Source organism: Novosphingobium sp. CCH12-A3, from assembly GCF_001556015.1.
Classification (GTDB): Bacteria; Pseudomonadota; Alphaproteobacteria; order Sphingomonadales; family Sphingomonadaceae; genus Novosphingobium; species Novosphingobium subterraneum.
This window is the reverse complement of sequence record NZ_LSIA01000223.1, coordinates 1-54,470: the sequence shown is the minus strand read 5'-3', so window position 1 is coordinate 54,470 and position 54,470 is coordinate 1. Positions and strand designations below refer to the sequence as shown.

60 protein-coding genes and 1 tRNA gene (1 of these 61 running past the window's edge) are annotated in these 54,470 nt (G+C 64.4%); 38 read left to right on the top strand and 23 right to left on the bottom strand.

What is annotated here, in order from left to right; all coding sequences use genetic code 11:
- From rplT to AX703_RS17690, 13 genes are all read left to right on the top strand, one after another.
- Window positions 1-358, top strand: the 3' portion of a protein-coding gene (gene rplT / locus AX703_RS17750) for a 50S ribosomal protein L20 (RefSeq protein WP_039333676.1). Its footprint begins 5 nt before the window's first position; 358 of the gene's 363 nt are visible here — the last part of the coding sequence; the start codon falls outside the window, past its left edge; the stop codon is at window positions 356-358.
- Window positions 359-490: 132 nt separating this feature from the next.
- Entirely contained in the window at window positions 491-1,369 is an 879-nt protein-coding gene (locus tag AX703_RS17745; RefSeq protein ID WP_230487710.1) for an AraC family transcriptional regulator, read from the top strand.
- A gap of 44 nt (window positions 1,370-1,413) precedes the next feature.
- Window positions 1,414-2,514 carry a phenylalanine--tRNA ligase subunit alpha gene (pheS, locus tag AX703_RS17740; protein ID WP_062345976.1) on the top strand — a complete coding sequence of 367 codons (1,101 nt, stop codon included), beginning with the start codon at window positions 1,414-1,416 and terminating at the stop codon, window positions 2,512-2,514.
- Window positions 2,511-4,901, top strand: a complete 2,391-nt coding sequence (gene pheT / locus AX703_RS17735) for a phenylalanine--tRNA ligase subunit beta (protein ID WP_062345974.1) — start codon at window positions 2,511-2,513, stop codon at window positions 4,899-4,901. The genes pheS and pheT overlap by 4 nt, the downstream gene beginning before the upstream one ends.
- The gene (locus AX703_RS17730) at window positions 4,898-5,782 is read left to right on the top strand and encodes an aldose 1-epimerase family protein (protein WP_062345972.1); all 885 of its coding nucleotides are present in this window, start codon (window positions 4,898-4,900) and stop codon (window positions 5,780-5,782) included. Before pheT ends, AX703_RS17730 begins: the two co-directional genes overlap by 4 nt.
- Window positions 5,783-5,793: 11 nt before the next feature.
- Window positions 5,794-7,314: a peptide chain release factor 3 gene (locus AX703_RS17725; RefSeq protein WP_062345970.1), complete on the top strand. Its 1,521-nt coding sequence runs from the start codon at window positions 5,794-5,796 to the stop codon at window positions 7,312-7,314.
- A gap of 59 nt (window positions 7,315-7,373) precedes the next feature.
- Window positions 7,374-8,246 carry an alpha/beta fold hydrolase gene (locus AX703_RS17720; RefSeq protein WP_039333667.1) on the top strand — a complete coding sequence of 291 codons (873 nt, stop codon included), beginning with the start codon at window positions 7,374-7,376 and terminating at the stop codon, window positions 8,244-8,246.
- Entirely contained in the window at window positions 8,246-8,803 is a 558-nt protein-coding gene (locus tag AX703_RS17715) for a pyridoxamine 5'-phosphate oxidase family protein (protein WP_062345968.1), read from the top strand. The genes AX703_RS17720 and AX703_RS17715 overlap by 1 nt, the downstream gene beginning before the upstream one ends.
- Window positions 8,804-8,810: 7 nt before the next feature.
- Window positions 8,811-9,524 (top strand): endonuclease/exonuclease/phosphatase family protein, encoded by a 714-nt coding sequence (locus tag AX703_RS17710; RefSeq protein ID WP_062345966.1) that lies wholly within the window; start codon window positions 8,811-8,813, stop codon window positions 9,522-9,524.
- 210 nt (window positions 9,525-9,734) lie between these two features.
- Window positions 9,735-10,073, top strand: coding sequence for a P-II family nitrogen regulator (locus tag AX703_RS17705; RefSeq protein ID WP_039333663.1), 339 nt, complete (start codon window positions 9,735-9,737; stop codon window positions 10,071-10,073).
- A gap of 35 nt (window positions 10,074-10,108) precedes the next feature.
- Window positions 10,109-11,431, top strand: a complete 1,323-nt coding sequence (locus AX703_RS17700; protein WP_039333662.1) for an ammonium transporter — start codon at window positions 10,109-10,111, stop codon at window positions 11,429-11,431.
- Between the two features lie 191 nt (window positions 11,432-11,622).
- The gene (gene hisC / locus AX703_RS17695) at window positions 11,623-12,738 is read left to right on the top strand and encodes a histidinol-phosphate transaminase (protein ID WP_062345964.1); all 1,116 of its coding nucleotides are present in this window, start codon (window positions 11,623-11,625) and stop codon (window positions 12,736-12,738) included.
- On the top strand, window positions 12,735-13,673 hold the full coding sequence (locus AX703_RS17690) for a prephenate/arogenate dehydrogenase family protein (RefSeq protein ID WP_156452116.1): 939 nt from the start codon (window positions 12,735-12,737) through the stop codon (window positions 13,671-13,673). The genes hisC and AX703_RS17690 overlap by 4 nt, the downstream gene beginning before the upstream one ends.
- Before the next feature lie 3 nt (window positions 13,674-13,676).
- Here AX703_RS17690 and AX703_RS17685 read toward each other — a convergent pair whose 3' ends face one another.
- From AX703_RS17685 to ftsE, 6 genes are read right to left on the bottom strand one after another with little or no spacing between them, the layout of a single operon-like run.
- On the bottom strand, window positions 13,677-14,225 hold the full coding sequence (locus tag AX703_RS17685; protein WP_231735598.1) for a hypothetical protein: 549 nt from the start codon (window positions 14,223-14,225) through the stop codon (window positions 13,677-13,679).
- 16 nt (window positions 14,226-14,241) lie between these two features.
- Window positions 14,242-15,510 carry an NRAMP family divalent metal transporter gene (locus tag AX703_RS17680; protein ID WP_062345958.1) on the bottom strand — a complete coding sequence of 423 codons (1,269 nt, stop codon included), beginning with the start codon at window positions 15,508-15,510 and terminating at the stop codon, window positions 14,242-14,244.
- A complete protein-coding gene (locus tag AX703_RS17675; protein WP_062345956.1) occupies window positions 15,507-16,199 on the bottom strand; it encodes a 1-acyl-sn-glycerol-3-phosphate acyltransferase in 693 nt (230 codons plus the stop codon). Before AX703_RS17675 ends, AX703_RS17680 begins: the two co-directional genes overlap by 4 nt.
- 2 nt (window positions 16,200-16,201) lie before the next feature.
- Complete coding sequence (locus tag AX703_RS28005) at window positions 16,202-16,762, bottom strand: YdcF family protein (RefSeq protein WP_369821036.1); 561 nt, start codon at window positions 16,760-16,762, stop codon at window positions 16,202-16,204.
- Window positions 16,759-17,694, bottom strand: a complete 936-nt coding sequence (locus AX703_RS28000) for an ABC transporter permease (RefSeq protein WP_039333653.1) — start codon at window positions 17,692-17,694, stop codon at window positions 16,759-16,761. The genes AX703_RS28005 and AX703_RS28000 overlap by 4 nt, the downstream gene beginning before the upstream one ends.
- On the bottom strand, window positions 17,691-18,440 hold the full coding sequence (gene ftsE / locus AX703_RS17660; RefSeq protein ID WP_039333651.1) for a cell division ATP-binding protein FtsE: 750 nt from the start codon (window positions 18,438-18,440) through the stop codon (window positions 17,691-17,693). The genes AX703_RS28000 and ftsE overlap by 4 nt, the downstream gene beginning before the upstream one ends.
- Before the next feature lie 148 nt (window positions 18,441-18,588).
- Here ftsE and AX703_RS17655 point away from each other — a divergent pair, with 148 nt between their 5' ends.
- Window positions 18,589-19,383 carry an MJ0042-type zinc finger domain-containing protein gene (locus tag AX703_RS17655; RefSeq protein WP_062345954.1) on the top strand — a complete coding sequence of 265 codons (795 nt, stop codon included), beginning with the start codon at window positions 18,589-18,591 and terminating at the stop codon, window positions 19,381-19,383.
- 131 nt (window positions 19,384-19,514) lie between these two features.
- Window positions 19,515-19,601: transfer RNA gene (locus AX703_RS17650), tRNA-Leu, on the top strand.
- A gap of 154 nt (window positions 19,602-19,755) precedes the next feature.
- Here AX703_RS17650 and AX703_RS17645 read toward each other — a convergent pair.
- Both AX703_RS17645 and AX703_RS17640 read right to left on the bottom strand, forming a co-directional pair.
- Complete coding sequence (locus tag AX703_RS17645; protein WP_062345952.1) at window positions 19,756-20,673, bottom strand: SDR family oxidoreductase; 918 nt, start codon at window positions 20,671-20,673, stop codon at window positions 19,756-19,758.
- Between the two features lie 91 nt (window positions 20,674-20,764).
- Window positions 20,765-21,385, bottom strand: coding sequence for a TetR/AcrR family transcriptional regulator (locus AX703_RS17640; protein ID WP_039333645.1), 621 nt, complete (start codon window positions 21,383-21,385; stop codon window positions 20,765-20,767).
- Between the two features lie 65 nt (window positions 21,386-21,450).
- Here AX703_RS17640 and AX703_RS17635 point away from each other — a divergent pair, with 65 nt between their 5' ends.
- Window positions 21,451-22,473: an aromatic ring-hydroxylating dioxygenase subunit alpha gene (locus AX703_RS17635; RefSeq protein WP_062345993.1), complete on the top strand. Its 1,023-nt coding sequence runs from the start codon at window positions 21,451-21,453 to the stop codon at window positions 22,471-22,473.
- Between the two features lie 35 nt (window positions 22,474-22,508).
- Here the strand turns inward: AX703_RS17635 and AX703_RS17630 are convergent, their stop codons facing one another.
- Complete coding sequence (locus tag AX703_RS17630) at window positions 22,509-22,937, bottom strand: nuclear transport factor 2 family protein (protein WP_062345950.1); 429 nt, start codon at window positions 22,935-22,937, stop codon at window positions 22,509-22,511.
- Window positions 22,937-24,139, bottom strand: a complete 1,203-nt coding sequence (locus AX703_RS17625) for an MFS transporter (protein WP_039333639.1) — start codon at window positions 24,137-24,139, stop codon at window positions 22,937-22,939. Before AX703_RS17625 ends, AX703_RS17630 begins: the two co-directional genes overlap by 1 nt.
- Before the next feature lie 239 nt (window positions 24,140-24,378).
- Here AX703_RS17625 and AX703_RS17620 point away from each other — a divergent pair, with 239 nt between their 5' ends.
- From AX703_RS17620 to AX703_RS17600, 5 genes are read left to right on the top strand one after another with little or no spacing between them, the layout of a single operon-like run.
- On the top strand, window positions 24,379-25,494 hold the full coding sequence (locus AX703_RS17620) for an FAD-dependent oxidoreductase (RefSeq protein WP_062345948.1): 1,116 nt from the start codon (window positions 24,379-24,381) through the stop codon (window positions 25,492-25,494).
- Window positions 25,495-25,520: 26 nt separating this feature from the next.
- Window positions 25,521-26,435: a VOC family protein gene (locus AX703_RS17615; protein ID WP_062345946.1), complete on the top strand. Its 915-nt coding sequence runs from the start codon at window positions 25,521-25,523 to the stop codon at window positions 26,433-26,435.
- Window positions 26,436-26,438: 3 nt separating this feature from the next.
- Window positions 26,439-27,596 carry a S9 family peptidase gene (locus AX703_RS17610; protein ID WP_062345944.1) on the top strand — a complete coding sequence of 386 codons (1,158 nt, stop codon included), beginning with the start codon at window positions 26,439-26,441 and terminating at the stop codon, window positions 27,594-27,596.
- Window positions 27,597-28,055 (top strand): hypothetical protein, encoded by a 459-nt coding sequence (locus AX703_RS17605; RefSeq protein ID WP_062345942.1) that lies wholly within the window; start codon window positions 27,597-27,599, stop codon window positions 28,053-28,055. It begins immediately after the preceding gene.
- Window positions 28,056-28,078: 23 nt separating this feature from the next.
- A complete protein-coding gene (locus AX703_RS17600; RefSeq protein ID WP_039333629.1) occupies window positions 28,079-28,870 on the top strand; it encodes a cyclase family protein in 792 nt (263 codons plus the stop codon).
- Between the two features lie 517 nt (window positions 28,871-29,387).
- Here the strand turns inward: AX703_RS17600 and bioD are convergent.
- The 6 genes from bioD to AX703_RS17570 all read right to left on the bottom strand — a co-directional run bounded on the left by bioD (window position 29,388) and on the right by AX703_RS17570 (window position 37,231).
- Complete coding sequence (gene bioD, locus AX703_RS17595) at window positions 29,388-30,008, bottom strand: dethiobiotin synthase (protein ID WP_062345940.1); 621 nt, start codon at window positions 30,006-30,008, stop codon at window positions 29,388-29,390.
- On the bottom strand, window positions 30,005-31,153 hold the full coding sequence (locus AX703_RS17590; RefSeq protein ID WP_062345938.1) for an 8-amino-7-oxononanoate synthase: 1,149 nt from the start codon (window positions 31,151-31,153) through the stop codon (window positions 30,005-30,007). The genes bioD and AX703_RS17590 overlap by 4 nt, the downstream gene beginning before the upstream one ends.
- Window positions 31,153-32,193: a biotin synthase BioB gene (gene bioB, locus AX703_RS17585; protein WP_231735600.1), complete on the bottom strand. Its 1,041-nt coding sequence runs from the start codon at window positions 32,191-32,193 to the stop codon at window positions 31,153-31,155. Before bioB ends, AX703_RS17590 begins: the two co-directional genes overlap by 1 nt.
- Before the next feature lie 175 nt (window positions 32,194-32,368).
- The gene (locus AX703_RS17580) at window positions 32,369-34,072 is read right to left on the bottom strand and encodes a diguanylate cyclase (RefSeq protein WP_039333623.1); all 1,704 of its coding nucleotides are present in this window, start codon (window positions 34,070-34,072) and stop codon (window positions 32,369-32,371) included.
- Window positions 34,073-34,187: 115 nt separating this feature from the next.
- Window positions 34,188-36,602, bottom strand: a complete 2,415-nt coding sequence (locus AX703_RS17575) for a DNA translocase FtsK (RefSeq protein ID WP_039333621.1) — start codon at window positions 36,600-36,602, stop codon at window positions 34,188-34,190.
- Between the two features lie 95 nt (window positions 36,603-36,697).
- Window positions 36,698-37,231, bottom strand: a complete 534-nt coding sequence (locus AX703_RS17570; protein WP_062345989.1) for a thiamine phosphate synthase — start codon at window positions 37,229-37,231, stop codon at window positions 36,698-36,700.
- A 22-nt stretch (window positions 37,232-37,253) separates the two neighbouring features.
- Between AX703_RS17570 and AX703_RS17565 the strand changes: the two genes are divergently transcribed.
- Window positions 37,254-37,919 (top strand): YggS family pyridoxal phosphate-dependent enzyme, encoded by a 666-nt coding sequence (locus tag AX703_RS17565; RefSeq protein WP_062345936.1) that lies wholly within the window; start codon window positions 37,254-37,256, stop codon window positions 37,917-37,919.
- A gap of 115 nt (window positions 37,920-38,034) precedes the next feature.
- A complete protein-coding gene (locus tag AX703_RS17560) occupies window positions 38,035-39,336 on the top strand; it encodes a GGDEF domain-containing protein (RefSeq protein WP_156452115.1) in 1,302 nt (433 codons plus the stop codon).
- A gap of 37 nt (window positions 39,337-39,373) precedes the next feature.
- Here the strand turns inward: AX703_RS17560 and AX703_RS17555 are convergent, their stop codons facing one another.
- Both AX703_RS17555 and pyk read right to left on the bottom strand, forming a co-directional pair.
- Entirely contained in the window at window positions 39,374-41,701 is a 2,328-nt protein-coding gene (locus tag AX703_RS17555; protein ID WP_062345932.1) for a TonB-dependent receptor, read from the bottom strand.
- A gap of 113 nt (window positions 41,702-41,814) precedes the next feature.
- Window positions 41,815-43,266: a pyruvate kinase gene (gene pyk / locus AX703_RS17550; protein WP_039333615.1), complete on the bottom strand. Its 1,452-nt coding sequence runs from the start codon at window positions 43,264-43,266 to the stop codon at window positions 41,815-41,817.
- A gap of 73 nt (window positions 43,267-43,339) precedes the next feature.
- Between pyk and AX703_RS17545 the strand changes: the two genes are divergently transcribed.
- The 3 genes from AX703_RS17545 to AX703_RS17535 all read left to right on the top strand — a co-directional run bounded on the left by AX703_RS17545 (window position 43,340) and on the right by AX703_RS17535 (window position 44,934).
- The gene (locus tag AX703_RS17545) at window positions 43,340-43,648 is read left to right on the top strand and encodes a DUF1244 domain-containing protein (protein ID WP_369821035.1); all 309 of its coding nucleotides are present in this window, start codon (window positions 43,340-43,342) and stop codon (window positions 43,646-43,648) included.
- A gap of 97 nt (window positions 43,649-43,745) precedes the next feature.
- Window positions 43,746-43,997 (top strand): DUF2312 domain-containing protein, encoded by a 252-nt coding sequence (locus AX703_RS17540; RefSeq protein ID WP_039333612.1) that lies wholly within the window; start codon window positions 43,746-43,748, stop codon window positions 43,995-43,997.
- Window positions 43,998-44,073: 76 nt separating this feature from the next.
- Window positions 44,074-44,934, top strand: coding sequence for an SDR family oxidoreductase (locus AX703_RS17535; protein ID WP_062345928.1), 861 nt, complete (start codon window positions 44,074-44,076; stop codon window positions 44,932-44,934).
- On the opposite strand, the gene AX703_RS17530 is transcribed toward AX703_RS17535, so the two are convergent.
- Complete coding sequence (locus AX703_RS17530; RefSeq protein WP_062345926.1) at window positions 44,931-45,620, bottom strand: type II CAAX prenyl endopeptidase Rce1 family protein; 690 nt, start codon at window positions 45,618-45,620, stop codon at window positions 44,931-44,933. The two genes, AX703_RS17535 and AX703_RS17530, sit on opposite strands and share 4 nt — an antisense overlap.
- A gap of 107 nt (window positions 45,621-45,727) precedes the next feature.
- Here AX703_RS17530 and AX703_RS17525 point away from each other — a divergent pair, with 107 nt between their 5' ends.
- The 10 genes from AX703_RS17525 (at window position 45,728) to ruvB (ending at window position 51,595) form a co-directional block, all read left to right on the top strand.
- Window positions 45,728-46,492 carry a YebC/PmpR family DNA-binding transcriptional regulator gene (locus AX703_RS17525; protein ID WP_039333607.1) on the top strand — a complete coding sequence of 255 codons (765 nt, stop codon included), beginning with the start codon at window positions 45,728-45,730 and terminating at the stop codon, window positions 46,490-46,492.
- Window positions 46,492-47,055, top strand: coding sequence for a hypothetical protein (locus AX703_RS17520; protein WP_062345924.1), 564 nt, complete (start codon window positions 46,492-46,494; stop codon window positions 47,053-47,055). The genes AX703_RS17525 and AX703_RS17520 overlap by 1 nt, the downstream gene beginning before the upstream one ends.
- A 3-nt stretch (window positions 47,056-47,058) precedes the next feature.
- Complete coding sequence (locus AX703_RS17515; RefSeq protein WP_062345923.1) at window positions 47,059-47,409, top strand: DUF3147 family protein; 351 nt, start codon at window positions 47,059-47,061, stop codon at window positions 47,407-47,409.
- Window position 47,410: 1 nt separating this feature from the next.
- The gene (gene ruvC, locus AX703_RS17510; RefSeq protein WP_039333600.1) at window positions 47,411-47,887 is read left to right on the top strand and encodes a crossover junction endodeoxyribonuclease RuvC; all 477 of its coding nucleotides are present in this window, start codon (window positions 47,411-47,413) and stop codon (window positions 47,885-47,887) included.
- Window positions 47,888-47,923: 36 nt separating this feature from the next.
- Complete coding sequence (locus AX703_RS17505; RefSeq protein ID WP_062345987.1) at window positions 47,924-48,433, top strand: nucleoside deaminase; 510 nt, start codon at window positions 47,924-47,926, stop codon at window positions 48,431-48,433.
- Between the two features lie 161 nt (window positions 48,434-48,594).
- A complete protein-coding gene (ruvA, locus tag AX703_RS17500) occupies window positions 48,595-49,212 on the top strand; it encodes a Holliday junction branch migration protein RuvA (RefSeq protein WP_039333598.1) in 618 nt (205 codons plus the stop codon).
- Window positions 49,213-49,217: 5 nt separating this feature from the next.
- Window positions 49,218-50,036 (top strand): hypothetical protein, encoded by an 819-nt coding sequence (locus AX703_RS27520; RefSeq protein WP_156452114.1) that lies wholly within the window; start codon window positions 49,218-49,220, stop codon window positions 50,034-50,036.
- Window positions 50,033-50,281 carry a hypothetical protein gene (locus tag AX703_RS17495; RefSeq protein ID WP_062345920.1) on the top strand — a complete coding sequence of 83 codons (249 nt, stop codon included), beginning with the start codon at window positions 50,033-50,035 and terminating at the stop codon, window positions 50,279-50,281. The genes AX703_RS27520 and AX703_RS17495 overlap by 4 nt, the downstream gene beginning before the upstream one ends.
- Window positions 50,274-50,570 (top strand): type II toxin-antitoxin system RelE/ParE family toxin, encoded by a 297-nt coding sequence (locus tag AX703_RS17490; RefSeq protein ID WP_062345918.1) that lies wholly within the window; start codon window positions 50,274-50,276, stop codon window positions 50,568-50,570. Before AX703_RS17495 ends, AX703_RS17490 begins: the two co-directional genes overlap by 8 nt.
- Window positions 50,567-51,595, top strand: coding sequence for a Holliday junction branch migration DNA helicase RuvB (gene ruvB, locus AX703_RS17485; RefSeq protein ID WP_062345916.1), 1,029 nt, complete (start codon window positions 50,567-50,569; stop codon window positions 51,593-51,595). The genes AX703_RS17490 and ruvB overlap by 4 nt, the downstream gene beginning before the upstream one ends.
- Before the next feature lie 569 nt (window positions 51,596-52,164).
- On the opposite strand, the gene AX703_RS28465 is transcribed toward ruvB, so the two are convergent.
- Window positions 52,165-52,797, bottom strand: coding sequence for a hypothetical protein (locus tag AX703_RS28465; protein WP_231735597.1), 633 nt, complete (start codon window positions 52,795-52,797; stop codon window positions 52,165-52,167).
- A gap of 4 nt (window positions 52,798-52,801) precedes the next feature.
- Between AX703_RS28465 and AX703_RS28460 the strand changes: the two genes are divergently transcribed.
- On the top strand, window positions 52,802-52,891 hold the full coding sequence (locus AX703_RS28460) for a PEP-CTERM sorting domain-containing protein (RefSeq protein WP_230487715.1): 90 nt from the start codon (window positions 52,802-52,804) through the stop codon (window positions 52,889-52,891).
- Between the two features lie 89 nt (window positions 52,892-52,980).
- Here the strand turns inward: AX703_RS28460 and AX703_RS17475 are convergent, their stop codons facing one another.
- The 3 genes from AX703_RS17475 to AX703_RS17465 all read right to left on the bottom strand — a co-directional run bounded on the left by AX703_RS17475 (window position 52,981) and on the right by AX703_RS17465 (window position 53,808).
- Complete coding sequence (locus AX703_RS17475; RefSeq protein ID WP_039333589.1) at window positions 52,981-53,163, bottom strand: hypothetical protein; 183 nt, start codon at window positions 53,161-53,163, stop codon at window positions 52,981-52,983.
- Between the two features lie 65 nt (window positions 53,164-53,228).
- A complete protein-coding gene (locus tag AX703_RS17470; RefSeq protein ID WP_231735596.1) occupies window positions 53,229-53,555 on the bottom strand; it encodes a DUF1294 domain-containing protein in 327 nt (108 codons plus the stop codon).
- Window positions 53,527-53,808 carry a hypothetical protein gene (locus AX703_RS17465; protein WP_062345912.1) on the bottom strand — a complete coding sequence of 94 codons (282 nt, stop codon included), beginning with the start codon at window positions 53,806-53,808 and terminating at the stop codon, window positions 53,527-53,529. Before AX703_RS17465 ends, AX703_RS17470 begins: the two co-directional genes overlap by 29 nt.
- A 273-nt stretch (window positions 53,809-54,081) precedes the next feature.
- Here AX703_RS17465 and AX703_RS17460 point away from each other — a divergent pair, with 273 nt between their 5' ends.
- Window positions 54,082-54,447, top strand: coding sequence for an endonuclease domain-containing protein (locus AX703_RS17460; protein WP_062345910.1), 366 nt, complete (start codon window positions 54,082-54,084; stop codon window positions 54,445-54,447).
- The last annotated feature ends 23 nt before the right edge of the window (window positions 54,448-54,470 follow it).

Sequence of the window (54,470 nt, the reverse complement as noted above, 5' to 3'; positions counted from 1 at the left end):
CCGTATCAAGCGTGGTGTAACCACCAAAGCCAAGCACAAGCGGATTCTGGATCAGGCGAAGGGCTATCGCGGCCGTCGCAAGAACACCATCCGCGTCGCCCGTCAGGCCGTCGAAAAGGCCGGCCAGTACGCATACCGCGACCGCAAGGTCAAGAAGCGCAGCTTCCGCGCCCTGTGGATCCAGCGCATCAACGCTGCTGTCCGCGCCGAAGGCCTGACCTACTCGCAGTTCATCCATGGCACCAAGCTTGCCGGGATCGAGCTCGACCGCAAGACCATGGCCGACCTCGCGATGAACGAAGGTGCGATCTTCACCGCCGTCATCGCTCAGGCGAAGGCTGCCCTGCCCGCCGCCTGATCGACGTTGCAAGCAGGCTGAACAAAAGGGCGGTTCCTTCGGGAGCCGCCCTTTTTCGTTGCGATTCGCGCAAGCGCAGTGCAGGGTGCGGATGAACAACACATAACTAAAGTAAACAGGGGCGCGCACAGCTTGACCGGGGACTGCACAGTCCGGGTTCGATTCCATCGGCCGCCAGAGCCGCTGCAGCGCTATTTCACGACATTTTACCTGACCGAGATCGACGTGCCCCAAGGCCGGGTGACCGATCACCTCCACCCTGAATGGGCAAACATCCGCATCTACCAGGGCGACTTTCCGGATTCGCAATTGCCGGGTCGGCCTCCGTTCGCGGGCGTCCAGGCCAACGCCACCGGGCCGACGAGCACCACTCTGGAATTCACCACCGGCACCACGCGCATCTGGGGCATCGGCCTCTTGCCGCTGGGCTGGGCGCGCTTCGTGCGCCAGCCCGCCAATGCGCACGCCGATCATATCTATGACGTCGCCAGCGAGCCTTTCCTTGCCCCCTTCCGTCCTCTCGCGGCCTCGGTCTTCGGCAAGGAGAAGGACGAGCAGGCCGAACTTTCGCGCATCACCCGCTTCTTCGAACAGAACCTGGCGGCCGACGTCGAAGACGATCCACGCATTGTCGCCTGCCACGCCGCCTTGGTCGATCCGGACATCGCTTCCGTCAGCGAGATGGCCGAGGCGACCCAGTTGCCCACCCACACCGTGGAGCGCCTGTGCCGCAAGCACTTCGGCTTCCCGCCCCGGCTCCTCCTGCGTCGCCAGCGCTTCATGCGCAGCCTCGTGCAGTACATGATGGACCCGTCGCTGAAGTGGATCGGCGCGATCGATGGTCACTACCATGATCAGGCCCAGTTCGTTCGGGACTTCCACCGTTTCATGGGCATGAGCCCGAGCGAATATGCCCATTGCCCCAAGCCCGTGCTGCAGGAAGTCATGCGCGCACGGAAGGAGTTCGTCGGCGCGGCGGTTCAAGCCCTGCACACCCCCACTCGATCTTAACTCCAGACTTTGATTCCGGCGCATTTGCGGCTAGCGGCTTGCCGATGGAAAACCTCGATCAACAGCAGGCCGCAACGCTCGCGGCCATTGCGGAAGCAGGCACGCCCGAAGCGGTGGAGGCGATCCGCGTCTCCGCGCTCGGCAAGCAGGGCTGGGTCAGCGCCCTGCTCAAGTCGCTTGGCGGGATGACCCCGGACCAGCGGCAGAGCGAAGGCCCGAAGATTCACGCCGCACGCGAAGCGGTGACCGCCGCCCTCGCAGACCGCAAGAACGCACTGGAAAGCGCCGCGCTCGAAGCGCGCCTCGCGGCCGAAACGGTCGACCTTTCCCTTCCCGCGCCGCAAGCGCCCAGGGGTTCGGTCCACCCGGTTTCGCAGGTCATGGACGAACTGGCCGAGATCTTCGCCGACATGGGCTTCGCCGTCGCGAGCGGTCCCGAGATCGAGGACGACTGGCACAACTTCACCGCGCTCAACATGCCCGAGACCCATCCGGCGCGCGCGATGCACGATACCTTCTATTTCCCTGACAAGGATGCCGAAGGCCCTTCGATGCTGCTGCGCACGCATACCTCGCCGGTGCAGATCCGTTCGATGATCGCGCAAGGCGCGCCGATCCGCATCATCGCCCCCGGCCGGGTCTATCGTTCGGACTCGGACGCCACGCACACGCCGATGTTCCACCAGATCGAAGGCCTCGTCATCGACAAGGGCATCCACCTCGGCCATCTCAAGTGGACGCTGGAAACCTTCCTCAAGGCCTTCTTCGAACGGGACGACATCGTCCTGCGCCTGCGCCCGAGCTACTTCCCCTTCACCGAGCCTTCGGTGGAGGTCGACGTCGGTTACACGCTCATCAACGGCAAGCGCGTCGTTGGCGGCAGCGGCGATGCGGAGAACGGTGGCTGGATGGAAGTGCTGGGCAGCGGCATGGTCAACCGCAAGGTCATCGAGTTCGGCGGGCTCGATCCCGATGAATGGCAGGGCTTCGCCTTCGGCACCGGCGTCGATCGCCTCGCCATGCTCAAGTACGGCATGGATGACCTGCGCGCCTTCTTCGATGGCGATGTGCGGTGGCTTGGCCACTACGGCTTCGGCGCGCTCGATGTGCCGACCCTTTCCGGCGGTGTTGGAGTACGTTCGTGAAGTTCTCGCTTTCGTGGTTGAAGTCGGTCCTCGATACCAAGGCCGACGCCCGCACCATCGCCGAAAAGCTGACCTCGCTGGGCCTGGAGATCGAAGGCGTCGAAGATGCCTCGGCGGCGCTCAAGAGCTTCCGCGTCGCCCGCGTGCTCACGGCGGAGAAGCACCCGCAGGCCGACAAGCTGCAGGTGCTCTCCGTCGATCTTGGTGATGGTTCGCCCCTGCAGGTTGTCTGTGGCGCGCCCAATGCGCGTGCAGGCCTCGTCGGCGTGCTCGGCCTGCCCGGCGCAGTGGTCCCGGCCAATGGCATGGAACTTCGTAAGTCCGCCATCCGCGGCGTCGAATCCAACGGCATGATGTGCTCGACGCGCGAGCTTGGCCTTGGCGAAGAGCATGACGGCATCATCGAACTGCCCGAAGACGCGCCGCTCGGCACGACCTTTGCCGATTACCTCGGATCGGACCCGGTGTTCGACGTGGCGATCACGCCCAACCGTCCGGACTGCATGGGCGTTCACGGCATCGCCCGCGATCTCGCTGCGGCGGGCTTGGGCGTGCTCAAGCCGATCGAAGCCAAGCCGGTTGCTGGCAGCTTCCCCTGCCCGGTCGAAGTGCGCACCGACGATCCTGAAGGTTGCCCCGCCTTCTACGGCCGCGTGATTCGTGGCGTAAAGAATGGGCCAAGCCCGAAGTGGCTGCAGGACTACCTGAAGAGCGCGGGCCAGCGTCCGATCTCGGCGCTGGTAGACATCACCAATTACGTCATGCTCGGCTATGGCCGCCCGGCTCACGCCTATGACTTGGCGAAGCTTTCGGGCGCGGTCGTGGCCCGCAAGGCGCGCGAAGGCGAGACCTGCCTCGCGCTCAATGGCAAGGAATATGCGCTGCAGCCGTGGATGACGGTGATTGCCGACGATGTTGGCGTGCATGACATCGCCGGGATCATGGGTGGCGAAGATTCGGGCTGCTCGGACGGGACGACCGACGTCCTGCTCGAAGTTGCGTACTTCGATCCGGCTTCCATCGCCCGCACCGGGCAGGCGCTGGCGCTAGCTTCCGACGCGCGCGGGCGGTTCGAACGTGGCGTCGATCCGGCGTTCCTCGATACCGGGCTCGACCTGCTGACCAGTCTGATCCTCGAGATCTGCGGTGGCGAAGCGAGCGAAGTCGTGCGCGCAGGGCAACCGCCGCTGGCGCGCAAGACCGTGGCCTATGATCCGAAGCTGGCCGGGAGCCTTGGCGGCATCGACGTCGGCAATGGCGAACAGAAGCGCATCCTTGCCGCGCTCGGCTTCGATGTGGCCGAAGACTGGACCGTCACCGTGCCGACCTGGCGCCCGGACGTGGACGGCGCGCCCGACATCGTCGAGGAGGTGATCCGCGTCCACGGGCTCGATGCCGTGCCTTCCACGCCGCTGCCGCGCGCAGATGGTGTGGCCAAGCCGACCGCAACTGCGGTGCAGACGCTTGAGCGCCGGGTCCGCAGAGCGGCTGCCTCGCGTGGCCTGCATGAAGCGGTGACGTGGTCGTTCCTGCCCGAGAAGGAAGCCGCGCACTTTGCCGATGGCGAGGAAACCTGGGCGCTGGCCAACCCGATCTCCGAAGACCTCAAGGTCATGCGCCCCTCGCTGCTGCCCGGCCTGCTCTCGGCCGCCCAGCGCAATCTCCACCGTGGCGCCACCTCGGTGCGCCTGTTCGAGATCGGCCGCCGCTACTTGCGCGGCGCCAATGGCGCGAGCGACGAAAAGCTGAGCCTAGCCGTTGTTCTGGCAGGCGAATCCGTCTCGCGCGGCTGGGCGACTGGCAAGGCCAGGCCGTTCGACGCATTCGACGCCAAGGCCGAAGCGCTGGCGCTGCTTGCAGAAGCGGGCGCTCCGGTCGACAACCTGCAGGTCATGGGCGAGGCTGGCGATCAGTTCCACCCCGGCCAGTCGGCCACCCTGCGCCTCGGGCCAAAGCAGGTGCTGGCGCGCTTCGGCATGCTGCATCCGGCAACCGCCAGGGCCTTCGATCTCGATGGTCCCGTGGCGGTGGTCGAGCTGTTCCTCGACAGCATCCCGCCGCGCAAGGGCCCAGGCCAGTTCGCCCGCCCGCACTTTGCGCCACCTGCACTGCAGGCGGTGACGCGCGACTTTGCCTTCCTTGTCGCGGCCTCGGTCCCTGCGGGCGATCTGCTCCGTGCTGTCAAGGGTGCGGACAAGCAGGCCATTGTTTCGGCACGGATTTTCGATGACTTCCGCGGGACTGGCGTGCCAGAGGGCCAGAAGAGCCTTGCCATCGAAGTGACGCTCCAGCCGGTCGAGAAGTCGTTCGATGAGGCGACGCTCAAGGCGATTTCGGACAAGGTAGTGGCGGCTGCCGCCAAGCTCGGCGGTGTCCTGCGCGGATGAGTGACGATCTCGTCACCATCGCCAGCGAGGAGCTGACTGCGCAAATAAATCCTTTGGGCGCAGAGCTTTGGTCGCTGACCGATGCTGCGGGGGCGGAATACATGACCGATGCGGACCCGGCCTTCTGGTCGGGTCACGCGCCCTTCCTGTTTCCGATCGTCGGGGCGCTGTCGGGTGACACCTTGCGCCTTCATGGTCGCGAATTTTCCATGCCGAAACATGGCTTTGCACGACGCAGTGCCTTCGCCCCGGTTCATGCCGAAGGGGCGGAGGCACGCTTCCGCCTGACGGATTCGCCGGCGACGCGCGAGGTCTATCCGTTCGACTTCGTGCTCGAAGTGGCCTACCGCATCGAGGGCATGACGCTGCACACCGAGGTCAGCGTGTTCAATCCCAACGCGGAAGCGCTGCCCTTCAGCTTCGGCTTCCATCCGGCCTTCGCGTGGCCGCTTCCGGGGGGTTTTCCCAAAGAAGATCATAAGCTTGTCTTCGAAAGGGCGGAAAGTCCAACTCTACGGCAACTCACCCCCAACTCTGGCGAACTCTCCCCCAACTCCGTGCCGAGTCCTGCGAACTCTCGCGAGCTGCGGCTGCACGAAGACCTGTTCCGCAACGATGCGCTGATCTGGGACGTGTTCGAGAGCAAGTCGCTCACCTATGGCACCGATGGCGGGACCACTCTCGACCTCCATTTCCCCGACACGACGTCGATGGGCGTCTGGCAGGTTCCGGGCGCGCGCTACATCTGCATCGAGCCGTGGCAGGGTTACGCCGACCCCGCAGGCTTCACCGGCGATTTCCGCGAGAAGCCCGGCGTCGTCCTGCTCGATCCCGGCGCGACGCGCAGCTTCCGCATGGACGTGACCGTAAACCCGCGCTAACCGCGCTCCCCATGTCCAATCGCCGCACCTTCGCCATCATTTCGCACCCTGACGCGGGCAAGACCACGCTGACCGAGAAGCTGCTGCTTCAGGGCGGCGCGATCCACCTTGCCGGCGAGGTCAAGGCACGCGGGGCCGCCCGCCGCGCGCGGTCGGACTGGATGAAGATCGAGCAGCAGCGCGGGATTTCGGTGACGTCGTCGGTGATGACGTTCCAGAAGGACGGCGTTGTCTTCAACCTGCTCGATACGCCGGGCCACGAGGACTTTTCCGAGGACACCTACCGCACGCTGACCGCGGTCGATTCGGCGATCATGGTGATTGACGCGGCCAAGGGTATCGAGCCGCAGACGCGCAAGCTGTTCGAAGTCTGCCGCATGCGCTCGGTGCCGATCATCACCTTCGTCAACAAGGTCGACCGCGAAGGCCGTTCGGTGTTCGAGACGCTGGACGAAGTCGCCGATGCGCTGGCGCTCGACGTCGTGCCGATGTCCTGGCCGATCGGCATGGGCGGGATCTTTCAGGGCGTGATGAACTTCGCCGACGAAACCATCGCCCGTCCCGAAGGTGACAGCCGCGAATTCCTGGGCAAGCGCGAACCCGCGATCGACATACCCGAGGACATTGCCGAGGAAATCGAACTGGCCCGCGCCGGCTACCCCGAGTTCGATCTCGAAGCCTATCGCCATGGCGACCTGACGCCGGTCTATTTCGGATCGGCGCTGAAGAACTTCGGCGTTGCCGAGCTGATCGATGCGATTGCCCGCTATGCTCCGCCGCCGCGCCCGCAGAAGTCGAGCGAAGGCACGGTGGAACCGGAGCGGCCCGACGTGACCGGGTTCATCTTCAAGGTGCAGGCCAACATGGACCCGCAGCACCGCGACCGTATCGCGTTCATGCGCATGGTCTCGGGCACGTTCAGGCGGGGCATGAAGCTGACGCCTTCGGGCCTGGGCAAGCCGATCGCCGTGCATTCGCCGATCCTGTTCTTCGCGCAGGACCGCGAGATTGCCGACACCGCCGAGGCGGGCGACATCATCGGCATCCCGAACCACGGAACCCTGCGCGTGGGCGATACGCTTTCGGAAAGGAACGACCTGCGCTTTACGGGGCTGCCGAACTTCGCGCCGGAAATCCTGCGCCGCGTGGTGCTGAAGGACCCGACCAAGACCAAGCAGCTGCGCAAGGCGCTGGACGACCTTTCCGAAGAAGGCGTGATCCAGGTATTCTATCCGGAGATCGGCAGCCAGTGGATCGTCGGCGTGGTCGGCCAGCTCCAGCTCGACGTGCTGGTTTCGCGCCTCGAGGCGGAATACAAGGTCGAGGCGGTGCTCGAACCTTCGCCGTTCGATACCGCACGCTGGCTCAAGGGCAGCGACGCGGCGCTCAAGTCCTTTGCCGATTTCAATGCATCGAACCTTGCCAAGGATCGCGATGGCGACCCTGTTTTCATGGCGCGATCGTCATGGGATGTGGGCTACCAGCAGGAGCGCAACCCTGAGCTGACCTTCTCGGCAACGAAGGAAAGGTAGCGGGCCCAGCGGCATCCGGGGGTTGAAACCGCGGCCTATCCGGCGCAGTTACTCGGCTCATGCAGTTACTCGGTCCCAGTTCGAACACCTTCATCTCTCAGCGCCTGCGCCTCCACTATGTGGACTGGGGCAACACGGACAAGCCGCCACTGCTGCTGGTCCATGGCGGGCGCGACCATTGCCGGTCGTGGGACTGGACCGCCGAGGCCCTGCGCGAGGACTGGCACATCATCGCCATGGACCACCGCGGCCACGGTGACAGCCAGTGGACCGAGGACGGCAACTATCGCACGATGGACCTCGTCTATGACGTGGCCCAGCTGATCCACCAGCTCGACCTCGCCCCGGTGACGATTGTCTCGCATTCGTGGGGCGCGAACACCAGCCTGCGCTATGCCGGGCTGTTTCCGGAAAACGTGCGCAAGATCGTGGCCATCGAAGGGCTGTTCCCGACGCCCGAGCGCGAGGCGATGATGAAGAACGTGCCCTTCGCACGGCGCGTCCGGGATTTCATCGGCGAGAAGCGAAAGGCCGCCGGGCGCCTGCCGCGCCGCTATCCAACGCTCGAGGACGCCTATGCGCGCATGAAGGGCGAGAACCCCTACCTGACCGACGAGCAGGCGCGACACCTGACCCGCCACGGCATCAACCGCAACGAAGACGGCACGTTCAGCTGGAAGTTCGATCCGCATCTCAACGTCGATGGCGCGCCCTATGATATCACCATCGAGCAGCGCAACGAGCTGTGGAAGGCCATCACCTGTCCGACCCTGCTGCTGAACGGCGCGGATTCCTGGGCCGGCAATCCGGTCGAGAACGGGATGATCGAGCACTTCCGCAATGCCGAGGTGATCGAGTTCGAGAACGCCGGGCACTGGCTGCACCACGACCAGTTCGACAAGTTCATCGCGACGCTGAAAGACTTCCTCTGATGGCAAAGTTCACCGACTGCATCCTGCCCGAGCACGAGGCGATGATCGGGCAGCAGTCGGTGTTCTTCGTGGCCACGGCCGCAGCGGAAGGGCGGATCAACCTTTCGCCCAAGGGTTATGACTGCTTCCGGGTGCTTGGACCAAATCGCGTCGCCTATCTTGACCTTGCCGGATCGGGCAACGAGACGCACGCGCATCTGATGGCCGATGGCCGCATCACGATCATGATGACCAATTTCCAGCAGCCTGCGCTGATCCTTCGGTTGTATGGCCATGGCAAGCCGGTGCTTCCTGCCGATCCCGCATGGCAGGAACTGGCAGCGCATTTCACGGTTCTGGCAGGCACACGCCAGATCTTCGACATCGCGGTGGACAGCGCCCAGACAAGCTGTGGCTGGGGCGTGCCGCTGATGACACTCGAGCAGGAGCGGCAAACGCTGGTGAAGTACCACGCGCAATCCGATCCTGCGGCCTGGGAAGCAAAGATGGCGGCGCGCACCAGCAGCATCGACGGACTGCCCGTGACGCCGACCGACCGCTATATTTCAGGGGCCTGACGCCGGTTTGAAACTCAAGGTCGCCAGCTACAACATCCACAAGGCCGTCGGGCTTGACCGGCAGCGTGATCCCGACCGGATCATGACAATCCTGCGCGAGATCGATGCCGACGTGATTGCCCTGCAGGAAGCGGACCGCCGCTTCGGCTTGCGCGAGGCGGTGATTCCCCGCGCCACGCTTGACGACCACAGCCCGTGGCGTGCCGTGGAGCCGGGGCATTACGATCGGGCGCGGACCGGAGCGAGCATGGGCTGGCACGGCAATGCGCTGCTGGTGCGGCGCGAGATCGAAGTTGTGGAAGCCTGCGCCGTGCCATTGCCGACAATCGAGCCGCGCGGGGCGGTCTGTGCCACCTTGCGCATGGGCGGCGCGCTGGTGCGCGTGGTGGGCATGCATCTCGATCTTTCCGGCCTGCGCCGCCGCCAGCAGGTGGAGACGGTGTGCGGGCATGTCGCCGGGCACGCCGAACCCGGCCATGTCGTGATGATGGGCGATCTCAACGAATGGTCGCCGTCGGGCGGCGCGCTGGGAGCGTTCGCCGCGCCGCTGAAAGTCCTTGCGCCGGGACGGAGCTTTCCTTCGCGCCGGCCCGTGGCGCAGCTTGACCGGATCGTGGTGAGTGATGGGCTCCGGGTGGAGGGCCTGGGTGTGCACCACAGTCCGCTTGCCGCGGTGGGATCGGACCACCTGCCGGTCTGGGCCGAACTGGTCCTGCCCTGAATCGGTGCTCCGAATCCGTGCACCGGACCCTGCCTAAAAATTGGGCACGCCGGTTTGGCTGCACAAGAATCGAGCGCGCATAACCACCACGTGGCCATTTTTGTTCCCGTGAAAGGCTGAATCCGTACAAATTCGGATTTGGCACGCCCCTTGCTTAATACTCCTCGCCGGCAGGTCGCCCGGCGTTGAGGGCAACAGAAGGGGGCATGAATGAAATTCATCATCGCCATCATCAAGCCGTTCAAGCTCGACGAAGTGCGTGAAGCACTGTCCGGGCTGGGCGTTGCTGGGATGACGGTGTCGGAGGTGAAGGGCTTTGGTCGGCAGAAGGGCCAGACCGAAATCTACCGTGGCGCCGAATACTCGACCAACATGCTGCCGAAGGTGAAGATCGAGGTTGCTGCGAGCGACGATCTTGCGCCGCAGATCGTGGAAACGATCCAGCAGGCTGCCAGCACCGAAGCAATCGGCGACGGCAAGATCTTCGTCCTCGACCTCGCATCGGCCACGCGCATTCGCACCGGTGAAACCGGGGATACCGCGCTTTGAGCGCGCCTTCCATTTCCGACCTTAGGGGAACCAACATGATCCGCAAGATGATCGGTGGCTTGGCGGGAACGGGCGCTTCGCTCTTCGCTGCCACTGCCGCTTTCGCACAGGAGGCGGCCCCTGCCGCCACCGTCGACAAGGGCGATACCGCCTGGATGATGGTCTCGACCATTCTCGTCCTGATGATGATCCTTCCCGGCCTCGCGCTGTTCTACGGCGGCCTGACCCGCACCAAGAACATGATCGCGACGATGACCCAGATCGGCGCCGTCGCGTGTCTCGCGATGCTGATGTGGGTGATGTTCGGCTACGGCCTCGCTTTCGGTCCCGAAGGCAATGCCTTCATCAGCTGGGGCAAGTTCTTCCTCTCGGGCGTCGACGCCTCGAGCCAGGCTGCGACCTTCACTGCCGGCGTGGAAATTCCGGAATATGTGTTCATCTGCTTCCAGATGACCTTTGCCGCGATCACCGTGGCGCTGGTGCTGGGTTCGGTGGTCGAACGCATGAAGTTCTCGGCGATCATGGTGTTCGCCGCCGTCTGGCTGACGATCTCCTATTTCCCGATTGCGCACATGGTGTGGGCAGCGGGCGGCCTGTTCTTCGACATGGGCGCACTGGACTTTGCCGGTGGTACGGTCGTGCACATCAACGCCGGTGTCTCGGCTCTGGTGGCCTGCCTCATCCTCGGCAAGCGCATCGGTTTCCAGAAGGAAATCATGGCACCGCACTCGCTGACCATGACCAGCATCGGCACCGGTCTGCTGTGGGTGGGCTGGTTCGGCTTCAACGCTGGTTCGGCTCTCGAAGCCAACGGTTCGGCTGCACTTGCCATGATCAACACCTTCGTCGCCACCGCTTCTGCCGGCCTGTTCTGGATGCTCGCCGAGCGTGCAGCCGGCCACAAGGGTTCGGCGCTGGGCTTCTGCTCGGGCATCATCGCCGGCCTCGTCGCGGTGACCCCGGCTGCCGGCAACTCGGGCCCGTTCGGTGCGATCGTCCTTGGTGCCATCGCCTCGATCGTCTGCTTCTACATGGTCACCGTGGTCAAGCCGAAGCTCGGCTATGACGACGCCCTGGACGCCTTCGGCATCCATGGCGTGGGCGGGATCGTCGGCGCCATCGGCACCGCGATCGTCTACGCTCCGTCGCTCGGCGGACCTGGCGCGGAAGACTACGACATGGGCGCCAAGCTGGTCGTGCAGATCATGGCAGTCGTCACCACCATCGGCTGGGCCGCAGTTGCCACCGTCATCGCCATGTATGTCTCGAAGGCTGTCACCGGTCTGCGGGTCACCGAAGAAGTCGAACGCGAAGGCCTCGACCTCGGTGAGCACGGAGAGCGCGCTTACAACTACTGATTACCTGAATTCCCGAATTGGCGGGGTTGGAGAGCCAGATCCTCTCCCTCTCATCTCCCTCCCCGCCAAACCTTGTTCCTCCTGCGAACAGACTAAGGCCGGAAGCGCTAGCCCGCTTCCGGCCCTTTTTTTGTTCGCGATCGGCGGTTCGCTTGCCCGGAACCCCGGCAGACCGTAAGGCGCGGGGCGTTATGGCAAACGCAACGACTCCTCCCGCTCCTCGGCCGAAAGACTGGATTCTCGGCATTCACGCCTACGTCCCCGGCAAGTCGACCGGCAAGGACGGGCAGAAGCTGACCAAGCTTTCCGCCAACGAGAATCCGCTGGGCACCAGCGCGGCTGCGCTCGAGGCGCGGGGGATGGCTGCCCATCCGGCGACCTATCCGGATCCGGACAGCACGGAACTGCGCAAGGCCATCGGCGAAGTTCACGGCATCGATCCCGCGAGGATCGTGATGGGCACCGGCTCCGACGAGCTGCTCAACCTTGCCGCGCAGGCCTATGCCGGGCCGGGCGATGAGGTGCTCTACGTGCGCTACGGCTTCTCGGTCTACGACATTGCCGCGCGGCGCTGTGGCGCAGTGCCGGTGGTGGCGCCGGATGCCGATTACGGCACGGACGTCGATGCACTGCTCGCCTGCGTGACGGACAAGACGCGGGTGGTGTTCCTTGCCAATCCCAACAATCCCACCGGCAGCTGGCTGCCGCGCGCCGAGATCGAGCGGCTCCATGCGGGACTGCGCAGCGATGTGCTGCTGGTGCTGGACGGAGCCTATGCCGAGTATCTTGATCCGGCGGATGACGATGGCGCGCTGGACCTTGCCGCGCGGGCATCGAACGTGCTGGTGACGCACACCTTCTCGAAGATCTACGGCCTTGCCGGCGAGCGCATCGGCTGGGGCACCGGGCATGCCGACATCGTCGACATGCTCAACCGTATTCGCGGACCGTTCAACCTGTCGAACACGGCGCAGGCGGCGGGCCTCGCGGCGGTGCAGGACCAGGCCTTCGTCATCGCCTCGCGCGAGCACAACACGGCCGAGCGCGCGCGCTTTGTCGAGAAGCTGGAAGCACTGGGCAACCATGGCGTGCGGCCGCTGCCGAGCAAGGCGAACTTCGTTCTGATCCTGTTCGAGGGCAAGGTCAGCGCCGAGGACGTCTACCTTGGCCTGATGGACCACGGCTACATCACGCGCTGGCTGCCGGGCCAGGGCCTGCCGCGGGCCTTGCGCATAACCATCGGCACGCGGGTGCAGATGGACGAGATTGCCGAGGCCATCCGCGCCATGTGCGAGAGCGCGAAGTGAGCGACACGCCCTTCCGACAGGTCACGATCGTCGGGCTGGGTCTGCTCGGCGGGTCGATTGGCCATGCGGTGCAGGCATTCCTGCCCGGCATGACGGTGATCGGATGGGATGCCGATGCCGGCGTGCGCGCGCAGGCGGCGGAACTTGGGCTGGCACACCGCATTGCCGAAAGCGCCGAGACAGCGGCGCAAGGTTCGGATCTGGTGATCTTCTGCGTACCCGTGGGCGCGATGGGCGCCGCCGCGCGGGCGATTGCGCCGGGCTTGGCCCGGGATGCGCTGGTCAGCGATGTTGGCTCGTCAAAGGAGACGGTGGCCGCGGCTCTGGCCGAGGCTCTGCCGGGCCATCACGTGATCCCGGCGCACCCGGTGGCTGGGACCGAGCGCAGCGGGCCGGACGCAGGGTTCGCCACGCTGTTCCGCAACCGCTGGTGCATCGTCACGCCGCCTGCCGACGCAGACCCGGCGCTGTCAGCGCGGCTGGTGGCGTTCTGGGAGGCGCTGGGCGCGCGGGTCGAGACGATGGACGCCGCGCATCATGACAAGGTGCTGGCCGTGACCAGCCACCTGCCCCACCTGATCGCCTACACCATCGTCGGTACTGCATCGGACCTCGAGCAGGTCACGCAGAGCGAGGTGATCAAGTACTCCGCCGGCGGCTTCCGCGACTTCACCCGCATTGCCGCCTCGGACCCGACAATGTGGCGCGACGTGTTCCTTTCCAACAAGGACGCGGTTCTGGAAATGCTGCAGCGCTTCACCGAGGACCTGACCGAGTTGCAGAAGGCGATCCGCAAGGGCGATGGTGATGTGCTGTTCGACCACTTCACCCGCACCCGCGCGATCCGCCGCGGCATCATCGAGATGGGCCAGGACGATGCGCGGCCCGACTTCGGGCGCAGCGATCATAATGGGGCGAAGGAGAGTGCAGGCTGATGGTCAGCGCTTCTTCTTGTTGACCTCCTCAAGCCGTGCTGCACCTTCAACCGCTTCGGCAAAAATCTCCGTCAATTGTGGCAAAACCCTCCGTGCCGCTCCCTCGTGACGGATGGGCAAATCTTCGAAGCGATTTCTAAAGCTGTAACCGTCCGGCGCGTCGAGAAACGCCATCAGGCTGCGGACTGAGCGTTCTTCGATATAACGGTAAGGAATGGCGAGCTCCTGAAGCGTTGCATCGTCGGGTGACCGCATCGCCTTGCGGTATCGCTCCGCCACTTTCAGCATAAAGACTGCCCGTTGGTTGGGCGTGGCATCGCTGTGTTGTTCGCGGAGCCAATTTGCGACGGCAGTGCGCATCTCTGGGTTCATATCTGCATCCCACGGCGCGAGTTGGGCTATCAGGGCGCGGACTGCTTCGATTTGCTCTGCTGTCGGCGGGACGGGCGGTGGCGTGTATGCCTTGAGTTCTCCCTGACCGAAGACGATGAGTGCCGGCACGGCCACAAGCAGGCGAGCTACTTGGGTTTTGCGGATTGAAGCAATCGACAAGCGCATAAGTGGAACCTCAGCCGAGCAGAAATAGCAGCGCCACGGCCCACATCGCGGCGGTGGAGAGCCAGCCGCCCACGGCAAGACGGCGCGAGATGGCGAGGCGGCCCATGATGCGCGGGTTGCGGGCGATCATCATGGTGACGACCATCAATGGCGGGGCAAGCAGTCCGTTGACCACGGCAGCCCAGTAGAGCGCGCGCATCGGGTCCAGGTCGATGAGATTCAGCGCAACGCCGCCCAGCGTTGCCAGCGCGATGGCGGCGTAGAAGGCCTTGGCCTCGCGCGGGCGACGATCAAGCCCCTCGGTCCAGCGGAAGGTTTCGCTCACCGCATAGGCGGCGGATCCGGCCAGGACCGGCACCGCGAGCAGACCGGTGCCGATGATGCCGAGCGCGAACAGCGCGAAGGCGAAATCACCTGCAATGGGACGCAGGGCCGTGGCCGCCTGTTGCGCGGACTGGATCTCGGTCAAGCCGCTCGCGTGAAGCGTGGCGGCAGTGGCCATGACGATGGACAGCGCGGTCACGTTGGAGAACCCCATGCCGGTCAGCGTATCGTTGCGGATGCGGCGCAGTTCGGGGCCTGCCTCACGCGGGGTGATGCACAGGGGCTTAGCGTGGCGACGGTGGCGTTCCTCCACTTCCTGACCCGCCTGCCAGAAGAACAGGTACGGGCTGATCGTGGTGCCGAAGATGGCAACGAGCGCCATGGTGTGATCGCGATCAAGCGCGAAGCTGGGCACTGTCAGGCCGCGCAGGGCCGCGCTCCAATCGACATCGGCGACCAGCACCACGGCGATGTAGGAGAACAGCGAGAGCGTCGTCCATTTGAGGATGCGGGCGTAGCGTTCATAGGAGACGAAAACTTCAGCCAGCACGCTCGCGACGCCGAACAGCAGCACGAACAGGTGTTCCGGCCCCGGTATCAGCAGAGCCAGCACCGCACCCATCGCGCCAAGGTCTGCGCCGAGGTTGATGACGTTGGCGACAAGCAGCAGCGCAACCATCGTGCGCAGCAGCGCGGGATGGTAGTGGCGGCGCAGGTTGTGGGCGATGCCGCGCCCCGTCGTCGCGCCGATCCGCGCGCAGATCGCCTGGATCGAGACGAGCAGGGGCAAGGCCAGGATCATCGACCAGGCCAGCGAATAACCGAACTGCGCGCCGACCTGGCTGTAGGTGCCAATACCCGATGGATCGTCGTCAGCGGCGCCGGTGATCAGGCCGGGGCCAAGCACTTCGACCAGCGAGCGCTGCTCCTCCTCGCTCGGTGCAGTTTCGCTCATGCGTTGAGCGCGTTGATCGCGGCCTCGACGCGCGCCTCGATTTCCTCGCGCTTGAGACCGGGCGGGATTTCCTCGGCAAAGCGATAGCGGATGATACCCGGCTGCTTCCACGTGCGATGATACAGCGGACCGCTGTCGACCGCGACCGGGATGACCGGCAGGCCAAGCAGCTTGTAGATCCCAGCGAAGCCTGCCTGAAGGGGGCGGCGCTGCCCATGCGGGACACGGGTGCCTTCAGGGAAGATGATCAGAGGGCGGCCCTCGGCGATCAGGCGGCGAGCCTCGGTCAGCATCGTACGGAGGGCGCGCGCGCCTGCCTCGCGCTCGACCGAGATCAGGCCGTAGTTCCGGCCGGCGAGCCCCCAACCGGGTATGCTCATGAGTTCCGCCTTGGCGAAGACCACCGGCAGGCGGAACAGCCACGGCAGGTCGATCGCCTCGAAAAAGGCTTCGTGGCGGATGGCATAGAGTACGCCCGGCTTGAATACCGGGTTTTCCAGTTCGACGCGAATGCCGAGCAGGACGCGCGCGCAGAGCCGGTGCCAGCCACCCCAGCCGCGCACCACGGTGCGGAAACCATCGCGCCAGACCGACATCAGCGCCAACGAGCCAAGCACGAAGAACACCGAGCCGCCATAGAACGCGGCGTAGAAAAGCAGGTTGCGGGGGATGGACAGCAGAGTTCGCAAGTTTACCAGCCGATCGCTTTCGCTCCGAGCCAGACGACGAGGCGCGCAACGTACTTGTTGTATTCGATGAAGAGGATGCGGAAGCTGGGCTTCGACACAACGGCATCTTCGACGATGATGAGATGGGTCGGCGCTTCGGCTGAAAGGTCGAAAGCGGCGCGGCGCATGTGCCAGTCCGTCGTGACGAGACGGACAGAGCGCAGCTTGTTCTCCTTTACCCAGCGCGTGACCTCGACCGCGTTCGACCGCGTGTCGACCGCATCGTAGCCCAACACGATGCAGCACAGCATCAGGCGATCGGGCACCTTGTATTCGGCGGCGAACTCGCGCGGGCGCACTTCACGGTCCACGCCCGAGACAAGCAGCTTGCTGGCGCGACCGCGTTCCAGCACCTTGAGCGCGTGCGGGATGCGCCCTCCCCCGCCGGTGAGCGCGACGACGCCGTCGGTGCGGACCGGTTCAACCACCGGACGCGGCAGGAATACCGCAAACCAGATAAAACCCAACGCCCACGCGATCAGCAGGAGCGCAAACAGACGGCGAAAGATGCCCCGCTTGGTCACAGCATGCGCCTCAAGGCGCTCAGCACGGTCAGGCGCGCGGTGAGGACGGCGAGCAGGACGCCGGCCAGGGGAATGCAGCAGATTGCGATCCAGTCGCTCCAGGCAAGGCCACCGGCGGCCATCATGCCCGAACCAAGCGCGGCAAACTGGCGGCCGAGAAGCCCTGTCACGACCACGCCAAGCAACAGGCCGCCGATGCCGCCCGCGGCTGCGTCCACTGCCATCGAACGCTGGAAGATACGAGCGATCTGGCTGTCGGTGCCGCCGAGCATGTGGACGATCTCGATCGTGCTGCGGTGGTTGCCCAGCGCATTGCGCGAAGCCAGCAGCACCGTGGCGACGGTAGCAAAGGCGAGCAGCGCGATCAGGCCGCCAGCGAGCCATTGCAGCGCATGGACCGCCTCGAACACCGGAGCAAGCCAGCTGGCCTGCGCATCGATGCGAGCCGCCGGTGCCTTGCGCCGGACGGCCTGCCCCAAGGCCTTGACCCGCGCGGGATCGGCACTTCCAGCGAGGCGGACATCGATCAGCGCGGGCACCGGCAGGGCGTTGACATCGTCGCCCGCGCTGGTGCCGAGCCAGGGCTCCACCAGCGCGTCCAGTTCCTGCTGGGGGACGAGGCGCGCTTCGGCAATGCCCGGCGTCGCCTTCAGGACAGCCAGGGCAGCCCGGGCCTGACGGTCTCGCTCACGCGGGGCGCCGTGGACGATCTGGACGGTGACGCCACCGGCGACATCGGCCCGCGCCGCCCGGGCCGTGTTGCGCAAGGCGAGGCCGCTGGCGGTGGCAACGACAGTCAGGCCGATCATGATCGCGATGACCCAAGGCATCGGGCCGGAGAGCTTGCCCTGAGGCAGCAGTCGGCTTTCCGCGCTGGTGCGTTCGCGCCAGTCGCCACCCAGGGCGCTGGTGATGGCGGGAAGTACGCTCATGCGCCGAGCACGTCCGGGCGCGGCGGAACGGCGGCGCGGCGCGGCGGATAGCGCAGGGCGCCGGTGGGATCGGACAGGCGGCCCTTGTCCAGGCGCATGATCAGCGATTCCGGAACCTTCTGGATAAGGTGCACGTCGTGGGTGGCGACGACCACGGTCGTGCCGAGGCGGTTCAATGCCTCGAACAGGCGCAGCAGCTTGACCGCCATCTCGGGATCGACGTTACCGGTCGGCTCGTCAGCCACAAGCATGTCGGGGCGTCCGATCACCGCGCGGGCAATGGCGACGCGCTGTTGTTCACCACCAGAAAGCGTAGCGGGGCGGGCATTGCTGCGATCGCCGAGGCCTACCCATTCGAGCATGTCGGAAACGGGCTTGACGATGTCCCGCTCGGGCACGCCGGCCACGCGCAGGGGCAGTGCCACGTTGTCGAACGCAGACAGGTGCGGGACGAGGCGGAAGTCCTGGAACACGACGCCGAGGCGGCGACGGAAACCGGGCAGGCGTTCTCGCGGCAGGGTGATGGCATCGGTGCCGAACATGCGGATCAACCCGCGCGAAGGGCGCTGGGCAAGGTAAAGCAGCTTGAGCATGCTCGTCTTGCCCGCGCCCGATGCACCGGTGAGGAAGTAGAAGCGCCCGGAATACAACGTGAAGCTGACATCGGTCAGCACCTCCTTGCCCGTGCCGTAGCGCAGGCCGACGTTGTCGAAATGGACAATCTCCGCGTCGTCTGGCTGGCTCATGAGGTGGAGACTGTACCCGTTTGTTCTGCGCCGATCGTTACGCCCCAAGGGCTATACGCGGCAATCCATGTGGAAAAAAGGCCGGGGATGCGTTTCTTGGGTGGTGTGGCTATTGTTTCCCACGGCACGGCCATGCTTAACCCGACGAATGATCATTGCGTGCCCAGCCTGCTCGACGCGCTATGTCGTTCCCGACACCGCGATCGGCGTGGACGGCAGGACCGTGCGTTGCGCACGGTGCCGCCATTCGTGGTTTCAGAACGGGCCTGAGCTGCCCGCGCGTGGGGAAGCGTCGCTCGAACCCGCGCCGGTGGAGGCCGCACCTGTTGCAGCCGCCCCTGAGGCGGCCCCCCAAGCAAGCGCACCGCCCACACCCGATGCGGCGCCGGCGAACGCGGCTGCGGCCCAGCCTGAACCGCCTCCGCCACTGCCCCACCCGGCGCGGCGCAAGTTCGCCCCGGTGGAGGAAGCGGTCGATCAATCACCCTTCGAGCACCAGCCCCCGTTCCGTCCGCGGCGCAATCCCACCAAGCTGTGGACGATGGCTGCCGTGGCGTTCGCGGTCACGATCGCGGCACTGGGCGGGGCGGCATGGTATTTTGGCGTGCCGCAGTGGATCCCGGGCGTGAACCAGACATTCGGCGCTGGCCCTGCCGATCTCGTGCGCTCTTTCCCGCCGGAAAAGCAGGATCGCCGCCAGCTGCCCAACGGCACCGAATACTTCGGCCTGAGCGGAACTGTCACCAATACCGGCAAGGAAGTGCGCGCCCTGCCGGAAATCCTGATCGTGCTGCGCGATTCGAACGACAAGGTGGTGAAGACCTGGCCGGTGCCGCCACCGCAGGCCGAACTTGCGCCAGGCGAAAGCGTGACCATCAACGCTGCGGTCACCGACGTGCCGAAGTCGGCAAAGGTCGCGGAAATCGGCTGGAAGCCTGACTGACCCGCAGCTGTTTCGAGGCGCGCGCGAAAAATTGCGCGAAGCTTGTTGCGCAGGCCAAACTCCTTTGCTAGGGGCGCGCTCCTACCCCACCACGGGGCGCCGATCACGGATCGGACACCCCGTATGATTTTGCGGTCGTGGCGGAATTGGTAGACGCGCAACGTTGAGGTCGTTGTGGGCGAAAGCCCGTGGAAGTTCGAGTCTTCTCGACCGCACCATCACTCTCCGAACAGTGTGATCCTTGCCTTCGGGCAACCTATTTTCGCTTCAGGCGGAAACCTCTTCCTGCGAACTGCGTTCGGCAGGCAGGATGAGACGCATGACCCTTGGCGGGGCACAGGCCACAGCGGCCCGTGCCCCGCTTTTCTGTGATCAGGTAAGGTCTGCAAGGCCGATGGCCTGCCCTTCGGCCGCTGCCTTGTTGGCGGCCCGGCGCAGGCGCTCGATATGGAGCCGGCCTTCGGGGACAGGCTCCTTGGGCAGGGCTTCGAGCGAGGTGCGGTAGATCTCCTCGAAGTCCTCGGCGAATTCGCCGTGGGTGAGGATCAGGCCGCGGTTCTCGATCATGCCCTGCAGGGTCTTCTGCCCGACCTCAAGCGGGTCCATGCCGAGTTCGAAGGCAGTGCCGAACTGTTCGAGCTCGGCCGGGTCGGCCGGTGCAAAGCCGGAGTCGGCAAAGCCTTCGGGCCGCTTCAGCGCACTGGTCCAGGCGTTGGTGCGGGTCAGGCCGGGGCACATCAGCGAAACGCCGATGCCATGCGGCGCGAGGTTGTAGCGCAAGGATTCGGTAAGCCCGCGCACCGCAAACTTGCTGGCAGTGTAGATGCCTGCCTGGGGGCCGGAGAGATAGGCCGCCATCGAGGCCACATTGACCACGTGCCCGCCCTCGCCATGGGCCTTCATGCCCGGCAGGAAGGACACGAGACCGTTGACCACCCCGCCGAAGTTGACGCCCATGATCCAGTCGTAATCGGCATAGGTCGCCTCGTCGGTCGGGCCGAACACGCTGACGCCCGCATTGTTGACGAGGACGTGGACCTTGCCCACCTCGGCAGCGATCGCGGCAAAACGGTCGCGGTCGGTGACGTCGAGCCGGACGTAGCGCGCCGCCGGGAGGTTGTTATCGGCGAGCCAGCGGGCCGCATCCTCGCGGTCCTGCTCCTTGCGGTAGGTGAGGACGAGGTCCATCCCGGCCATGGCGAAGGCGCGGGCGATGCCGAAGCCGATGCCGTTGACGCCGCCGGTGATGAAGGCGGTCTTTCCCTGAAATTCGCGTGTCGTGCCAGTCATGTGTCGTTCCTCTTCCGTTTGCAAGGCTAACAATCGTGAGGATTGTCGGCAACTGTGCGAAGTGAAACGGCCGCAGTGAACGGGCGGCAGTTCAGGCGGGCTTGCGCAGGCCATGGAGGAAGATGCGGACGCAGGTGCTCGCGTGGTCGGCGAGCGATGCGTCATCGAAGCTGGCCTCGACACGGTAGAGCTTGCGGCTGACCATGCCGGCAAGGGTAAGGTCGAAGAAGGCGAGCGCGGCGCGTTCCGGATCGTCACAGGCCAGCAGGCCACGCTCGGTCCAGGCGGCGAGTTGCGCGGCGAGCAGATCGTTGAGCGGCGTGACCGCGTGCTGGCGGTAGGTTGCGCCCACTTCGGGAAACAGATGGCCCTCGGCAATGGCCATGCGACCCACGAAGATGCTTTCGTCGGTGAGAATCCACGTCAGCGCACGCAGGGCGAAGCACTCCAGCCACCCCTGCGGTTCGGCATCACTGACGTCCGCCATGTCCACCACATCGCGCCAGCGTTCGGCAATCCGCGCGACGACCCCTTCGAACAGCGCGCGCTTGGTTTCGAAATGACGGAACATGGTGGGCTTGGAACCGCCGAAGCGCTCGAGGATGCGGTTCGTGCTGGCGCCGGCAAAGCCCTCAGCCATGAACTCGGCCTGCGCGGCATCGAGGATGCGGGCGCGCACCACTTCCGGATTGCGACTGACCGGGCTTCTCATCGCGACTGTCCGTGATATAAAGAAACCAACTGGTGTATTTGATTCGACATCTGGGGAGAATGACCGTGAGCGCCTTCATTCGCAATGGCTGGTATATGGCCTGTTGGTCGCACGAAGTGCCCGAGGGCGGCTTTCTCGCCCGCCGCCTGCTCGACAGGCCATGGGTGATCTGGCGCAAGTCGGATGGCGAGATGGTGATGATGGCGGATCGCTGCCCCCACCGCTTCGTGCCCCTGAGCCGCGGCGGGCGCGATGGCGACATGATGCGCTGCGGCTATCATGGCCTCGCCTTCGACGGTGCAGGCAACTGCGCGCACAACCCGTTCAGCGGCCAACCGCTCGACATTGCCAAGGTCGAGGTGCTGCCGGTGGTGGAGAAATACACCGGGGTGTGGTTCTGGCCGGGCGATGCCGACAAGGCAGACCCCGCGCTGATCCCCGACTACAGCTTCATCGACCACGACAGGCCACTGCATCGCGGCACGATCAAGATGGACGCGAGCTACGAATTGGTGACCGACAACCTGATGGATCTGAGCCACGCCGAATTCATCCACCGCGAAAGCTTCGGCACGAACGGTGCCCTGCTGGCCTGCGGCGAGCACGAGGTGATTCAGGAAGACGATGGGGCCATCTGGAACAACTGGACGATGCCCGACTCCGATCCGCCGGCCTGGGCTGTGCCCATGCTTCCGGAGGGCGCGAAGACCGACCAGTGGCTGCACATGCGCTGGAATGCGCCGTCGAACCTGGCCCTGTACATTGGCCTTGCCCGGGCAGGCACGGACCGCAAGGACATGGTCGTGCCGCTGATGGGCGATCCGCATATCCTGACGCCCGAGACGGCAACGTCGACGCACTACTTCTATACGCACGAGCCGACCCCCGAAGCGCATGCTCTGCTCGAGAAGGCCTTTCTTGAGGAAGACCATCCGACGCTGCACGCGCAGCAGGAAGCGATGGGCGATGCGGACTTCTGGGATCTGCGCCCGGTGATCCTGCCATCGGATGCAGGCGCGATCAGGGTACGACGGCGGATGATGCAACTGCGCCGCGCCGAAGCAGGGGAGCCTGTGGCCGCGCAATAGCCGGCCACGGCCAGCGCGCACTCAGAACATTGCCCTCAGAACATCGGGTGCGCGTTGGCCGACTTTTCCGGGATCGGCTGGATCACGTCCCAGTGCTCGACGATCTTGCCGTCCTTGAGGCGGTAGAAATCGGCCACGGCGGCACCGCGCGCCGCAGGATCGGGCCTTGCGAAGATGTGGATCGCGGCAAGGTCCCCGTCGACGAGGATCTTGCGGACCTCGAAGCTGCGGTTGCGGTCGGAAAACATCGGCTGCAGCAGCGCGATCGCAGCCTCGCGCCCATCCGGCACGCCCGGGTTATGCTGGATGTAGTCGGGCGCGACGTAGGTCTCGAAGGCCTGGCGCACGTCGCGCTCGACATAGAACATCCGGGCGAAGTCCTCGACAATGCGGCGGTTGTCCGCCGCTACCGGGCCATTGCCCAGCAGGGCGACGGTCGCGATGGCCAGGAGGACGCGGCGCATCAGGCCAGCGCCGGTTCGGCCTGGCGCGGGGTAACGATGAACCACGTCACCACCGCAATCACGATGCCAAGGCCACCCGCGATCAGGAACGCGCCCTGCATCGAGCCGCTGGACGTGCGGGCAACGCTGACCAGCAAGGGCGAAATAAACTGGCCGAGGAAGAACGCAGAGGTCCACACACCCATGCCGCGCCCGCGGTGTTCGAAGGGCAGGTAGCCTTGCGCCCAAGCGATCAGCGTCGGCACCGCCATGCCAGCGCCGGTCTGCTGCAGGGCCATGCCGGCAACCATGCCCTTCCAGTCGCTCGCAGAACCGATCACGGCAAGTCCTGAGCCGAGCAGCAGGAGGAAAATGGTCAACTGGGTGCGCGCACCGAGGCGCCCGGTGGTCCAGAAGATCAGCGCGCCGACGATCACGAACATGCTCGGGATCGTGGTCAGGCGGCCGATTTCCTTGGGATCGGATACGCCAAGCTCCTGCCAGACGATGCCGCCATTGATGATGAAGACATAATAGAGTGCGCCGCCGAACAGGGTAACGAGACCGAACAGGAGCACACCCTTCCACGGGAACGGAGTGCTTGCTTCGGCACCGATGCCCAGCATCTTGCGGGCGGTGTCGTCGTTTTCAGGCTCATAAATGAAAGCGAGCATCGCGAAGAAGCAAAGGAAGCCGACTCCATAGATCGCAAAGACCGCGTTCCAGCTCATCGAAGCGAGATAGCCCGACGTGAAGATGACGGCGCTGCCGAAGAACGGGCCGACGATACCCTGCATCGAAAGCCAGCGATAGCGCCCCTTTTCGTCCCAGTAATCTCCGATCAGAGTGTTTACCGTGGTGAGGATCGCCGCTTCTGCGACACCCAGCAGCAAGCGCGATGCGTAGATGTGGTCGAGATTGTCGAGCAGCATCGGTGCCATGCCGACGAAACCATAGAGTCCCGTGGACCACAGCAGCAGGCGGCGGCGACCGAACTTGTCGACGAGCAGGCCCGCGAACAGGGCAAGGATCGCGACGGTCAGACCGGGTGCCGAGACCATGGCCGGCACCTTGGTCGGCGCTGTGGGATCGCTCGCGAAATGCGCGATCATCGCGGGCACCGCCGGGAACATCGACACGATCGCGACGATGGGCAGGAAGCCGGTCAGGACTATGGTGAGGCCTTGGGGAATGCCCGGTTGGCGCCTGGCGGAACTGGTCATCTGATCTCCCTGTGGCCGATTGTCGCCACATTCTAGAACCGTTATTCTCAAACGGTATCCACGCGCCTTTTGCGCAAGTCAAGCTAATGGACTTGATGCCAAACCATCAATTTCAGAGATGCCATGGCATAAAAATTACTTGCTTGGTGTATTGGTCCGCGCATTCTAAATCCTGCGCAATCCCAATCAAGCAGACGAGAGGGGCCGGCATTCCGAACTGACGGATCCGGTCAGAGGCCATGGAAAATCTGGATATTCTAATCATCGGCGCCGGCATCGGCGGACTTTCGGCGGCCATCGCGCTAGCTCGCAAAGGGCACACCGTAACAGCCTTGGAAAAGGACCCGAACTGGTCGGTCTATGGCGTAGGCATCATCCAGCAGTCGAACGTCCTCAGGGCGATGGACCAGCTCGGCGTGCTCGACAGGTTCATGGATGCGGCCTGCGGTTTCGATGCGGTCGAGATCTTCCTGCCCGATGGCACCAAGGTCGCCCGCGTGCCGAGCCCCCGCCTGGTCGAAGGTCGCCCCGCCAACGTCGGCATCGGCCGCCGCGCCTTGCAGAAGGTGCTTGGCGACAGCGCAAAGGAACTGGGCACCGAGATTCGCCTCGGCATCACGGCCGATGAGATTGTCGATGATGGCGAGAAGGTGGCCGTGACCTTCTCGGACGGCTCGTCTGGCATCTACGACGCCGTGATCGGCGCCGATGGCGTCTATTCACAGACACGCGCCGCCATCCTGCCCGAGGCAGAGAAGCCGGTATTCACCGGCCAGGCGGTGTGGCGTTACAACTTCCCGCGCCCCGAGGGACTCGATGCCTTGCAGGTCTACAATGGCCCGACCGGCGTGGGCCTCGTGCCGATGAGCGCGGACGTGATGTACATGTATGTCACCACGCCCGAGCCGGGCAATCCGTGGTATCCGAAGGAAGGCATTGCCGCCGCGATGCGCGCCAAGCTGGCCAACTGCTCGCCCGCGATCCGCGAGCTGGGCGAGCAGATCACCGACGATGAAGGCGTGGTCTACCGCCCGCTCGAAGGCATGCTGGTGCGTGGCGACTGGAGCAAGGGCCGCGTCGGCCTGCTGGGGGATGCCGTCCACGCCACCACGCCGCATCTCGGCCAGGGTGCAGGCATGGCCATCGAGGACGCCATCGTCATCGCCGAAGAGCTTGAGCGCCACGACACCGTCAAAGCGGCGCTCAAGGCCTATCGCGACCGCCGCTTCGAGCGCTGCCGCTACATCGTCGAGAGCAGCCTGGCCATTTGCCACGGCCAGCTGGGCGTGGGGCCCGCGGTCGACAATCACAAGGCAACTGCGGAGATGTTCGCAGTCGTCGCACAACCGATCTGATCCAGACGAATCCAAGGAAGATCCCAATGAGCCGCGTTACCGAAATCCGCTATGTCGGGTATGGCGTGAAGGAATTCGACGCCGAGAAGACCTATTACACCGAGGTCTGGGGCCTCGAGCCGGTGGGCGAGGACCCGAACCATGCCTGGTTCAAGGCGCAGGGGCATGACGAGCACCACGTGGTGCAGCTGCGCCGCGCGGACGAGAACCGCGTCGACGTGATTGCCCTTGCGGCTGACAGCCGTGCCGACGTCGACGCACTGCGCACGAAGGTTGCCGATGCCGGATGCCAGATCGTCAGCGAGCCTGCCGACCTGACCTCGCCCGGCGGCGGCTACGGCTTCCGCTTCTTCTCGCCCGATGGCCTGATGTTCGAAGTTTCCAGCGACGTTGCCCGTGGCGCCAAGCGTGATCTGGCGCGCTGGGAAGGCGTGCCGGTCAAGATCAGCCACATCGTGCTGCATTCGCCGAACCATCAGGAAGCGGTGAAGTTCTTCTGCGACGTGCTCGGCTTCAAGGTCTCGGATTGGCTCGGCGATTTCATGTGCTTCCTGCGCTGCAATTCGGCGCACCACCGCATCGCCATCCTGCCGGGGCCTGCCTGCCTCAACCACGTCGCCTACGACATGCTCTCGGTCGACGATATGATGCGCGGCGCGCATCGCCTGAAGATCAAGGGCATCGACATCAGCTGGGGTCCGGGCCGCCACACTGCCGGCAACAACACCTTCAGCTATTTCGTGACCCCGGGTGGCTTCGTCACGGAGTACACATCGGATCTTGAAGAGGTGGACTTCGAAGCGCACCAGCACAAGGTTCACGTGCCCGCACCGATGGTCATGGACCAGTGGGGCATCGGCGTCGGCGGTCCGCAGACGATGCCGCATCCGCACGTCAACCCGGGCCTGTTCAAGACCCCCGAACTCGTCGGCGAGGCTTGATCGATGGCACTTTACGAACCGTTCCCGAACTACATCTGGAACCTCTCCGTCTCGATCGCGATGGAGAGCGGCGGCCAGATCGGCGAAATCGTCGACATGTGCCAGCCGATCATCGATGCCGCGGCCAATGGCGGCGATGCCGGCACGCCGCAGTTCATGAAGCAGTGGGCCGCCTATGGCGACAAGCTGATCGAACTTGCTGCAGAGGACGAAGCCAAGGGCCGCGCGTTTTCGGCATCCAACAAGCTGGAGCGCGCGTCGCTCTACCTGCTGGTGGCCGAACGCATGCAGGGCCACGGCGCGCCGGGCCGCAAGGAAACTTACGCCAAGGCGCTGGACGCCTTTGCGAAATCGACAGCGCTGGGCAAGATCAATCGCGAGCGCGTCGAAATTCCGCTCGCAAAGGGAACGATGCCCGCACTCTACACCCGCGCCGAAGGGCCGGGGCCGCATCCGGTGGTGGTATATTGCAACGGCCTCGATAGCTGCAAGGAGCTGCTCTACTGGAGCCGCCTCCCCGAAGCCCTGGCCCGCCGGGGCGTCTCCACGCTGTGCGTCGACCAGCCGGGAACGGGCGAGGCGCTGCGCCTGCAGGGCCTCCCGGTCGATCCGCATTCGGAGAACTGGGCGAGCAAGGCGGTGGACTGGCTGGAGAGCCAGGCAGACGTCGATCCCAAGCGGATCGGCATGACCGGGATCTCGCTCGGTGGCCACTTTGCGCCGCGCGCAGTCGCCTACGAGCCGCGCTTTGCTTCGGGCGCGGTATGGGGTGCCAACCACAATTGGCGCGAAGTGCAGGACAAGCGCATGAAGCGCGAGGGTGAAAACCCGGTCCCGCACTACTGGGCGCACGTGATGTGGGCGTTCGGCGCAGGGACGATGGAAGAGTTCCTCGAGAAGTCGACGGACATGAACCTGAACGGGCACATGGGATCCATCAAGGTGCCTTTCCTGGTGACCCACGGCGCGCAGGATCGCCAGATCAGCGTGTCGTACGCGGACGATCTTTATGACCAGCTCGTCAATTCGCCCCGCCGCGAGAAGGTGATCTTCACTGCCCGCGAAGGCGGTGTCGAACACGTCGGCGCGGACAACATGTCCTACGGGCGCGACCTGATCGCCGACTGGTTCGCCGAGACGCTGGGTGGTACGACTGCCTGAATGGAGCCTGCCGCCTACATCCGCCGCGAGACTGCGGTCAGCATCGCCATCAATGTCGCCTTGAGCGCGACGTTCTTCATTGCGGTGTTCGGCACAGGTAGGGACGTACCGGTGTGGAGCGTGGGCGGCTATGTCTTCGACTTTGCCCCTCAGGGGTTCATGATCGGCCTGATGGCCACGCTGGTGCCAGGCTTGCTGGCACGCAAGGCCCGGGCGGCGGGCAAGGTGCGGACTCTGGACAGTGAATCGCGCCTGCCCGCAGCGGTCCTGCCACGCGCAATCCTGTGCGGCTTGGCTGGTGCCGCATCGGGCGTGGCAGGCGCAGCCGCCGTGCTGATCTTGGCGGGGACAACGCAGCTCGGATGGCTGCCTGCCCTGCTTGCAAAACTCGCGTTCGGCGCGGCACTGGCCCTTGTGGTCACCCCTGCGGGCCTCCGGACCGAACTGACAAGGCGCTGAGCAAGCGCAAGGGAGAAATTGCCATGAGCCGCCGTTTCGTCGATCTCTCGATCTATCTCGAGAATGATGTCATCACCGATCCGCCGTTCCTGCGCCCCAAGATCGAGTATCAGAAGCATGGCGAGACGATGCCCGAACTGGGCTTCTTCTTTCCCGGCGTGACGCCGGAGCAGACGCCGGACGGCGCGGGCTTCGCAGCGGTCGAGAACGTGACGCTGACCACGCACAACGGCACGCACCTCGATGCGCCGTGGCACTTCCACCCGACGATGGACGGCAAGGACGGCAACCCCGTGCCCTCGATGACCATCGATGAAGTTCCACTGGAATGGTGCTTCCAGCCGGGTGTGAAGCTCGACTTCCGTCACTTTCCCGATGGCTACGTCGTGACCGCGCAGGACGTGGAAGACGAGCTCAAGCGCATCGGGCACGAGCTCAAGCCGCTTGAGATCGTGATGGTCAACACCGCAGCCGGCAAGGCCGTGGGCGATCCCAACTACGTCAGCATCGGCTGCGGCATGGGCTACGAAGCGACGATGTACCTGACCTCGCGCGGCGTGCGCGTGACCGGCACCGACGCCTGGAGCTGGGACGCGCCCTTTGTCCACACGGCCGAGAAGGTCAAGGAAACCGGCGATACCTCGCTGATCTGGGAAGGCCACAAGGCCGGGCGAGACATCGGCTACTGCCACCTCGAGAAGCTGCACAATCTTGAGGTGCTGCCGCCCGACGGCTTCATGGTCAGCTGCTTCCCCCACAAGATCAGGGGCGCTTCGGCAGGCTGGGTCCGCGCCGTGGCGATCTTTGAGGAATAAACTCCACTTATTCAGTTGACATTAATCTCAAGTGCACTAGTAGAGTTCTTGTCGCGCAATTCTGCCGCGATTCGAAAAGGCCCAAGGCGACCTCGCTCGGGTTCGTGTTCCCACGAGCAAGGACTCTACCAATGACGATTCAACTGAGCCCCACCCGTATCCGGCCAACGCGCGGCATCCCGGCCGAAGCCTTCGCGATCGGCGTCCTGGTCCTCACCGCAGCGGCAAACGCGCTGTATCTGGTGATCTAGAGCACTTTCCGACCAATCGGGCTTACCGTGATTGTCGCAGGGCGCTTCTCGGCAAGGAGCCTTGTGCAGGGCGGGCTGGTGGCCCGTCCAAACAAGGCGACGCTGTCCGAGGGGCTCCCTGCGGCAACCCCTCCGGGGCGGGCCCCTTTTGGCCCGATCGCTGCGTCTCTCGTCGGTCACTATGCGATGGCATGGCTCCCTCCTCGATTCTCGCGACCGGCCAAAATCGGCTCCGTCACGGTGAGCCAGATTGGTCGGAAAGTGCTCTAGACGAAGTCGCCCACCCGGAAATTTTCGGCGAACGCGGCGGCGAGGCTCTCGCGATCGAGCCTGGCGAGCATCGGCAGGCGGCCAAGGCGCTTCACGTTGCCCATTGCGCAGATCGTCGCCTCGCTGTCCTCGTTACCCTCGCCGACGAACGCAACGCCGTGGATCGGGACACCGCGCGAACGCAGCGCCTCGAAGGTCAGGAGCGAGTGGTTGATTGTGCCCAGCGCCGTCCGCGCCACGACGACGACCGGAAGGTTCCACCAGGCAAAAACATCGGCATAGGTGGTGCTGCGCGTGACAAGCACCAGCGCGCCCCCTGCCCCTTCGACGACCAGCGGCCGCACTGCGGGCAGCGCCAGTTGCGCCAGATCGATGACGACCCCGTCCAGCTCTGCGGCCCGATGGGGTGAACATGGCGTGTTCAAACGGTAGGCTTCCGGGAGAACCTGATCTGCAGGCACGCCCGAAAGACTGGCAACGTGGTCACGGTCCGCGCCATCATCGAGCCCGGCCTGCACCGGCTTCCAGTAGTGCGCGTGCAACGCTCCGGTAAGCGCTGCGGAGAAGATCGTCTTGCCGATGCCGGTATCGGTGCCGGTCACGACAAAGGCGCTCATCGCAGTGCCTCTGAAAGAGCCATCCCCAGAGCGTCGACATCTTCGGAAGTGGCATTCAGGGTCAGCGAGATGCGCAAGCGGCTGGTGCCTTGCGGAACAGTGGGCGGACGGATGCCGCGCACGTCAAACCCCTTGGCCTGAAGCGAAGCGGCGACCGCCATGGTCCGTGCATCCTCGTGCAGGATCAGCGGCAGGATCTGCGATCCCGAAGGCAGCGCACCGTGCGGAGCAAGCACGCGCTCGGCATGGGCGACAAGGGCGCGCAGGGCTTCGCGGCGTTGCGGTTCGTCCGCCATGATCCGGACCGCCTCGCGCACGGCAGCGCAAACCAGCGGTGAAGGCGCGGTCGAGAAGATGAAGGGACGCCCGCGGTTGACCAGGAAATCACGCACGACCTTGGGGCCCAGGACAAGCGCGCCTTCGCAGCCCATCGCCTTGCCGCAGGTTCGCAACACCACGGTGTCCGGCCGGCCATCGAGCGTTGCGGCGATGCCGCGCCCATCCGGACCGAACACGCCGGTGGCATGGGCCTCGTCGATCAGCATGATCGCATCGTGCCGTTCTGCCACCTGGGCCATCGCGGCCACGTCGGCCATGTCCCCGTCCATCGAATAGAGCGTCTCGAAGGCAAGCCAGATGCGGCCAGAATTGCCCTTGGCACGCCATTCGCGGGCGGCGTCATCGAAGCTCTGCGGATCGTTGTGTGCAGCACTGACCGCCGTGGCACGGGTCAGGCGCAGACCTTCGTGCATCGAAGCGTGGACCAGTTCGTCATGGACGATCAGGTCTCCGCGCTGTGGCAGGGTGGACAACAGCGCGACATTGGCGGCGTAGCCAGCCGAGAAAAACAAAGCGGATTCGCTGCCGAAAAAGCGGGCTGCTTCTCCCTCCAGCAGTTCATGCTCGGGGTCATTACCACGCAACAGGCGCGATCCCCCGGAACCCAACGGAACCCCGCGCGCGATGGCTTCCTGCACCGCCGCCGCGAGCCGGGGCGACGAAGACATCGCAAGGTAGTCGTTCGAGGCAAAGTCGATCCCGCGCCGGGGAGCAAGGCTGCGCAGGCGGGCCTTTTCCCCCAGCCCTGCAAGATCGGCGACATGTGCCGACCACAGTGAACCGGTGCGAGTGGTGCTGTCTGCCATCAGGCCGCGCAGCCTCCCGAGCAGCCTCCGACCGCCTTCATCGCCCGCCCTTTTAATTCACGGAGGGGTTCCTCGCCTTCCATCGGCTTTAGGCCAAGCCGGGCGAACATGGCAGCATCGGCATCATCACCGGCGTTGGCGGCGGTGAGCAGTTTGTCACCGGTGAAGATCGAATTGGCACCGGCCATGAAACACAGCGCCTGCGTGGCTTCGGACATGGATTCGCGGCCGGCCGACAGGCGCACCATCGACAGCGGCATGGTGATGCGCGCGACGGCAACGGTGCGGACGAACTCGATGTCATCAATCTTGGCGAGCGGCGTATCGGCCAGCATGTCGCCCAGCACCGTGCCCTTTATCGGCACCAGCGCGTTGACCGGCACGCTTTCCGGGTGCTGTTCGAGCGTGGCGAGAGCGTGGACGAAGCCGACGCGGTCGGCGCGCGTCTCGCCCATGCCGACGATGCCGCCCGAGCAGACGTTGATCCCGGCATTGCGCACGTTGTCCAGCGTCTGCAGGCGATCGGCGAAAGTGCGGGTGGTGATGACTTCCTCGTAGCGTTCAGGCGAGGTGTCGATGTTGTGGTTGTAGTAGTCGAGACCTGCCTCGGCGAGTTGCGCGGCCTGGCCGGGCGTCAGCATGCCGAGCGTCATGCAGGTTTCCATGCCCATCTCGCGCACGCCCTTGATCATGGCGATGATGGCAGGCATGTCGCGGTCCTTGGGGTTGCGCCATGCCGCACCCATGCAGAAGCGCTTGGAGCCATTGTCCTTGGCCTGCGCGGCGGACTGCAGCACCTTCTGCACTTCCATCAGCTTGGTCGCCTCGACGCCGCTGTCGGCCTTGACCGACTGCGAGCAGTAGCCGCAATCCTCGGGGCAGCCGCCGGTCTTGATCGAGAGCAGCGTGCACAGCTGCACTTCGCCCGCCCGGTGGTGCTGGCGATGAACCTCTGCGGCGCGGAACACCAGCTCGGTGAAAGGTAGATCGAACAGCGCGGCGATCTCCTCGCGCGTCCAGTCGGTGCGAACGGAAGCCACCGAGGCAGTTGTTTCGCGCTGGCGGAGCAGGGTGTCTTGCACGGCGGGAGTCCTTCGCAGTCTTCGATTTCGCAGGCCCATAGCGCAAATCGATGCCGCGTGCTCAAGTGAATTAGCGAAGCTGCAAACCGGCAATTTGCATTTCACGGAGCGAAACCGGTTTTGTCGGCTTTCTTCAGGCCACCGCGCGGCTTGCAGCGTCGAAACTGGTGACCTTTTCCCGCATGGTGCGATTGCGGCCGAGCCGCTTCGCTTCGTACAGCAGCTGATCGCAGCGAGCATAGAGCGCGGCGAAGTCTATCTGCAGATTTCCGCCGGTGTCGTGCTCTACCAAGCCCATGCTGGCCGTCACCAGGCAGTCGAGGCCGGGCACCTCGGCGGAGACGCGGACAGCTATGGCGCGGCGACAACGCTCGGCGCGGGCCGCAGCATCCTGACCGCGCAGAAGCAGCAGGAACTCCTCGCCGCCCATCCGGATCGCCTTGGTGTCGCGGTCGTCGAGCAAGGCACCGGCTGCCGAACGCAGCACCACGTCGCCCATCGCATGACCGTGCGTATCGTTGACGTTCTTGAAATGATCGAGATCGATGACGGCCATCGTGCGGAACCCCCCGGCAAACAGCTGGGTGAAGCGCTCCTCGATCGTGCGGCGATTCCTGAGCCCGGTCAGGGGATCACGGTCGGCAACGCCTTCGAGTTCGAGGGCGCGGGCGGTCGCACGGTCCCGTTCCTGCCGGACCTCGACGAAACGATTTACGATTCCGAGGCCCGTGACCAGCACCTCGAAGGCCAGGGCAAGCTGGTATAGCTCGATGGCCTCGGTGGGATGGAGTCCTGGCAGAAGATAGGCCGAGATGCGCCAGGACCCGATCAGGAGAATGGGCGTCCAGGCAATGATCTGCAGACGGACCGATTGGCTGCCGCGGCGGTGTCCATCCCATAGCATGGCCGCCAGCACGACAATCGCCAAGCCGATCGAAAGGTGCATCGCAGGCGATGAATATGGCCTCATCCAATCGACGGGCATGCAGGCGACGAGACCGACGATGCCGATCGCAGGCGCCAATCGCCGCCCCAGCAACCGCAGGCGCGGCGCGAGCTTGTCGGCTTCGATGAAGCTGGCGGCGAACAGCAGCGCGGCTCCCGCCATGGCAGAAAAGGCGATGTTCGAAACCTGCCATTCCCACAGCGCGCCGACATCAAGGAAGATATGCAGGAAACCCGTGGCGAAGGCGGCCTGCACCAGCATGGCTGCGACCATGACCAGATGCCAGATCACGTAGCGTTCCGGCAGAACGGAATAGAACGCGGTGTTGATCAGCAGGGGCACAAGCAGCATCCCGCAGATCGCCGCCATCACGACGATCCGGGGCAAGGGCCAGCCGGTCCCTTCGGGAAAGGGATCAAGCCGCATTTCGCTCATGATGGTCTTGCCCCAGGGCTTCACGACCCTGACCGCCACGGCTTGCGCATCCGCGGTCACGCCGGTCACGGGAATCACCATGTAAGGCCCCGCAGCGAGGTGATGGACGTCTTCAGGCCAGAACGAGGACCAGCGGATATCTCCGCGCTGCCCGACAACGCCCACATCCACCCGCTCGAAGTTGCCAGTATGCGTGACGAGGCTCTGCGGAAGAACCCGGTTTTCTTCCTTGCCGAGATCGAAGCGGATCAGAACCTCTTCGGCCAGGGACCAGCCACTGTCGTCGCAGCGCCAGCGGGACGGCGCCGATGCGACTGCCTGCCAGGTTTCACCAATGCCGGCATCGGCGTGGCAGACCGAGCGAGGGCGAACGGGATCGGCATGCCCTTCAGCCGACCTCAGACCGACGAAGAGCACCAGCACCAAGCACAGCCAGCGTCCGAACCCACCCAACATGAACTCAGTGCTAGCTCGTCAAACTTAGAAGCTCGTTAATCCCCTGAAAGAATTGACCCGACATCCGGATTAAGTTCCGATGTCGGGATGTTCATGAGTTCGCGCGCAAGTGCGTTCAAAGGACGTTGCCGTCCTTGTCGCGGTAGATCTCGCGCCGACCGACGTGATTGGCAGGCCCAACGAGGCCATCGGCTTCCATACGCTCGATCCACTTCGACGCCGTGTTGTACCCCACGCCCATCTGGCGCTGGATCCAGCTGGCAGAGGCCTTCTGGCTTTCGAACACGAGCTGGCAGACCTGACGGTACTTGCGGTCTTCCGGATTGTCCGAAGCGCTGTCGATATCGTCGAAGCCGAAGCCGCCGTCTTCCGGCTCTTCCGTAACGGAATCAACGTATTCGGGGCTACCCTGTCCACGCCAGTGATCGGCCACCTTCTCGACTTCCTCGTCCGAAACGAACGGGCCGTGGACGCGCTTTATCGGGTCGGTGTTGGGCTTGTAGAGCATGTCGCCCTTGCCCAGCAGCTGCTCGGCGCCCTGCTCTCCAAGGATGGTGCGGCTGTCGATGCGGCTGGTAACGGCAAAGCTGATGCGGGTGGGCAGGTTGGCCTTGATCACGCCGGTGATGACGTCGACCGAGGGCCGCTGCGTAGCCATGATCAGGTGGATACCGGCTGCACGGCTCTTTTGCGAGAGACGCTGGATCAGGACTTCGATTTCCTTGCCGACCGTCACCATGAGGTCGGCGAGTTCGTCGACGATGACCACGATCTGCGGCAGCACCTCGTAATCGAGCTGCTGTTCCTCGAACAGTTCTTCGCCCGTGTCGGGATCGAAGCCGACCTGGATGCGTCGTCCGAGCGGCTTGCCCTTGGCCAGCGAGGCGCGAACCTTGTCATTGAAGCCCGAAATGTTGCGGACGCCGATCGAGGACATCTGGCGGTAGCGCCGCTCCATCTCCTCGACCGCCCACTTGAGCGCGCGGACAGCCTTGGCCGGCTCGGTCACCACCGGCGAGAGCAGGTGCGGAATGTCGTCGTAGGACTTGAGCTCCAGCACCTTGGGATCGACGAGGATCAGGCGGCACTGCGCCGGCGTCAGCCGGTAGAGCAGCGACAGCAGGATGCAGTTGAGACCGACCGACTTGCCCGAACCGGTCGTACCGGCCACGAGCAGGTGGGGCATCGTCGCAAGGTCGGCCACAATCGGCTCGCCGGCAATGTCCTTGCCCAGGATGATCGGCAGCAAGGCCTTGGAACTGGCGAACTTCTCGCAGGCGATCAATTCGCGGAAGGATACCATGTCGCGGATCGCGTTGGGCAGTTCGATGCCCATGACCGTGCGGCCCGGGATGGCCGAAACGCGCGCAGAGATCGCGCTCATGTTGCGGGCAATGTCGTCGGCAAGGCCGATCACGCGGCTGGCCTTGATCCCCGGCGCCGGCTCCAGCTCGTACATCGTCACGACCGGGCCGGTTCGCACCGCGGTGATCTCGCCCTTTACGTTGAAATCGTCGAGCACGTTCTCGAGCAGGCGGGCATTGCGTTCGAGTGCCAGCTTGTCGATTTTCTGGGTCGAACCTGCGGGCGCTTCGACCAGCAGCTCGATCGAGGGCAGCTCGTACTTGTCGAACAGATCCCCTTGCCGTGCCTTGGGCTGCACAGCCGCAGGCGCAGGCGTGCGAGTGGGATCGGTGATCTCGGTCGGCTTGCGCTGCGAGAGCGCCTCCTCGACGTCGATCGCGTCGGCAGCCGCGCGTGCCTCTTTCTCGCGGCGCTCCTTCTTTGGCGGACGGACAGTGGCCTCGTCCTCTTCGTCTCCCAACGCAACTTCGCGCGGCTGGCGGCGCAGGAACGACGGCAAGCTGAGCATTCCGGCCCAGTCGAATGCAAAGATCCGGCTGGCGATGGCAAGGCCTCCTGCAAGCGAGACAAGCCCAAGCGGAACCGTGAACCACAGCGCGGAGACCTGCGGCACCAATCCGGCGAGGCCGCTCACCGCTGCGGCCCCCAGCAGGCCCGAAAGCCCGCCTGGCCCGGCAGGCAGGCGGCTCGACGTGCTCGCCCCCCAGAGTGAGAGCGCAGTGCCGATCAGCGCCATGGCAACAAGCAACAGCAGCGTAGGCCGCCACCAGCTAGGGGGCGGCGCTGCATCCTCGTCCTCGTCAAGATCGATGAGATCGCTTTCCGAATCCCACAGGCGCCGCGAAAACACCCACAGGAGCGGGAGCAGCAAACCGCCGGGCAACCCGAAGAACAGCAGCACACGCTCCGATGCCCATGCGCCGGCCAGGCCCATCCAGTTCTCGACCGGGCTTCCCGAAGCCGTGCTGCCGGAGGGATCGGTCTGCGTGTAACTCAACAGCGCGAGCGCGAGAAACACCATCGCCGCCGCGAGAATGCCGCCGCCCAGCAGTTCCAGACTGCGGCGCAGCGAGCGGCGCAGAACGGCGCGCCAGTCGGCTCCACGCAAGCCTCCTCGCGCGTTCGATCCGCGTGCCTGCGCGGTGGTTGCTGCCCGGCTTGCCATGAACTTGTGCCTATCCCTGCCCTTGAGCGCGCATCATGCGCCCGAAGGGGACTCACCGTCAAGAATCCCGACAGGAATTGCGACGAGTGAAGGGTTTAGGCGAGCCCGTCGATCGCCGCCCAGCCATGGACCGGCAGGTGCGCGGCACGGGCGCGGGTCATCCCGCCCAGTGCGATCACCGGCAGCGGCGAGAGCCGCGCCAGCATCAGGAAGCGGACCGGGCCGAGCACTTTCCCGCCCGGATGCGATCGCGTCGGGTAGACCGGCGAAAGCAGGATGGCATCGGCCCTGGCGCGTGCTGCTGCGGCTATTTCCTGCAGCGAATGGGCTGTCGCCAGACGCAGGCCGCTACCAGCCATGATCTCTCTCGCCCCGCCGTAGACACCATCGACATGCCACATCCGCGGCACGCGGGCGCCGATGACCATGACGCCACGGCGCCTCGCCAGTCTGGCCAGCGTCACGAAGCGGGCGCGGCGTGGCGCACGGTCGAGGTGGTAGTGGCGGAACACCAGCGCATCTCCGTGCCCGAGCCGCGCAATCGCGCGCTCCAGCCCGGCATCGTTGCGCGCATCGCTGAGCAGCACGCGCCGCGGCACCCTTTTCGCGATGGTCTGGCGCTTTCGCATCGTGGCGCTATAGCACCGCGCCATGGAACAGGCAGTCCCTTCATCGCCGCTCGAACAGGTCCGTTCGCGCATCGCCACGGCCGCCCGCATCGCCGGGCGCAAGGCCGATGACGTCACGCTGATCGCGATCTCCAAGACCAAGCCAGCCGAGGCGATCCTCGATCTGATCGCGCAAGGCCAGCGCGTGTTCGGCGAAAACCGGGTGCAGGAATCGCAGGAAAAGTGGCCCGCCATCCGTGCAGCCCATCCCGATGTCCAGCTTCACCTTGTCGGCCAGTTGCAGTCCAACAAGGCCGAAGATGCCATCGCCCTGTTCGACTGCATTCACTCGGTCGATCGCCCCAGCCTCGTGACGGCCCTGGCCAAGGCGCAGGACAAGCTTGGCCGCAAGGTGCCGTGCTTCATTCAGGTCAACATCGGCAACGAAGAGCAGAAGGGTGGCTGCGCCGTGGCGGAACTGCCCGCCCTGCTGACGCAAGCCCGCGAAGCCGGTCTGGAAGTTGTCGGCCTGATGTGCGTGCCCCCCGCCGGGATCGAAGCCGCACCCTTTTTTGCCTTGCTCGACAAGCTGGCCGACGACAACGGCCTCAGCCGCCTGTCGATGGGCATGAGCGATGATTTCGAAACGGCGGTGCAACTGGGCGCGACACATGTTCGCATCGGGTCCGCTTTGTTCGGCAAGCGTTAAAGCGCTGAATGGTGTGGTTAATCCGGCGTTCCGTAAGAGTCTGGTCGTCCTACGCCCGGTGAATTAACCCCATCTTACAACGCCCCGCGGCATACCTTCATGATTGGAGGATCCCTTGGCCGCCGCAGATCGTGAATCGTCAGAGAAACGCCAGCTTCTTGATGACGAGGTAAGCCTTGAGAAAGTGCATATCTCGACTCTGGTCGCGCATGCGCTGGTGCTTTGTGCCGTGATCCTGCCGATGGTCGTGGCCGACAAGTACCACGACTTTCTCGCCATAGTTGCAGCCTGCTGCATGGTGGCTCTATTTGCACTTCAGTTGGTCCTGAAGCGGGCAGCCCAGTCTGTGCGCAACCGCAACATCACGAACTACGTTATCACCCGCGACTCTCGCGAGCAGATCCAGGAACTGTTCGCGATGACCGATATGCTCCAGGCCGCCGAGACCTATGAGGACGCTGGCGCCGTATTGATGGCCACAGCGCGCCGCTTGCTGCCCGGCTACGGCGCCGCACTGTTCGTGTTCAACAACTCGCGCGACCGGCTCGATCTCGCGCGGGCGTGGGACATGCCCGAGGGCTACAGCGTTCCCGAGATGCTCTCGCCCTCGAACTGCTGGGCGCTGAAGCGCGGCAAGCCGCACGTCAATTCGCCGGCAGTCGGAACCCTGTGCTGCGCGCACCATCCCTCGGAAATCGCCACCGTCGAAATGCCGATGATGGCCTGCGGACAGCGGCACGGCCTGCTGATCATCGCCCATCCTGACTCGGATGGCGCCTACGATCACATCATGGAAATCCGCCGCCTCGGCCGCGCCTTGGCGGACTCCATGTCGCTCGCCCTTTCCAACATTGCCCTGCGCGAGAAGCTGCGCACCCAGTCGCTGCGCGATCCGCTGACCGGGCTGTACAACCGCCGCTACATGGAAGACGCGCTGGAACGATTCGTGTCGCTCGGTTCGCGCACCGGGGCAAGCACTGCCGTGGTCATGCTCGATCTCGACAACTTCAAGAAACTGAACGACGAACATGGCCACGCCAAGGGCGATGCCGTCTTGCGCGATGTCGCGGCACAGATCGTCGGGTGCCTCAGGCCGACCGACGTGGTCTGCCGCTACGGCGGAGAAGAACTCGTCGCCATCCTGCCCGACTGCTCGCTTGAAGACGCGATGGACAAGGCCGAAATCCTGCGCCAGCGCATCGAATCGCTGAGCGCCAGCCACGAGTGCGCGATATCTGCCTCGCTCGGCATCGCGACCGTCCCCGAAACGGCAACATCGGCAACCGACATCGTGCCGATTGCCGACGCTGCGCTCTATGCTGCCAAGAAGGCTGGCAAGAACTGCGTGAGCTCTGCAGAAAAACGCGCGGCACGCGAAGCGCCAAGGCTGGCAACAATCAAGTCACGCCAGAACTGAGCGCTGCGGAGCGGTACACCCCGCAGCGCCCTCTGCCTCAGAAGTCGGCGTTCAACTCCACGCCCAGCACGCGTCCGCGCACCAGCGGCGAGAACGTGCCGGCCTTGGGATTGTCGGCAAACGGCCGGTCGACGCCGGTCGAAAGCGGGCCACCAAACACCGGGATCTGCGCCGCCGTACCCAGCTGCGTGTCCCCACCATGCTGGACCTGATCGAGCAGGTTGCGGCCATAGACCGTGAAGGTCAGACCACCTGTCTTATAGCTGATCGAGGCGTCGAGGTTGTCGGACGAGGTGATCCAGCCAAAGTTGTTGTCGGTATAGGCAAACCGGTCGCGGTGCTGGAAGTTGGCGCGGGCAACAATGGCATTGCCTTCGCCCACCGGGAAATCACCCAGCACGCCAAAGCCATAGGTCCACTTCGGAGTGCGTGGCAGGTCGAGCGCCTTGTCCGCGTCGTTGACCACGCCGTCGCTCGAAATGTCGAACAGCACCTTGGTGTACTCGGCATCGATGTAGCCGAAGTTCGCGGTGAGCAGGAAGTTCTTGCCCACGGCAAAACGGCCTTCGCCTTCGATGCCGGTAATGCGGGCGTCGGCAGTGTTGAAGATGGACTGGGCAACACCCGCCGCAGACCCTTCGTTGACCTCACGCTGCATGTTGCCAACCTCTGTGCGGAAAGCCGCCAGGTTTAGCGTCAGCTTGCGATCCGGTGTCTGGAACTTGGTGCCCAGTTCGAAGCTGTCGACCTGCTCCTCGTCGAACGAAAGGCCGCGCGTTGCTGCCACTGCCTCGAAGGCGCGGGCATTGGTGATGCGGAAGTTGTACCCGCCCGAACGGAAGCCCCGCGTCCAGTTGCCGTAGACCTGCGCATCGCCGTTGAAGCGATACTGGAAGCCGAGCTTGGGGCTCCAGTTCTCCCACGTACGCTTGTCCTTGAAGCCGTTGTTCTCGTTCGGGATAAGCGGGTTGACCCCGGATGTCGGGCAAGTGCCGGCCACGACCGAACAATTGGAGCGAGGCCGGATGTAGGTGACGGCGACGTCCTTGGTTTCCTTGGACCAGCGGATGCCTGCGGTCAGCGTCAGCTGGTCGGTCACATCGAAGTCGCCCGACGCAAACAGGCCGAGCACGTCGTGATCCTGGCGACCCCCGCCGATCTGGGTCAACGGGCTGATGAACGTGGGGAAGAAGCGCAGCTCGTCGTAGCGCAGGTCCTGCGTGAACCAGAAACCGCCTGCCGTGAAGTCCAGCGCACCGAAGCGGTTGTTGTAGCGGATTTCATCCGAATACTGGCGCTGCTTGAACAAGGAATTCGAGTGGAAGATGAATACCGGCTTGGAATCGATGTCGCCCCCGGTCGAGGCGTCATAATCGCGGAAGCCGAAGATGTTGGTGATCTTGCCATCACCCACGTCGATTTCGGTCTTGTGCGTCGCAAACCAGGTGCGGTTCTTGTAGAAGCCGCCGTTATCGATCGCAAAGTCGAAGGTGTCGCGCTTGTAGAGGCCGTGGTTCTGGCCGGCGGGGCCATCGCCCTCGCTGTTGAAGTATTCGACCTTGGCGATCATGCGGATCGCCTCGGACGGCAGGAATTCCAGCGCACCGCGCAGGATCTGGGTCTGCGCCTTGCCGAAGTCCTTGCCATTGAACAGGTTCTTGAAATAGCCCTCGTCGTTGTTGACGTAACCGCCGACCTTGAAGTTCAGCACGTCCTTGATCAACGGACCGGACACCACGGCCTGCGCCGCGAAGTTACCCGATCCGCGCCCGGAATCGATCGGCCCTTCATAGAACACGCGGAAGTTGGCGCGCAGATCCGGCGTCGGATCGCCGGTGTTGATCAGGACCGCGCCCCCGGTGGTGTTGCGGCCATAGAGGATGCCCTGCGGCCCGCGCGCCACTTCGACCGAGCCCAGGTCGAACACGTCGAACACAAGCCCGTTGTTGACGCCGATGTATACCCCATCCACGAACACGCCGACGGTCGGGTCGATCGAAGGGATCGAGCTGTTCACGCCGAGCCCGCGGATCGAGAAGTTGGCGGTCCCGCGCGAGGTGCCGACCTGATCGAGCGAGACGTTCGGCGCGCTGTAGGTCAGCGTCTGGATATCACGCACCTGCAGCGCCTGCAGGCTCTGGGCATTGAATGCGGTGATCGCAACCGGCACGTCCTGGACGTTCTCGACGTCCTTCTTCTTCGTGGCGGTGACGATGATGTCGGCGTTGAGCACGTCAATCGCCGACTGCTCCTGATCCTGCGCCGTGTCCTGACCATAGGCCACGCCCGCACCCGTGACGACGAGCGCAAGGGCGCTGAGCCCACGGCAAATTCCTTGCGAAACCCTGCTCTTTGTAACTGGCATTCACAGCTCCCGTTTATCTTGTGGAGCAAGAATGCCCGCTGCGCAGCGGCGTTCAACCTGTTTTCAAGTGCGCAATTAATTCTTACAAAGCGCGTGGCATATTTACATCAATGTCAGCCGTGTTGATCCAGTTCGTTGCCGGTAAGCGTGACGACGTGCAGCAGGTTGGTGGCCCCGGGCGTGCCGAAGGGAACGCCGGCCAGCGCGACAAGCCTTGAGCCGGCGGTGCCGAAGCCGTGACGCAAGGCCATGCGCTTGCCCTTGGCGATCATCTCCTCGAAGCTACCGATGTCCTTGGTGCTCACGGCGTGGGCACCCCACAGCAGGCCGACCTTGCGCGCGGTCTTCTGCGATGGCGTCAATACCAGCATCGGCACGCCAGGCCGTTCGCGGGCCACGCGCCGCGCGGTCGACCCCGACCCCGTGAAGACGATCACGCCTGCGATCGGCAGGGTGTTGGCGATGCTCGCCGCAGCCTGTGCCAGCGCGTCGGCCGTGGTCGGATCGGGCAGGGTCTCGATGAAGTGGACGCGCGCGCCATAGCCCGGATCGGCTTCGACCTGCGCAGCGATACGGTGCATGATCGTCACCGCCTCTTCCGGCCAGGCCCCTGCGGCGGTTTCGGCCGAGAGCATGACCGCGTCAGCCCCGTCATAGACCGCATTGGCGACGTCGGACACTTCGGCGCGGGTCGGCGTCGGCGCCTCGATCATCGATTCGAGCATCTGCGTGGCGACGACCACCGGCTTGCCCTGGCGGCGCGCGCTTTCGACGATGCGCTTCTGCAGCGGCGGCACTTCCTCGGGATTCAACTCCACGCCGAGGTCGCCACGGGCAACCATGATGCCGTCGGAAAGCTCGATGATCTCTTCCAGACGCGAGATCGCGGCGGGCTTCTCGATCTTGGCCATCAGCGAACCGTAGCCGCCCATCAGGCGGCGCGCTTCGGCAACGTCCTCTGGACGCTGCACGAACGACAGGGCGATCCAGTCCGCACCATGCTCGACGGCAAACGAAAGGTCGCGGCGGTCCTTGTCGGTCAGCGCCGGGACCGGCACCACGGCATCGGGCACATTGACGCCCTTGCGATCGGAGATGACCCCACCAACCTCGGCGGAACAGAGAATCTCGTTCTGATCGGCCCGGATCACGCGGAGGCGCAGCTTGCCATCGTCGATCAGCAGGCGCTGCCCCTTCTGCAGGATGCCGAACAGTTCGGGATGCGGCAGCTGGACGCGGGTCTCGTCACCCGGCTCGGGATTGCGATCAAGCGTGAAATGGCCCGAGTGGCGGATCACCGCACGGCCTTCCTTGAACTTGCCCACCCGCAGCTTCGGTCCCTGCAGATCGCACAGGATCGTGATGGGGCGGTTCACCTTCTTCTCGAGCGCCCGGATATTAGCGATCGTTTCGGCATGGGTGGCGTGCTCGCCATGGCTCATGTTGACACGGAAGGCGTCAGCGCCTGCGCGAAAGAGCTTCTCGAGCATTTCCGGCTCGCGGCTGGCGGGTCCTACCGTGGCGAGGATCTTCACTTTACGTCCGCGAGGATCGAGCTTGGCCACAGCTTGGGTACTCCTTATGAATCTGCGGGATGCGCTATGGCCCATGCCATTTCAAAACCCAAGGAAGATTACCGTGGATACGAATGCAATCGATACGCTTCCCGATTCCGTAGCGGCCGCCGCCTTCCGCCGCCTGGTAAAGCACCTCCAGCACCGCCACGATGCCCAGAACATCGATCTGATGGGCCTTTCGGGCTTCTGCCGCAATTGCCTGGCGGACTGGATCATCGAAGGCGGCTTTGCGGGAGACAAGGCCGCCGCGCGCGAAGTGATCCACGGACTCCCCGCAGCCGAATGGAAGGCCCGCTACCAGACCGAGGCAACGCCCGAGCAACTGGCCCGGATGGAGGAGAGCGTAAGGAAAAACGCATCGGGTCACTAATCCCCGGACTTTCCACAGCCTCCGCTTTGCCCGAATCCCGAGGCGCGTCTATCAGCCGCGCCAACTGATTCACGTATCTTACCCGGAGACTTTCCCGATGGTCGAATTCGACGATGCCAAGACAGCAGACGATCGCCTGCGCCTCCTGATCGAGCGCATCGAACGCCTCGAAGAGGAAAAGAAGGGCATCGGCGACGACATCAAGGACGTCTACAACGAAGCCAAGGCCACCGGCTATGACGCCAAGATCATGCGCCAGATCGTCCGCCTGCGGAAGATGAAGCCCGACGACCGCCGCGAGATGGAAGCCGTGCTCGAAACCTACAAGAACGCTCTCGGCATCGACTGATCGCGTTTCCCGGGCAGGAGCGGAACCACCGCCCTGCCCGGCCATTGGCATCCTGTAGTTTCAGCAGGATAGCCCCATGACCCAGACCGCCACCGTCCGCCCGCCGATCCACGAAGACGGGCTCACCGGCAGCGAGGCGAGCCTCGATCCCAAGCCCGAATGGCAGCCGCGCTATCCCGGTTCGGGGCGACTGAAGGGCAAGGTGGCGATCGTGACCGGGGCGGATAGCGGCATCGGCCGCGCCGTCGCCGTCCTCTTCGCACGCGAGGGCGCGAAAGTCGCCATCGCCTATCTCAATGAGAACGAGGACGCCGCCCGCACCCGCGAACTGTGCGAAGCCGAAGGCAGCGAAGCCCTGACCTTCTCAGGCGACCTCGGCGATCCGGAAGTGGCCCATGCCCTCGTCGATCTGGTCATCGGCGACTGGGGCCGCCTCGACGTCCTCGTCAACAACGCAGGCGAACAGCACCCCGACAAGGACATCCGCGAAATCACCGCGGACCAGCTGCAACGCACCTTCCAGACCAACATCTTCTCGATGTTCTACCTCGTCCAGGCCGCGCGCGAGCACCTCAGGCCGGGCGCGGCCATCGTCAACTGCACTTCGATCACCAGCTACAAGGGTGAACCCGAACTGCTCGACTACTCAAGCACCAAGGGCGCCATCACCGCCTTCACCCGCGCCCTGTCCGAACAGCTTGTGGGCGAAGGCATCCGCGTCAATGCGGTCGCCCCCGGCCCGATCTGGACCCCGCTCAACCCTTGCGGCGGCGCGTCGGAGGAGAAGCTCGAACACTTCGGCGAGAACACGCCGATGGGCCGCCCGGGCCAGCCCAACGAGGTGGCTCCCAGCTTCCTGTTCCTCGCCTGTGAGGACTCGTCCTACATGTCGGGCCAGGTGCTGCATCCCAATGGCGGCACGGTGGTCAACGGCTAACCCCAATTCAGCGCTACCGCCAGCACGATGGCGTTCGATGCAATGTGGTTGAGGATCGAGGCCAGCAGGCCAAGCCTCACCCGCATGTGCGCGAACATCAGGCCTGACCAGAATTGCGGCAGCACCATCGGCACGGCAGCGAGCGTGATCGTCGGGTAATTGAAAAGGTGCATCACCGCAAAAAGCGCAGTGGTGCCGTAAAGCAGCAGGGCGAAGTGTCGGGCGAACCACGGTGGAACCCCCGTGTCTCGCCGTTTCCGCCACCAGGTCACCGCCGCAACAAGGACCGTGGCCAGCAGTATTCCCCCACCCACGAGCGGCTTGCCCCGGCCCAGCGCCACGAAAACGACCTGCCCGGCCAGGACCACGCCGATCAGGGCCAACACGCGCCGCGTCCCGCTCATCCAGCCGCGAAAGAACAGTTCCTCCAGCACCGGCGCCAAAAGCACCGCCCCGCCCCACAGCGCCAGCGGCCCCATTCCTTCGAAGGCATTCGGTGGCGATAGCGCAAAGGCCTTCTGCCACAGCGCGATCAGCGGCATCACCACCAGCCCCAGCACCCCAATCTGGAATGCTGTCAGCACAAACCAGCGGGAAAGCGCTCCATCAGCGTTCAACCCGGAAGCCGCCATCGGCACTGGGCGGCGCAGGAAGGCGAACAGTTCGGCAAGGGTCGTGCGGATCATCGCTGTCTCATGCCTGCAATTGCGCCGATGCGCCACACCGATTGCCGGAACGCGCGACGTCGGCTAGGGGCGATGCAGATTCCAAAACCTCGCAAGAAGCACGGACCATGGCAGGCCATTCCAAATTCAAGAACATCATGCACCGCAAGGGCGCGCAGGACAAAAAGCGCTCGGCGATGTTTTCCAAGCTCAGCCGCGAAATCACCGTGGCCGCCAAGATGGGCATGCCCGATCCGGACATGAACCCGCGCCTGCGCGCCGCGGTCAACGCGGCCAAGGCCCAGTCCATGCCCAAGGACAACATCGCCCGCGCGATCGACAAGGCGTCGAAGGGCGAAGGTGATAACTACGAGGAAGTGCGCTACGAAGGCTATGGCCCGGGCGGCGTCGCCATCATCGTCGAAGCGCTGACCGACAACCGCAACCGCACCGCCACCAACATCCGCACCGCTTTCTCGAAGAACGGCGGCAACCTTGGCGCATCGGGTGCGGTGAGCCACGGCTTCGAACGCCTCGGCCTGATCGAATACCCCGGCAAGGTCGGTGACGAGGAGAAGGTCCTCGAAGCCGCCATCGAAGCCGGTGCCGAAGACGTCGAATCCGACATGGGCGATGGTGACGAGAACCCCGGCAGCCACCAGATCTGGGTCGCGGTCGAATCGCTGCACGAAGTTGCGCGCGAACTCGAAAAGACCCTGGGCGAGGCCGAAGGCGTCAAGCTGGCATGGAAGCCGAGCATGAAGACCTCGGTCGACGCCGACAACGCCGCCACCCTGCTCAAGCTGATCGATGTCCTTGAGGACGACGACGACGTCCAGACCGTCTGGGGCAACTACGACATCCCCGACGACGTCATGGAAACGCTGGGCTGATGCCACGGGCAACGGCAGCGTTTCCAGTTGCCGTTGCACTCGCGGCGCTGCTCTCCACCGGCGGGTCGGTGGCGAAACCTGCCCGCCTCGGCGCGGCTCGTCCTGCAAGCCTGTGCGCAAACGACGAACGCGTGGTCTACACCTGCCGCTTCGGCGCGAAGCTTGGCAGCGTTTGCCTGGCACGCAACTCGCTGCACTATCGCTTCGGACCGCAGGGCCGTCCCGAATTGCACATTGCCAGCACGCCGGACTGGAGCAACATCCACACCGGCGGCAATCGCAGCCAGGGCGGCCTCAACCAGGACTACATCCGCTTCACCAACGGGATGACGCATTACGTCGTCCACGTCGATGAAACCGGCAGCCTCAACGAGAACCCCGGCAGGCAGTCCTCGGGAATAGAAGTGCTGCAAGGCTCCTCGGGCGAAAATGCGCTCGCCAGCCTCACCTGCAGGTCGCCAGCCTCGTTCGACGGGAGCGCCTATGACGACCTTGCCAAGGCAGCACCCAAGGACTGGGATGGCGCCGAAACGCCTGGCGGACCATTCGAGGTTATCTACTGAACCATGATGCCGCTCGCCATAAAGGCCGCGCTCTCCGGCCTGCTCATCGCGCTGATCTCGGAGATTGGCCGCAAGTTGCCCACTGTCGGCGCACTGGTCGCTTCCTTGCCGCTCGTCTCGGTGCTCGGCATGGTGTTCCTGTGGAACGCCCGGCCCGATGCGGAGAACATGGCGGTCCATGCGCAAGCAACCTTCTGGTATGTCCTGCCCTCGTTGCCGATGTTTCTCGTGATCCCCGCACTGCTGCGCCACGGCGTACCGTTCTGGGTTGCTCTGGTCGCGGGCTGCGTGCTGACGGTGCTGCTCTATCTGGCCATGATGCAGATCGGCCCCCGCTTCGGACTCAAGCTGTAAGATGATAATCCTCGGTATCGACCCCGGCCTCACCGTCACCGGCTGGGGCGTCGTCGCCAAGTCGGGCAGCCGCCTCAGCCACGTCGCCAACGGCCAGATCCGCACCGACAACAAGGCCACCATGGCTTCGCGCCTTGTCGAACTCGATTCCGCGCTTGCCGCCGTGATCGACATTTACAAGCCTGATAGCGGCGCGGTCGAAGAAGTCTTCGTCAACGTCAACCCGCAGTCCACCCTCAAGCTCGGGCAAGCGCGCGGCGTTGCCATGGTCGCGGTCGCACGGGCGGGAATCCCCGTGGCCGAGTATCCCACCAAGGTCATCAAGAAAGCGCTGGTCGGCACCGGCGGTGCGGAAAAGCAGCAGATCCAGCACATGCTCAAGATCCTGCTCCCCGGCGTCCAGCTTGCGGGCGAGGACGCCTCCGACGCCTTGGCCGTGGCGATAACCCACGCCAACATGCTCGGCAGCCATCGATAGGCCGGAACGACTGCCACGATCCGGCGTATGCACCGGATGGACGCACTGAACGACAGATTGAGCGACGAAGACTGGATGGCGCGCGCGCGCGATCTCGCCATCTCCCGCAAGGGCACCGATCCCGCCAACACCCCCATCGCTGCAATCATCGTGCGCGATGGGCAACTGCTCTCGCACGGCGTCAACCGCACCGCCGAACACTGCGACGCCACCGCCCATGCCGAAGTCATGGCGATCCGCGCTGCAGGCAAGTCCTCCGGCGAAATGCGCTTTCCCGGCGCCACGCTCTATTCCACGCTCCAGCCCTGCGGCATGTGCACCATGGCCTCGATCTGGGCAGGGATATCGCGCATCGTCTATGGCGCGGGGCGTGATGACGTCCACGAGATGTACTTCGAGGACCGCCACCTCTCCACGCTCGATTTCGTGGCCGATGCCTGGAAGGACGACCTGACGCTGACCGGCGGCATCCTCGCCCACGACTGCGCCACGCTCTATTACCGCCCATGGGACGACGTGCCAGAGCACCAGCAAGCCAACGACTAGCGCCCCCTTCGCTAGGGGCTTAGGGCACCCCTTTCTTCTCCCCTCCCGCAGGCGGGAGGGGTTGGAGGTGGGCATTTAGCGCCAACACCCGCCGCCACTCCACGCATTTGGCGCAGGTATCCTCTGGCCACGGCAAAAAGTTCCTGCCATAGGAACAAACCATGATCGCCAAGCTGACCGGTATTCTCGATGACACCGGGCCCGATTGGGCCGTGATCGACGTGAACGGCGTCGGCTATCTCGTGCAATGCTCGGCCAAGACGCTGACCCATCTCGGCATCCGGGGGGACAAGGTCGTCGTCCACACCGAAATGCAGGTGAGCGAAACCGACCAGCGCCTGATCGGCTTCACCAGCGCCGGCGAACGCGCCTGGTTCCGCCTGCTCACCGCGGTGCAGGGCGTCGGCAGCAAGGTGGCGCTCGCCATCCTCTCGGCCCTCTCGATTGAGGAACTCCAGCGCGCCTGCGCCCACGGCGACAGCGCCATGGTCGCCCGCGCCAATGGCGTCGGCCCCAAACTCGCCAGCCGCATCGTCAACGAGCTGAAGGACAAGGCCGGTGGTTTGGCAGGCTACGCTTCGCCAGTTGGCATGGCCAGCGGAGAAGCGTTCACCTTACCGCCCGGCAACGCCAGCGCCGATGCCGTCTCCGCCCTGCAGAACCTCGGCTTCAAGCCCGCCGTGGCAAGCAGCGCCGTCGCCGCTGCGGTCAAGGAACTGGGCGAGGACGCGGGGCTGAACGAACTGGTGCGCGTGGCGCTGAAGAGGGCAGCGGGGTGAGAAGCATGGAAAGCTCAACGTCACTGAAGATTGCTATGCGCCTTCTCCTGACCGTGGTTTTGACTATTTCGAGCTTTTTGCCTGCTTCGGGGCAGGTCAAACGCAAGTACGCTCCTCGGGAAAATGAAGCGGTAGTCGTAACCGCTGGTCAGACGTTCTACACGGAATTCACTTCCGTACCGACTGTCGGAATCAAACTGGAGAGACCATTCCGAAGCAGCATGGCAGGCGCAATGGGGTTTCCGTTTTCCTTTGAGTTAATGGACCCTCTGCTTGTTCCCGTGGCGCCGCACGAGGATGGATGGCGTTACTTTGCTCCGAAAGACGGAGCATTCAAGGCCTCTCATGGTTTGCTGGGGTCTGTGATCCGACCGGGTGACAGTGTCGGGATTAGGATAAGTCCCAACGGCGAAGCAGAATGGTTTGTAGATAACTCCGTATATAATGGATTTCGCACCATTTGGTCTCGAAAGATGAAGAAAAAAGATCCGTCCTACGAATTAGTAAATCTGGGCGAAGAAGTCTCTGGTGACCTTCCAATACATCGACTTGTATATCTTGGTGTCCGCGACGCACAAGTCAGGGTTCGATGGGATGAGGTAGATCCGAATTTTGGTCAAAGGTCGGAGGAATACTCTTTTCCTGCAGTAAACAAGGTCTCGTCGGTAGCAGTTCGGGGCGCAAGGTTCAGACTTATCGTCACGGACACCGGAGCCCAAGTCACAATGCTCGCACCGATGACCGATGGGGTTGGTCAATTAAAGGAAAGACCTTTGCCCCTTTCTTTGCCACCAAACTCCCAACCCGGTATGATCCAGCCATGACCGACCTCAGCTTTTCCATCCCCGATTCCATGCTCCAATGGCTCGAGCGGCGGGCATCGGCCGGGGATTACGTCGACGTGGGCGATTTCCTGCGCGATCTTGTTCGCAAGGAACAGGAACGCTCCCATCGGCTGGAATGGTTGCGCGAGCAGATCGCGGAAGGCGCTGCTTCCGGCATTGTCGAGGGCGAACCTGAAGACCTGATCGAAGAAATCATCGCAGCCCGCCGGGCACGGCATGGCTGACGTCCGGCTGACCGCGGCAGCATTGGCAGACCTTGATGAGATCGACGAAAACGGCGTAACGAACTTCGGCAGCGAACTCGCTGATGCATACTCTCGTGGCTTTGGCAGCGTGTTCGCCCGCTTGCGCCGCTATCCACGCTCAGGCCCGTCGGCTCCGGAACTCGGTGATGGTGTACGGACGATCCGCTACCGACAGCATCGTCTATATTACGTGATAGAAAACGGGGACGTCGAGGTTCTGCGCGTGTTCCATGTCGCCCGCGATGTTCAGGATTCCGATTTTCAATGACTGATAACCCCCTCCTTTCCGCCGCCTCGCAGATCGAGGATCAGGACGCCGCGCTGCGGCCCAAGACGCTGGCCGAATTCGTCGGGCAGGCGGCGGCCAAGGACAACCTGCGGGTCTTCATCGAAAGCGCCAAGATGCGGCGCGAGGCGATGGATCACGTGCTGTTCTTCGGGCCGCCGGGCCTTGGCAAGACGACGCTCGCCCAGATCATCGCGCGCGAACTCGGCGTCAATTTCCGCGCCACCTCCGGCCCGGTCATCGCCAAGGCGGGCGATCTGGCGGCGCTGCTGACCAATCTAGAACACGGCGACGTCCTGTTCATCGACGAGATCCACCGCTTAAACCCCGTGGTCGAGGAAGTGCTCTATCCGGCAATGGAGGACCGCGCGCTTGATCTGATGATCGGCGAAGGCCCTTCGGCCCGCTCGGTGCGGATCGACCTGCCGCCCTTTACCCTGATCGGCGCGACGACGCGGCAGGGCCTGCTGCAGACCCCCTTGCGCGACCGCTTCGGCATCCCGGTGCGCCTGCAGTTCTACTCGGTCGAGGAACTGGAGCGCGTCGTGGCGCGCGGGGCCAGCCTCATGGGCATCGGCATCGACAAGGGCGGCGCCACCGAAATCGCCCGCCGCTCGCGCGGCACCCCGCGTGTCGCCGGCCGCCTGCTGCGCCGCGTCCGCGATTTCGCGCAAGTGGCAGGCGCGGACAAGATCACGCAATCCATTGCCGACAACGCGCTGACCCGGCTCGAGGTCGACAAGATCGGCCTCGACCTGCAGGACCGCCGCTACCTGACGATGATCGCCGACATCTACAAGGGCGGGCCGGTCGGCGTCGAGACGCTCGCCGCCGGCCTGTCCGAGCCGCGCGACACGATCGAGGAAGTGATCGAACCCTATCTGATCCAGCTCGGCATGATCGCGCGCACGGCGCGGGGTCGCTGCCTCAACGACCGGGGATGGCAGCACCTTGGCCTCACTCCGCCGACCGGCTCGACACCCTCGCTTTTCGACCAGGCAGACTAGCGCCCGAGTCTGTCCTCCACGCGCGAAAGTTGCAGGAGAGTTAGGGGGGAGTTATGGGGGAGTTGCCGTAGAGTTGGATTCAAAGCTTCATCCTCGCAGGCCATTCGGTCCCATTCTGGCACAGAGTTAACGGCCCACCCGCTCCGGTCCCGTTTTCGGGCAGATTCAAGGCTGACAACACGGTTAACGCCATTGCCCCCGCGCGCCCCATCTGCGTTCTTCGATCGGTAAGGAAGGGTCAGCAGAGCATTAACCCGCGTCTGGTAGCGCCTTCCGCAAAGATACGAAACGGAAGCAACGATCATGTCGGTTCGGATGGCATTGGCAAAACTGGCGGCGGCTGCAGCGGGCGGGGCGATGCTTGGCGGCGGCGCCGTGCATGTTTCGGAAGCGCCCTCGAAGGGCGAGATCCACCACGTCAAGCCGGTGAAGGTCAAGACGACCAAGCCCGCCAAGCGGATCGCGAAGCGCCCGGCCAAGCGCGAAATCCACCGCGCCCGCCGGATCGTGACGACGACCACCACCAAGACTTGCGAGCCCGCGCCGCAGATGGCGATGGTGCCGGTTCCCTACATGCCGCCTATGCCGCCGCAGCCGACCGGATCGACCGGTAGCGGCGGGGTGCCCGTGGTGATCGGCGGCGGCGGCATTGGCGGCTTCGGCGGCGGCTTCTTTGGAGGGTTCTTCGGCGGCAGCAGCGGCGGCGGTGGCAGCGTGGTCGTCTCGTCGACCAGCACCGGTTCCACCTCCACCTCGGGCGGCTCCACTTCATCGTCAACGTCGGGGGGATCGACCTCGACCAGTTCGGGCGGCATCACCAGTTCAACCACCACCGGCGGCGTATCGACATCGACCGGTGGCGTTTCTACCTCGACCTCGACGTCGTCCGGCAATGTCAGCACGTCGAGCGGATCGGTCAGCACCAGCTCCGGCAACGTCAGCACCAGCAGCGGCAACGTTTCCACCTCGAGCGGGAACGTCAGCACCTCGTCGGGCAACGTGAGCACCAGTTCGTCAACCTCGACGTCCTCGGGCAACGTCACCTCGAGCTCGTCGACCTCGTCGTCCACGTCCAGTTCGACTTCAAGCTCCACGTCCTCGTCGACGTCTTCCTCGACCTCGTCGTCAACCTCGTCCTCGACGTCCTCGTCCAGTTCGAACGGCGGCACCACGACGACGACCTCGTCGACCAGCAGCGGCACCGAAGTGCCCGAGCCTTCGATGGTGATCCTGTTCGGCGCGGCTGCCGCGGGCCTGGTCGCCCGCCGTCGCTACGGCAAGCCGAAGAAGGCCTGAGGCACACTATTCGGCCCGCGTCAGCGGGTTACGGGAAGGGCGGCGTCCGGGGGGAAGCCGCCCTTTTTCCTGTGCGCTATTCGCGTAGGCTAATCGCAGCCGCCATCACCGCAATCGCCGCTTCCGGCGTCGGTCGCCCACCACATGCCGCCCGAGCTGTCGCCGGATTTCCGGCGCCGTTCCGGCGTATCTGCCTGCGGCTTGAGCGCAATAAGCGCCAGCCCCAGCACGAGCACCACGATTGCGACAAACCCCCAGAACAGTGCCGGCATAGCTCGATCCTCTCTCCCGATCGGAGAGTGCGCGCTTCGACCGGCGCCGTCAAACGGCGATTGCCTCAAACCTGAAGGATGCCGGCGGCATACCAGCCCATCGCGCCGCCAATCGCCATGATCTGCAGGAAGGCAATCGTCTTGAGCCGGCTGACGAAAGGCTGCTTGCGCGTCTTGTGCCGGAACACCCGCCGCGCCAGGAACGCGCCGGGCGTACCGCCAAGGAATGCCCCCATCAGCAGGCTGGCTTCGGACGTACGCCAGAACCCGCGCAGCGCGGCACGCTTATCGAACCAGAAGGCGGTGAAGGTCTGCAGGTTGACGAGCAGGAGCCAGCCAGCGGCGATCTTGAGCAGCGGCAGATCAGCCAGCGCTTCCAGCATCGATTCCATCGTGAGCCTTGGCCATCATGTCCATGAAGTTGCGCGCCGCATCACGGTCCTCAGCGTGCTTGAACGCCACGTCGAGATCGGGCGCGCTGCCAAGCATGTGCAGCAGCGACCACAGCCCGAAGCGGCGCGCGCGGTCCTTCTCCAGCCCGAAATCAACAAGCATCTTCTCGATACCCGCTTCCATCGCGGCAGGGGTAATCGCTGCAAAGTCATCGCTGCCGAAATAGCGGCGGAGCTGGTCGTCGAGTTCCATGGGGGTGCGGTTAGGGGAGTGGCGTTGGGGGTGCAAGCGTGGTGCTGCGGTCCGGCTGACGCCGGATGCCCACCCCCAGCCCCTCCCGCTTGCAGGAGGGGGGAGAAAGTGACCCAAATCCTGCTCCCATCCCGCAACGTGGCACGAGGCCTGCATCCCCCTCCCGCAAGCGGGAGGGGTCAGGGGTGGGCATTCGCCGCCAGGCGAACAAACCCCACCATTCCCGCACCATCTCCAATTGATCCGCTCAAGCCACTCGCCACCCTGCCGAAGATGCGAGAATTCAAACCCCGCAACACAACCCGCGCCCGCGAACTGCGCCGCGAGGCCACACCGATGGAGCGCAAGCTGTGGCGCTATCTGTCGGGCGGAGCGCTCGGCGCGAAGTTCAGCCGCCAGATGCCGGTCGGACCATACTTCGCGGATTTCCTGTGCCGGGAACTGATGATCGTGGTCGAACTGGACGGTCACAGCCACGACCTGCGCCTTGCCCACGACGCGGCGCGGGACCGCTTCATGGCCGAGACCGGCTACAAGGTGCTGCGCTTCACCAATGCCGATGTGCAGAGCAACGTCGAAGGCGTGGCCACTGCGATCCAGCTTGCCATCGAAGCGCGGCGTCAGGACCGGTCCGGCTGACGCCGGATGCCCACCCCCAACCC

What these genes read in the sequence shown, in the direction of transcription:
- AX703_RS17620 (WP_062345948.1), top strand. Translation starts at nt 24,379, where the DNA reads ATGGAAAATCTGGATATTCTAATCATCGGCGCCGGCATCGGCGGACTT.
- AX703_RS28000 (WP_039333653.1), bottom strand. Translation starts at nt 17,694, where the DNA reads ATGAGCGTACTTCCCGCCATCACCAGCGCCCTGGGTGGCGACTGGCGC.
- AX703_RS17495 (WP_062345920.1), top strand. Translation starts at nt 50,033, where the DNA reads ATGACCGACCTCAGCTTTTCCATCCCCGATTCCATGCTCCAATGGCTC.
- AX703_RS17645 (WP_062345952.1), bottom strand. Translation starts at nt 20,673, where the DNA reads ATGACTGGCACGACACGCGAATTTCAGGGAAAGACCGCCTTCATCACC.
- AX703_RS17465 (WP_062345912.1), bottom strand. Translation starts at nt 53,808, where the DNA reads ATGGAACTCGACGACCAGCTCCGCCGCTATTTCGGCAGCGATGACTTT.
- AX703_RS17565 (WP_062345936.1), top strand. Translation starts at nt 37,254, where the DNA reads ATGGAACAGGCAGTCCCTTCATCGCCGCTCGAACAGGTCCGTTCGCGC.
- AX703_RS17605 (WP_062345942.1), top strand. Translation starts at nt 27,597, where the DNA reads ATGGAGCCTGCCGCCTACATCCGCCGCGAGACTGCGGTCAGCATCGCC.
- pheS (WP_062345976.1), top strand. Translation starts at nt 1,414, where the DNA reads ATGGAAAACCTCGATCAACAGCAGGCCGCAACGCTCGCGGCCATTGCG.
- ftsE (WP_039333651.1), bottom strand. Translation starts at nt 18,440, where the DNA reads ATGAGCCAGCCAGACGACGCGGAGATTGTCCATTTCGACAACGTCGGC.
- AX703_RS17460 (WP_062345910.1), top strand. Translation starts at nt 54,082, where the DNA reads ATGCGAGAATTCAAACCCCGCAACACAACCCGCGCCCGCGAACTGCGC.
- AX703_RS17700 (WP_039333662.1), top strand. Translation starts at nt 10,109, where the DNA reads ATGATCCGCAAGATGATCGGTGGCTTGGCGGGAACGGGCGCTTCGCTC.
- AX703_RS17475 (WP_039333589.1), bottom strand. Translation starts at nt 53,163, where the DNA reads ATGCCGGCACTGTTCTGGGGGTTTGTCGCAATCGTGGTGCTCGTGCTG.
- AX703_RS17655 (WP_062345954.1), top strand. Translation starts at nt 18,589, where the DNA reads ATGATCATTGCGTGCCCAGCCTGCTCGACGCGCTATGTCGTTCCCGAC.
- AX703_RS17630 (WP_062345950.1), bottom strand. Translation starts at nt 22,937, where the DNA reads ATGCGCCGCGTCCTCCTGGCCATCGCGACCGTCGCCCTGCTGGGCAAT.
- AX703_RS17530 (WP_062345926.1), bottom strand. Translation starts at nt 45,620, where the DNA reads ATGATCCGCACGACCCTTGCCGAACTGTTCGCCTTCCTGCGCCGCCCA.
- AX703_RS17570 (WP_062345989.1), bottom strand. Translation starts at nt 37,231, where the DNA reads ATGCGAAAGCGCCAGACCATCGCGAAAAGGGTGCCGCGGCGCGTGCTG.
- AX703_RS17725 (WP_062345970.1), top strand. Translation starts at nt 5,794, where the DNA reads ATGTCCAATCGCCGCACCTTCGCCATCATTTCGCACCCTGACGCGGGC.
- AX703_RS17540 (WP_039333612.1), top strand. Translation starts at nt 43,746, where the DNA reads ATGGTCGAATTCGACGATGCCAAGACAGCAGACGATCGCCTGCGCCTC.
- bioD (WP_062345940.1), bottom strand. Translation starts at nt 30,008, where the DNA reads ATGAGCGCCTTTGTCGTGACCGGCACCGATACCGGCATCGGCAAGACG.
- AX703_RS17730 (WP_062345972.1), top strand. Translation starts at nt 4,898, where the DNA reads ATGAGTGACGATCTCGTCACCATCGCCAGCGAGGAGCTGACTGCGCAA.
- AX703_RS17615 (WP_062345946.1), top strand. Translation starts at nt 25,521, where the DNA reads ATGAGCCGCGTTACCGAAATCCGCTATGTCGGGTATGGCGTGAAGGAA.
- AX703_RS17640 (WP_039333645.1), bottom strand. Translation starts at nt 21,385, where the DNA reads ATGAGAAGCCCGGTCAGTCGCAATCCGGAAGTGGTGCGCGCCCGCATC.
- AX703_RS17515 (WP_062345923.1), top strand. Translation starts at nt 47,059, where the DNA reads ATGATGCCGCTCGCCATAAAGGCCGCGCTCTCCGGCCTGCTCATCGCG.
- AX703_RS17625 (WP_039333639.1), bottom strand. Translation starts at nt 24,139, where the DNA reads ATGACCAGTTCCGCCAGGCGCCAACCGGGCATTCCCCAAGGCCTCACC.
- AX703_RS17535 (WP_062345928.1), top strand. Translation starts at nt 44,074, where the DNA reads ATGACCCAGACCGCCACCGTCCGCCCGCCGATCCACGAAGACGGGCTC.
- AX703_RS17600 (WP_039333629.1), top strand. Translation starts at nt 28,079, where the DNA reads ATGAGCCGCCGTTTCGTCGATCTCTCGATCTATCTCGAGAATGATGTC.
- AX703_RS17720 (WP_039333667.1), top strand. Translation starts at nt 7,374, where the DNA reads ATGCAGTTACTCGGTCCCAGTTCGAACACCTTCATCTCTCAGCGCCTG.
- AX703_RS17680 (WP_062345958.1), bottom strand. Translation starts at nt 15,510, where the DNA reads ATGAGCGAAACTGCACCGAGCGAGGAGGAGCAGCGCTCGCTGGTCGAA.
- AX703_RS17610 (WP_062345944.1), top strand. Translation starts at nt 26,439, where the DNA reads ATGGCACTTTACGAACCGTTCCCGAACTACATCTGGAACCTCTCCGTC.
- AX703_RS17590 (WP_062345938.1), bottom strand. Translation starts at nt 31,153, where the DNA reads ATGGCAGACAGCACCACTCGCACCGGTTCACTGTGGTCGGCACATGTC.
- AX703_RS17580 (WP_039333623.1), bottom strand. Translation starts at nt 34,072, where the DNA reads ATGTTGGGTGGGTTCGGACGCTGGCTGTGCTTGGTGCTGGTGCTCTTC.
- AX703_RS17555 (WP_062345932.1), bottom strand. Translation starts at nt 41,701, where the DNA reads ATGCCAGTTACAAAGAGCAGGGTTTCGCAAGGAATTTGCCGTGGGCTC.
- AX703_RS17505 (WP_062345987.1), top strand. Translation starts at nt 47,924, where the DNA reads ATGGACGCACTGAACGACAGATTGAGCGACGAAGACTGGATGGCGCGC.
- AX703_RS17705 (WP_039333663.1), top strand. Translation starts at nt 9,735, where the DNA reads ATGAAATTCATCATCGCCATCATCAAGCCGTTCAAGCTCGACGAAGTG.
- AX703_RS17490 (WP_062345918.1), top strand. Translation starts at nt 50,274, where the DNA reads ATGGCTGACGTCCGGCTGACCGCGGCAGCATTGGCAGACCTTGATGAG.
- ruvB (WP_062345916.1), top strand. Translation starts at nt 50,567, where the DNA reads ATGACTGATAACCCCCTCCTTTCCGCCGCCTCGCAGATCGAGGATCAG.
- ruvA (WP_039333598.1), top strand. Translation starts at nt 48,595, where the DNA reads ATGATCGCCAAGCTGACCGGTATTCTCGATGACACCGGGCCCGATTGG.
- AX703_RS17470 (WP_231735596.1), bottom strand. Translation starts at nt 53,555, where the DNA reads ATGGAATCGATGCTGGAAGCGCTGGCTGATCTGCCGCTGCTCAAGATC.
- hisC (WP_062345964.1), top strand. Translation starts at nt 11,623, where the DNA reads ATGGCAAACGCAACGACTCCTCCCGCTCCTCGGCCGAAAGACTGGATT.
- AX703_RS17715 (WP_062345968.1), top strand. Translation starts at nt 8,246, where the DNA reads ATGGCAAAGTTCACCGACTGCATCCTGCCCGAGCACGAGGCGATGATC.
- AX703_RS17525 (WP_039333607.1), top strand. Translation starts at nt 45,728, where the DNA reads ATGGCAGGCCATTCCAAATTCAAGAACATCATGCACCGCAAGGGCGCG.
- ruvC (WP_039333600.1), top strand. Translation starts at nt 47,411, where the DNA reads ATGATAATCCTCGGTATCGACCCCGGCCTCACCGTCACCGGCTGGGGC.
- AX703_RS27520 (WP_156452114.1), top strand. Translation starts at nt 49,218, where the DNA reads ATGGAAAGCTCAACGTCACTGAAGATTGCTATGCGCCTTCTCCTGACC.
- AX703_RS17520 (WP_062345924.1), top strand. Translation starts at nt 46,492, where the DNA reads ATGCCACGGGCAACGGCAGCGTTTCCAGTTGCCGTTGCACTCGCGGCG.
- AX703_RS17575 (WP_039333621.1), bottom strand. Translation starts at nt 36,602, where the DNA reads ATGGCAAGCCGGGCAGCAACCACCGCGCAGGCACGCGGATCGAACGCG.